Source organism: uncultured Marivirga sp. (assembly GCF_963974845.1).
Lineage (GTDB): Bacteria > Bacteroidota > Bacteroidia > Cytophagales > Cyclobacteriaceae > Marivirga > Marivirga harenae.
This window is the reverse complement of record NZ_CAXBEQ010000005.1, coordinates 1-57,671: the sequence shown is the minus strand read 5'-3', so window position 1 is coordinate 57,671 and position 57,671 is coordinate 1. Positions and strand designations below refer to the sequence as shown.

Genomic DNA, 57,671 nt, shown 5'->3' with positions numbered 1-57,671 from the left:
ATCTTTAATGATGGGAACTGGCACCATTACGTCATTCAAATCGATAGAGATGCTGGGATGGAAATATTCATAGATGGAGAGCTTGAAAATATTAACGAAGTTCTTACAGATGGAATTAATCCTGATATGGTAGAGGATTTCTTGATTGGTGTGGCAGGTGGTGTAGAAAATGCCGGACTAAATAGCTTTTTTCAAGGCGCCCAAGATGATATTCACATTTATAATGAAACCCTTACTTTAGAAGAAATTCAAGCCTTGTATTCAGAGGGTGGATGGCCTATTACAGGGATCCCACGAATTGCCAACATCAATCCCCGATCTGGCAAAATAGGATCTGAAGTAACCATTTCCGGTGTTAATTTTTCTTCGAGTAATGCCGAAAATATTGTTTCATTTAATGGGATAAGGGCTAATGTTATTTCTTCTTTGAGCACTGAACTGAAAGTAGAAGTACCACTTGGTGCCTCCTATGGTCCGATTTATCTGACCACCAATAATTCGGTTGCTCAATCCAGCAGAGATTTTAATGTGATTTTTGAGGGAAATGGATTGGGCTTTGACAATAATTCTTTCGATGTCAGTAATCCAGTTCAGGGCAATTATGGCCTTTTCCAAGGTTCAATTATCTCCGCTGATTTTGATCAAGATGGGGTTCTAGACATTGCTGTAATTGAAACGGGTACTCAATTTGCAGTATTTAGAAATGTTAGTCAAAATGATGGCGAAATACTTTTCGATCTACCGTCAGTTTTTAACGTCAGCTCTGGAATTGAATTTATCTCCAAAGGTGATTTTAATGGTGATGGTAAGTGGGATATTGCAATTGCCCAAGGTCAAATAGTTTCTGTATTCATCAATAATAGTACAGGTGCGGGCAACATTAGCTTTCAAAACGTGTTTGAATTAACTCTTGATTCCGACTTAATCCGTGATATGGAAGTAGCTGATATGAATGGTGATGGCAAGCAAGATATTCTGATAAAGGAGAATTTTGTAATTATTGAAGAATTCTCGTCTTTCAATTCATTTACGGTAACAACTTTAGAAAATATAACTGAAGCAGGCATTGTAACATTTTCTGTTGCTGATAGGACTGATATTGATGGGAATTTTGGTTTCAAGCTAAGGGATTTGAATGGCGATAAAAAGATTGATTTCCTCTCTAGCAATCCGGATGTTCTCCTAAACACATCAAATTTCCAAACTAATTCTTTTGGTTTTTCTTCTCCCTTCCCATTGACGCCAGTGGGCACCACCGTAGACATCACAACTGGAGATTTTGATAATGACGGAAAAACTGATTTTGCATTGACAGAAGATAATGGGGGTGGTTATTTTGGAGTTTATGCCAATTCAACTACTAATCCATTGTCTGGTGAGGTCAGTTTTTTGGAACCTAAAACATTTGAGACTTTACTTATTCCACCAGGAATAGGAAGCGGAGATTTTGATGGCGATGGTTTGTTAGACATAGCGTCTGTCACCTTAGAAGCGGAGGGTCTATCTATTTTTAAAAATAACACTAGTCAAATTGGAGACATAAGTTTTCAGAATAGAGTAGATTATGTCAGTGGTGGCGGCTTTGATATGGCAGTAGGTGATTTTAACAATGATGGGAAAGTTGATATTATTAATAGTGTTTTGACAGTTTATAGAAACAATCTGCAAAGTGCTGATGAAATTACACCACCGCAAAATCAGGCCACAAACCTAAGTTTTTCTAATATTGCTTCCGATAGATTTACCGTAAACTTTAGTGCCGCAACTGGTCATAGTGGCAAATATCTGGTTTTGAGAAATAGTCAAAATACTCCTTCATTTATTCCTGAGAATGGTTTTAGTTATAAAATTAATGATATTTTTGGGAGTGACAGAGTAATCTATATCGGAACCGAAACTAGTTTTGTGGATTCCTTATTGAATCAAAACACTAGGTATTTCTATAGTATTTTTACATTTAATGGATCAGGAAACATTGCAAAATATCTAGCTCAAAATCCTTTAATAGGTGATGAGACGACATTGCCTTTAGATGGACTGGCAGCTGAGCCTACTGAACAGCCGGGTAGTTTTGAGGTTTCTAACTTTGATGAAGCTAATGGGTCATTCCAGGTAAATTATGTTGCACCTTCTGCAACAGTTGACGGTTACCTAGTGGTGCGAAGACTAAACAATACGCCAATTTTTATACCTGCTGATGGTCAAAGCTATTCAATAGGGCAGGTAAATAGTACAGATTCTGTAGTATATGTAGGGGCTAACACTCAATTTTTAGAACAAAATTTTATCGCAGATAACAGATATCAATATTTGATTTTTAGTTTTAATGGGAGTGAGGGAGCAATAAACTATCTACAAAACAATCCGCTGAGCGGAAGTTTCAATATACCTGCGGCTCAACCCTCCGTTCAACCAACAAGCTTTACAGTAAATAGTGTTGGTCCTAATTCTGTTAATTTTAGCTTTACTTCCACAGAGAATGTATCGGGATTCGTAGTATTAAGAAATGAAGCGCAGTCGCCAGCCAATATACCAGAGGATTTTACAACTTATCAATATGCAGATCAAATTAATGAGGATGTTGTAATTTATTCAGGATCATCAAATTCTATTATTGATAACAACTTAAACCCACAGACAGAATATTTTTATGCCATTTTTGCGTACAATGGTTCAGGTGATTTAATAAACTATTTAACCAGTAGTCCCTTAACAGGTAGCTTAACCACAACGGACTTACCAAATCTGGCTAGTCAACCGCAGGCTCAACCCACGGATTTTGTTGTGACTTCGAAAACTGAAAATGCTGCAGAACTGACTTTTACTGAGAGTGATGCTTCTGGCTATTTGGTAGTTAAATTTACAGCCAGTAATTCATTTTTCAATCCAGCCGATGGTATTATATATAATTCTGGTGATCAATTCGGTAATTCTACAATCACTTATGTAGGCGAGGGAAATGTTTGGAATGAATCTGGTTTAATGCCCGAAACCAATTACAATTTCAAAATTTACGGGTACAATGGCACAGGAAATGAAATCAATTATTTGCAGAGTAGTCCACTGTTTGGAAACTTAGTATCTTTAACTAATCCGCCCAATACTCAGGCTGCTGATTTCACGGTTAGCAATCAGACTTTTACCTCTTACACCATTTCATTTAGTCCGAATTTTGATAATGCAGATGGATATATTGCAATCAAGAAAGAAGGAGGAACGCCTCCTATTACTGCACCAGCAGGAGGGACTATTTATGCAGTCGGTGATGAACTAATTGAGGGCGAGGAAGTAATTGCTGTTGGTGCAATTAATCAAATTGATGAAACTGACTTGACGGCTGAGACCTACTCATATGCCATCTATTCATACAATGGTGAAAGTGATTTTATTAATTATAACACGATTAATCCATTGACAGGAAGTGCAAGTGTGCTTGTCGATAATACTGCCCCTATGATTCAAAATATAGCTTATGATACCGAAGTAAACCTTGGAGGTACCGTTAATATTTCAGTTGAAATCCTTGATGAAGAGTCTGAGGTAGGATCAGTTGAAATACAATATATAATTCCCGGTACAAACAGTATCAATAATCCAACTATAGATGCAATGACAGCATCAGGAAATGACTATACCTATCAAATATCTAATTTAACAGCATCTGGACTGGAATTTAAAGTCGTTGCGGAAAATGGAGTAGATCTAGTTTCAGAAACAGATATACAATCCGTAACTGTCCTTTTCACTGGTGATGGTTTGCAAATCCCGTTCAATTCTTTTGGTTCTGCGCAATCAAATTACCGAATTGTATCCGTTCCAATGACCCTTAACAATAATAGAGTTAATGATGTGTTTGGAAGTGAATTGGGAAATTATGGGGATAAGTCTAAATGGAGGATGTTCAGGTATTCTGGGGAACAAACAGAGGAGCTCTCAGGCTCTACTCCTTTAATTCCAGGCAGGGGATATTGGCTTATAGTCAATGATAATGAAGTTTCATTCTTTACGGGTTCGGGACAGAGCGTAAATGCCAATGTTGAACAACCTTATGAAATTGTATTGAACCCTGGGTGGAATCAAATCGGTAACCCATTCGCTCATGATATCAATTGGAGCGATGTACAGGATTTAAATGAACAGGAATTTGAGTTAAGGGTATTTAACGGGTCATTCTCTAATGGGAATAGTCTCCAAGCATTTTCAGGGGGATTTGTAAATTGGCCAAACTCAAGCACTTTCACCATGAGAGTACCTAGCTCTCCTGCTGCGACTGGTCAAAACAGAAGCGCTCCTAGCAAGAAGGATCAAGAGGGATGGGAATTGAATTTAACGCTTGAAAAAGATGGAATTGTAAACCAATTAACTGGTCTAGGAATGCATGCTAATGCTAAAAATGATTTGGATAGTAAAGATCAGTTTAATCTACCAAGGTTTCTGAATTTCATTGATTTAAATCATGATCTAAGTGCAAATGGGTACTTCGTTTCTAAAGATATAGTTAAAATGCAATCTCAATACAATTGGGAATTTGACATAGAATCAAATTTAAGTTTAGATGGAATGACTATCACGTGGGAGATACCAAACAATAGTAATTACGATCAACAGAATAGTTTAGTGCTATGGGACCCTTCCTCCGCGAATCTAATTGATATGAAAAGAACGTCTCAATACCAGTTAAGAAATAGTGATGGTCGTAACTTAAGAATTATATATGGATCACCAGATTATGTTAATAGTTTAATCGAGGTAAATAGTTTGCAAATATCAGATCCATTTCCAAATCCATCTTCAGGCGCATTAAATATACAGTTTTATGTACCTGAAAATGAGGTAAATAAAGAACTGATTTTTGAATTATTTAATTTGAAAGGAGCTTTAGTGAATAAGTATCAATTGAAACCAACTAATGTGGGGCATAACATGCTTCAATGGAAGGTATCTGAAACATCAAATGAAGATTTGTCTGGTGTATATATGCTACGTGTCTCAAATGATAGAAATAGTATCAATAAGAAGATTGTCATGAAGTAAATTTGAATAGAAAATTATTATGAACAAGAAGGTTCAAATATTAATCCTTTTAGTGATGTTTATAGGTCATATAGGATTAGCCCAGACTTTTTCGGGTAGAAGTAATAGCGTAGCGGTGGATTATTCTACCGAAAAACGGGGAGGAGAAGCCGAAATAGCTACTTCTGAAAAAAAGGAAACTATTAAGGATGCCTTAAGATCGTCATCAGAACCAACCTATCATGCTTTGATAATTGGCGTTTCTAAGTATGAATATTCTGGAGCGAATCTTCCAAATTTGGATAAACCTACGAAAGATGCGGAAGAGTTATATTCAGTACTAACTACGAAATACAATTTTGATCCTAAAAATGTGACTTTGTTAAAGGACCCAAATAGAGAAACAGTAATTGATACTTTCCATGGTCTTGCAGATATTGTAACTGAGAAAGATAATTTAATGATCTTTTATGCTGGTCATGGTTATTACGATAAACCAAAAGACTTCGGCTATTGGCTACCATCAGATGCGAAAGCTGAAAGTACGGCAAATTGGATTCCTAATAGTACGATAAAAGATTATATAAGTGCGATTCCATCTAAACATACTTTATTGATTACAGATGCCTGTTTTGGAGGTAGCATTTTTAAGACTAGAGCTGTTGGTGGAATGAGTCAATTGAAAGTTCATGAACTCTACAAAGACAGAAGTAGAAAGGCAATTACAAGCGGTAGCTTAACTGAGGTTCCGGATGAAAGTTTCTTCGTATACATGTTAATTAAAACATTGGACGAAAATGAATTTGATTATTTGCCTGCGTCTACTGTTTTCGCAAGGATATACGAGCCTGTAATGAATAATGCACCTACTGTTCCGCAATTTGGAGTGATTCAAGGTGCCGGAGATGAAGGCGGAGATTTCATATTTATTAGAAGAAAATAAGTTTATTCATTTCATTTAGGAAGGGAGTTTTTTACTCCCTTTTTTATGTCCAAATCAAAAACGTAAAGTAAGCTGTCCGTCTTTATTTGCTTTCTCTATTATTTCAAAATTCGATAAAGAACATCCAACTAGTCTCACCGATTGATTCAAATCAAATACGTCCATTAAACTTTCTAATCCCTTGTCAAAAGTGTTGGCAGATTCTATTCCGTCTTCAAAAGTTTTACTTCTCGTTATTTGTTGAAAGTCATCGAATTTGATTTTGAGTGTTAGCGTATGAGCATTAGCCTCGCTTTGTTTATAGCGTTTCCAGCATTTTTCTGCTATAGGTTGTAATGCTTCCCAAATTTCTGACTTGTTTTTGAGGCTAACTGAGAATGTACTTTCTGCTCCTACGGATTTTCTAATTCTATTGGGATTAACTCTTCTGTTATCCTCACCATGACTTACCGAATAGAAGTACCTTCCTTGTTTGCCAAAATGCTTGATTAGTTCTTTATACGATTTCGACTGTAAATCTGCTCCCGTTTTAATATTTAATTTATGCATTTTTTCAGCCGTTTTTTTACCGACTCCAAAAAATTTCTCAATAGGCAATTGCTCAATAAAAGGAATTACTTGATGAGGTTTTATGATAAATAGCCCATCAGGCTTCCTGTAATCTGAAGCTATTTTAGCCAAAAATTTATTTACGGATACTCCAGCTGATGCAATAAGACCAATTTCACTTTTTATTTCACTTTTGATTTGAATAGCTATTTCAGTTGCTGTTTCTATACCCAATTTATTTTCAGTGACGTCCAAATATGCTTCATCTAATGACAAAGGCTCAACCAAATCAGTATATCTAAAAAATATCTCCCTAATCAGGTGACTAAGTTCCCTATATCTTTCAAATCTAGGTTTAACAAAAATCAGATTATTGCATTTTAAGGCAGCTATTTTTGAAGGCATTGCGGAATGGACTCCAAACTTTCTCGCTTCATAGCTAGCGGCTGCTACAACTCCTCTTTGCCGGTTTCCACCTACAGCAACAGGCTTTCCTGTTAATTCCGGCTGGTCCATTTGCTCTACTGATGCAAAAAAAGCATCCATATCTATGTGTATTATTTTGCGTTCTCTTTTCTTTTCCAAAGCTTATCCGCTTAAAGTTTTCTAATACCGTTTATCCTTTTGTATTAGTGAAATAATTAAATATAACGGATATTATTCATCATAAAATAAATCAATTCATTTTTAATATTAACCAAATGAAGAGAAGAGAGTTTTTACAACTAGCAGGAATGGGAGTAGGCGGTGCTTTGTTGACGGTGCCTTTATTGGGTAATGCAGTGGACATGGACCGACTTTTGGAAAGCCCTTTAGATATCTTAGAAAAGAAAAGATTAGCTGACGTAGGATTAAACGCTGCCAAAGCTAATGGTGCCACTTATGCTGATGTCCGCATAGGAAGATATTTAAATCAATATATTTTTACCCGTGAGGACAAACTTCAAAATGCAGTGAATACTGAGTCTTTCGGAGTGGGTATAAGAGTAATTGCCAATGGTACGTGGGGTTTTGCCTCTACGCGCGATGTAAGCGAAGCAGGAATTCAATCTGCCGCAGAAACAGCGACCGCTATTGCTAAAGCGAACGGAAAAATACAAACTGAACCAGTGCAATTAGCTCCTGTTCAATCTTACGGAGAAGTAAGCTGGAAAACACCTCTCGAGAAAAATGCTGTAGCTGTTCCGTTAAAAGAAAAAGTAGATTTACTTCTTTCTGCTAATGCCGAAGCTATTAATAATGGTGCAAATTTTGTAAACAGTGCACTATTTATGATCAATGAACAAAAATATTTTGCCAGTACAGAAGGATCCTATATTGACCAGGATGTTCATAGAATCTGGCCTAATTTCAATGTGACTGCAATTGACCCCGATAGCGGCAAATACAAGTCAAGACAGGCATTGAGTTCACCAATGGGGATGGGATTTGAGTATATGGATCCTAGACCGGGAAGTAAAAAAGAAGGCCCAGGTGGTACCATGCATTATTTTGATCGTTATGATATGATTGAAGATGCCGGACTTGCGGGTAAGCAAACTAAGGAGATGTTAAAAGCTGATTCTATCAAAGCTGGGAAATATGATCTTGTTTTGGATCCTAATCACCTTGGCTTAACGATACATGAGAGTATTGGTCATGCTACAGAGCTAGACAGAGTTCTCGGATACGAAGCCAATTATGCCGGAACTAGTTTTGCAACTTTGGATAAATGGAAAGGCAAAGATTTTAAATATGGTAGTGATATTGTAAATGTGTTTGCAGATAAAACGCAAGAGGGTTCGTTAGGAGCTGTAGGCTATGATGATGAAGGAGTGAAAACCAAAAGATGGGATTTGATTAAAGATGGAGTTCTAGTGAACTATCAAGCTATTCGGGATCAAGCCCACATTATTAATGAGGATGAATCCCATGGATGTTGTTATTCTCAGAGCTGGAATGATGTTCAATTTCAAAGAATGCCTAATGTTTCTTTAGCTCCTGGAAAAGAAAGCTACAGTCCTGATGACATGATTAAAGATGTAGAAAAGGGAATTTATATTGTAGGTCGTGGGTCTTACTCTATTGATCAGCAGCGCTATAACTTTCAATTTGGGGGTACATTATTCTTTGAGATCGAAAATGGAAAAATAAAAGGCCCTGTCAATGATGTGGCTTACCAGTCGAATACGCAAGAATTTTGGAATTCTTGTTCTAAAATATGTGATAAAAACGATTATAAAACGTTTGGATCCTTCTTTGACGGAAAGGGACAGCCATCACAAATTAGTGCGGTATCTCATGGAAGTGCTACTACTCGTTTCGATGGTGTGAATGTGATCAACACAGCAAGAAATATTTAACACTAAATAAAAGGTTTATGTCAGAAGAAATGAATAAATCTGTTAGTCTAAAATTAAAAATCTTTAAAAATGGCAATATTATCTAAAGAAGAAGCAAAGCAAATATTGGAAAAAGTGATGGGCTTTTCCACTGCTGATAGCTTGGAAGCAGGCCTTTCAGGAAGTGGCAGAGGCAATATTCGTTATGCAAGAAATACAGTAACTACGAGTGGTTTTAATGATGATATCAGTTTAGGAGTGACGGCAAATTTTGGTAAAAGATCTGCTTCTTCCACAATAAATGAGTTTGATGATGAATCGCTTAAAAAAGTAGTAAAAAGAGCAGAGGAATTGGCGAAACTTGCACCAGAAAATCCTGAGTTCATGGAGCCTTTAGGTCCTCAGCAATATAAAGAATCAAAAACTTTTTATCAGAGCACCGCGGACATCAGTCCAGAATACAGGGCGGATTTGGCTAACAAAAGTATTCAGCCAGCTAAAGCAAAAGATGTTACTGCTGCCGGATATTTAGAAGATACCGCTGGGTTTTCTAGTATCATGAATTCAAAAGGGCTATTTGCTTATTCTCAAGAGTCGGAACTAGAATTTACGGTAACAATGAGAACTAATGACGGGACTGGTTCCGGATGGGTTTCAAGGGATTACAATGATGTTAAGCAGTTTAATGGTGAAGAAGCTTCTGCTATTGCGCTTGAAAAAGCTATAATGAGTAGAGAGGCTAAAGCTATTGAACCAGGGAAATATACGGTAATTATGGAACCGGCCGCTTCAGTACAACTTCTGGGAAATATGTTATTCAATATGGGAGCGAGACAAGCTGATGAAGGCAGAAGTTTCTTATCCAAGAAGGGTGGTGGCACAAAGTTAGGAGAAAAATTAGTAGACGAAAGGGTCCAGATATATTCAGATCCTTTTAATGAAATTGTTCCAGCTAATGCGTGGAATGGAGATGGTCTAGCTAGAGAAAGAACGAATTGGATTGAAAATGGTGTAGTTAAAAATATGTCTTACAGCCGCTATTGGGCAGAAAAACAAGGAGTTGAACCAGTTCCAGGTCCAGCAAACGGGATCATGCTAGGAGGAGATGCGACAACCGAGGATTTAATTAAAAGCACCAAAAGAGGAATTTTAGTTACACGCTTGTGGTACATCAGGACCGTAGATCCGCAAACTTTACTTTATACAGGATTAACAAGAGACGGAACTTTCTACATTGAAAACGGTAAAATCAAGCACCCAATTAAGAATATGCGTTTCAATGAAAGTCCTATTATTATGTTAAATAACCTGGAAGAATTGGGACAACAACAGCGAATAAACGGAAATCTTATCCCAGTTATGAAAATTCGCGACTTTACTTTTACAAGTCTATCAGATGCTGTGTAAACTATAGCTTGCACTTCATATTTAAAAAGCCATGATACTTCAACATATCATGGCTTTATACATTTTAGGCATATTACTACCGATCATCAGCAGAAAGAAAGAAAATTTCATTTACTGACTTGCAGAAGTACTCAGATATTTTCAAAGCCAATACTGTCGATAGTATGTATTTATTGCTTTCAATAGAATTTATAGTCTGGCGAGAAACACCAATAATTTCAGCTAACTCCGCTTGAGAAATTCCTTTGACGGCTCTTTCAACTCTTACTTTATTGGTCATATGATTATCTGTTTTGCCATTTGTAATAGGTGAAACTTAGAAAAATGTAGGTATTAAGTAGCCAGATTGCTAAGTAGGCACTCATGAAATCTGTAAATAAAGATCCAAAACTAAAGAATTGCAACATTCCTAAGACTGTCAGTCCCCAAATGAGGTAAAACACACCCATAGTAAATGATTTTAACCTCAATTGTTCAATCATTTCATCTTCTTCCTTTTCCTCTGTGAAATTCAATATTGTAAATCCTATAGCCCAACATAGGTAAAAGAAATCACCCACTGATTCCTGCGGGAAATCAAACGCTAACAATATAGACAATAACATAATAACAAAAGGAAGCGGAAAAAATGTGATGGCTATCCATTTCCATTTTCTTTTAAACAAGGGATACTTCATTTCAAATTTCATATTGATAAGTTTATTTTACTTAAAGTACGTTATACTTTACATATTGTCCAAATATTTTGTCCTTTTTTTTATCTTGCAGCTGAACTTAAGGGAGGAGAAACTAGAAATTGTTCCCTTCGATTTTTATTATACAGAATTCACATATTCTTCCAAGGCTAATGATTTTTATGTAAAATATACTAACTTACTGTGTAACGAAAAGGCCTTAATGAACTATCTACCAAAAAAAAATCAAAATAGAAATAAGCTACTTGGTACAGCGATTGCAGTGAGTTTATTTACTGCGATAGTTTTTTCTACAATTATCCTAATAAGCTACCAATACTATCAAAAACAAAAAGCAGTACAACTGCAGTCAGAGCTTAATTTCGTAATTGAGAACATCCGTAAAATACTAAGCAATAGTAATTTGGCAGCTTTTTCAGTTGGCTTAACAATCAATACTGATCAAGATACTGTAAGCAATTTTGACTATGTTGCTGAAGAAATTATGAATAATCATCCGTACTTATTTGGAGTGCAGATTTTAGAGAAGGGAGAAATCAAATACGTTTATCCCTATAGCGTTCATCAAAGCGTACTTGGATATGATATTCTAAAAAATTCCAATACTAAAATTGAAGCGGAAAAAGCTATCAATAATAAAAAGATTTATTACGCAGGCCCATTAGATTTTCGGCAAGAAGGGAAAGGTATTGTTGGAAGGTTACCAATTTTTTATGAAGGTAAATTTTGGGGATTTTCTGCTGTATTGATAAAAATCGATGATTTTTTAGAAGCAGCGGGAATAAATAATACTCACGTAGATGGGATCAATATCTTGTTTTCGAAAAAGAATCCCAATACAGGAAAAGAAGAATTTTTTACATCGAATGAAGCGGAGGGTACCTTAACGCTAGACTATATTTTTGCTGAGTCCGGCTGGAAACTTACAGCCTATTATAAGCAGGACCCTGCAGTCTACGTGCTCTTAGCAGTTACCATTTTTTTAGCAATTTCATCTTCTGTGGGGAGCGGACTCTATACTTATCAAATATTAAAGAAACCGGAAAAATTAGAGTCACTCTTGTCAGAAAAAACCAAAGAAATTGAGGAAAATAATGAATACTTAACTTCTATGGTTGCTGCCATCCCCGATTTAATTTTTATTTACGATAAAGATGCGCGTTATCTTGATTTTCATGCTTATCAGGATAGCTTGCTGTTTTATAATCCTAAAGATTTTATTGGAAAATCTATTTTCCATCTATTTGACAAAGATTTTGCTAAAGCCACCTATGAAGCAATACAAAGAGCAATCAGTACAGCAGAAATTGTTCACCATTCATATTATCTTGATTTCAAAGAGGGGAGAAAGTATTTTGAATCTAGGTTTAAGTCAATCAATTCAGAAAAGGTCTTAGCGGTTGTCAGGGAAGTAACTGAAACGAAATTATCCGCCAAGAGACTGCAAAAGAGTGAACAGAAATATAGGAATCTTGTCTCACAAGCTTCAGACGCCATTTTTCTTTCTGATGAAAAAGGAAATTTGCAGGAATTGAATCAAAAAGGACTTGAATTAACTGGAATCGCAGTAGAGGAATTAGAGAAATACAACTTATTAGATATTATCAAATTTGAAAATGAACAACAAAAACCCTTTTTAGATGTTTTGCTTGCTAAAGGTCACATTTTTGAAGAAGTTTCTCTAAAGTCTTTAAGGGGTAGAGAAATTACAGCAGAAATAAATTGTAAAGTTACGCCTGAAAGACAAATCCACGGGATCATAAGAGACGTAACAGCTCGAAATAAGATCTTTAAATCTATTCAAAGTCAAAACGAAAGATTAAAAGAAATAGCGTGGATACAAAGCCATGAGGTCAGAGCACCTCTTGCGAGGCTCTTGGGACTCATAGATTATCTGGAAAAGTATGATGGTATTAGTCAAACCGAAAAATTCAATATTATCGACTCAATTCGTGGAAGTGCATTGGAGTTGGACGCTATAATTAGAGATGTAGTAAATAAAACAGAATTAGCAGAGATAACACCAAGCAAAGATGAATATATACAATAAGTAGCTTTATTTCATTGCTATTCATTACCTTTGATAAAACTGAAAAGTCAGAAAGATAAAATATTAAGAAATTGGAATTTAAAGAATTAGATTTTCATCCTACACTGAGTGAAGGTTTGGAAATGATGGGCTTCCATAAAGCTACACCCATTCAAACTGAAGCTATCCCCAAAATATTAGACGGTAAAGATTTAATAGCCTGCGCTCAAACAGGTACGGGTAAAACTGCAGCCTTCGTCTTGCCTATTCTTCATAAAATTGCGGCTGGAGAGGAAAGCAAAGGAGTAAATACGTTAATTATTGCGCCAACTAGAGAGCTGGTTCAACAAATAGATCAACAAATAGAAGGGTTTTCGTATTTTACTAATTCAAGTAGTATAGCTATTTACGGTGGTGGAGATGGCGCGGCATGGGAACAACAAAAGAAAGCAATTAGAGCTGGAGTTGATATATTAGTGGCCACCCCTGGTCGATTAATTGCACTACTAAATTCAAATGAGACACAATTGAATAATGTGCAACATTTAATTTTAGATGAAGCCGACAGAATGCTAGACATGGGATTCCATGATGATATCATGCGGATAGTCAAGCAATTGCCAGAAAAACGACAAACACTTTTGTTTTCCGCGACAATGCCACCAAAAATCAAAAAGTTAGCGGGGGCTATTTTGAATAATCCGGAGGAAATTAGCTTGTCCATTTCAAAACCGGCTGCGGGAATATCTCAAAAGGCATTTTTAACTTTTGATGATCAGAAAACTCCATTGTTAAAGTTCATTTTAGGTTCAGGAATATATGAGACAGCTATTGTTTTCGCAGGTAAGAAAGATAAAGTAAAGTCCTTAGAACGAGAGTTGAAAAATATAGGCATGTCAGTCAAGGCATTCTCTAGTGATTTGGATCAATCTGAGAGAGAAGTCATTATGCGTGATTTTCGTTCTAAAAAGGTTCAAGTATTAATTGGTACCGATATCATTTCTAGGGGTATTGATGTAGAGAATATTAGTCTGGTAGTCAACTACGATGTTCCTGGAGATCCTGAAGATTATGTGCACAGAATTGGGAGAACAGCGAGGGCCGCAACAAAAGGTGAAGCCATGACCTTTGTCAATAATGCAGATATGGAGAAATTCAATCGGATTGAAGCATTAATTGAAAAGTCAATTATGAAAACCAATAGCTTGCCAAATCAAATAGGGCAGGGACCTGAATATCAAGAGAATGCCAAAAGACACAAACCTGGTGGGTTTAAAAAGAAAAAGTCTTTCAAAAAAAGAAGTAAGTAAAATAGTTATACAGAAAATGACATTCAAAGAGTTAGGAATATCCAATAAATTGGTTCAAGGTTTATCGGAATTGAATATTAACACCCCAACCAAAATCCAAGAACTGGTGATCAGCCATCTCCTGCAGAACAATGGTGATTTAGTTGCTCAAGCACAAACAGGCACGGGAAAAACGGCCGCTTTTGGTTTACCTATTTTGGAGCGAATTAACCTTAAAGAAGATAAAATCCAAGCAGTTATTTTATCTCCTACACGAGAATTGGCACAACAAATCAAGCATCAGCTTTTCAAGTTTACAAAGTACTCAGATAAAGTATTTATGGAGGTAGTCTTCGGGGGTGAAAAGATTGAAAGACAAATACAAAACCTAAAAAGACCTACACACATATTAGTGGCCACACCGGGTAGACTAGCAGATTTAATAAGAAGAAAAGCAGTGGACATTCGCCAAGCTCAATTGATGGTGTTAGATGAGGCTGACGAAATGTTGAGCATGGGGTTCAAAAAGGAATTAGAATTCATTTTGACGACCATGAAACAGCAAAAAAACATCTGGTTGTTTTCAGCTACAATCCCATCGGATATCAAATACATCATCAACCAATATTTAGATCCCAAAGCAAAGCAAATCCAAGCTTCGGGTAATGAACTAGTGAATGAGAAAATCATGCATCAATATGTTCCTTGTGATGCAGATGAAAAAATGATGGTGCTGGATTACTTCCTAAAAACTCAGAAAAATGAGAGAGGGATTATTTTTTGCAATACTAAAAATGCGGCAAGAACGCTTCATGAGCAATTGAAGGCAAGAAAACTTCCGTCCGGAATTTTAGAAGGTGATATGCACCAAAAGGACAGAGATAAAGAAATGAGAGCTTTTAAAAGTAAAAAGCTTGATTTATTAATTGCCACTGATGTGGCGGCTAGGGGTATTGATGTAGCAAATTTGGCTTTCGTTGTGCACTATGAAATCCCAAAACAAATTGATTACTACATTCATAGAAGTGGAAGAACTGCTAGAGCAGGCAAGACTGGCATTAGCATGGCTCTTTGTACAAAAAATGAAGTAACACAAATCAAAAAAATTCAGCAAGAGTTAGGGCTTAAAATAAAGCAGGTCCCTTTTGGTTGATGATTCAATTTTAAATTTGATCTGTCATAAAGTAAGTAATTGATTTTTAGCTGTTAAGCGAATCAAGCCTTTAATCCACCTCTTTTAAAGAGGATACATTTGAAACATAGAATTAAAATTATAATGAGAAGTATTATTCTAATTATATTTCTAATGAGTTTTTTGTCCTGTTCAAACAAAGAACAGAGACAAGAAAGCTTAATTCAGAAAGGCTATCAATCTTTAGACAAAAGACAAAGTAAGCAAGCCATAGACTATTTTGAAAGTGCTATTGATCTTAATAATGAGAATGCTTCTGCCTGGAATGGCTTAGGAGTAGCGCATTATCAAGATGGTCACCCATATGAAGCTATTCAAGCGTTCGGCAAAGCATTGCAATATAATCCAGAATACACTAGGGCTTATTACAATAGAAGTAATGCCTTTTATCAAACAGGAGAATATTACCGATCTCTGGATGACCTGGAGCCGGTATTGAAGGTTTATCAGGATTCCGCTTTTACTCATTTGGCTAAGGGGTTGGCTTTGGTAGGTTTGAAAAACTATGAGGAAGCAGAACTATCATTTACAACCGCTTTAAAGCTTGATGATAACAATGCCGAAATACAAACAAATTTGGCGGCCGTACACTACTATAAGGAAGAATATAAGACAGCGGTAAAATATTTAAATGATGCATTGGAAATAAATCCGCAAGAAGCAAATGCCTGGAACCTATTATCTTTAATTCAATCTGAGCAAGAAAATTTTGATGAAGCGTTGTCTTCAGTGAATAAAGCATTGGAGCTTCAGGCCAATCAGCCATATTATTTGAACAATAGGGGGTACATCTATACTTTTCTAGGTGATTTTGATAAGGCTTATGCAGATCTAAGGAAAAGTATTGTAACAGATGAAAAGAACCCATATGTTTATAGAAACTTAGGAATACTTGCGCTAAAGAAAGGAGAGTTCGAAGAAGCTATTCGACAGTTACAAAACTCCTTGGAAAGGAAAAAAGACCTACCATCAGCCAACTATTATTTAGGAGAAGCATTAAGAAAGAATGACCAACTACCTGAAGCTTGCACCGCATATGTGAAATCGGCAGAGTTAGGAGACGAAAAAGGAGTGAAAGCACTAAACTCATACTGCAAGGAATAAAATCCAATCCAATTATTTATTCGGATAAATACAATATATTCCTTATTTTTGCCCAAAATTTCATCAATTAATTACAGATATTAAAGCGTTGTTTTTCAATGCTCCATTATAAATATTATTGTTATTCATTATTAGACTTCATATAAGATATGTTCGATAATCTCAGTTATAAGTTAGATCGCGCTTTTAAAACCCTCAAGGGACAGGGACAAATAACGGAAGTAAATGTAGCTACTACAGTTAAGGAAATTAGAAGAGCATTGGTTGATGCCGATGTAAATTTCAAAGTGGCAAAAGAAGTGACAGACAGAATTAAAGAAGAAGCTTTAGGTCGTGATGTACTTATTTCAGTTTCCCCTGGTCAGCTCTTAGTCAAAATTACCCAAGAGGAATTGGCTAAAATGATGGGGGAGAAGCAAGAGGACATTAGTATTGAAGGTTCTCCTGCCACCATATTAATATCTGGTCTTCAAGGATCCGGTAAAACTACATTTTCTGGTAAACTAGCAAATAGACTTAAAAAACAAGGTAAGCAAGTACTATTAGCTGCTTGTGATATTTATAGACCTGCCGCTATTGACCAATTAAAGGTACTGGGTGAACAAATTGGAGTGGAAGTTTATGCAGAACCTGAGAATAAAGATGCTGTTAAAATTGCAAATAATGCCATTAAATTTGCTAAAGATAATGGGAAGAGCATTGTTATAGTAGATACTGCTGGACGTTTAGCTGTGGACGAAACTATGATGAAAGAGATTTCGAGCTTGAAAAAAGAGCTGAAGCCCTCTGAAACATTATTTGTAGTGGATTCCATGACAGGTCAGGATGCTGTAAATACTGCTAAAACATTTAATGAGCAGCTTGATTTTGACGGTGTAGTTCTTACAAAATTAGATGGTGATACTCGTGGTGGTGCGGCATTGTCAATTCGAAATGTTGTTGAAAAACCTATTAAATTTGTCAGTAGTGGAGAAAAAATGGATGCTATTGACCTTTTCTATCCGGACAGGATGGCTCAGAGAATTTTGGGTATGGGTGATGTTGTTTCTTTGGTTGAAAAGGCTCAAGAAACATTCGATCAGGAAGAAACCAACAGACTATCTAAGAAGATTCGGAAAAACCAATTTGATTTTGAAGACTTCCTTTCTCAATTACAGCAGATCAAGAAAATGGGAAATGTCAAAGACCTGTTGGGAATGTTGCCAGGCATGGGTAAACAAATAAAGGATATGGATATTGATGATGATGCTTTTAAGCCTGTTGAAGCAATAATACGATCCATGACCACCGAGGAGAGAACTAATCCTGAATTGATGAATGCTAGCAGGAAACAAAGAATAGCCAATGGTAGTGGGACTTCTGTTCAAGAAATCAATAACCTTTTGAAACAATTTAAGGATATGAGGAAGATGATGAAGACCATGAATAAAATGAGCGGTAGCAAAAGAGGATTAGCCGGATTTAATCCTTTCGGTAAATAATCTGTACTATAGACTAATATATTACATTCAAATTAATTAAGAGCTTGTCTAAATGAGTAATTTATAGACAGGCTTTTTTTGTACCCCTCCAAATGTAATGAGCTTATTTTCAATAGAATAGATTATAATCTTACGGTTATTGATCGGATATACTAAAATTCATATTGTTGATCTCAGAAATTAAATATAATCATTTCTTGTTTTTAAGTAGATAATTTTATTAAATTGACACTTCAATATAGTAAGTGTAAATCATTGATTATTAAGTAATTTAAGAAAATTTGAAAATCTATTAAACTTTTTATCATTAATAGTATTATATTAAGACAGGTGTTCGTGAGAAAATATTTCAACTATTCCATTTTTTTAACGCTTTTTAGCTTATTGCTTTTGGTTTCCCTACAGCCCTTGAAGGCTTCACTTGGTGTTTCAATGCCAGTTCAGGAAAATCATATGGTAATGAGCAATTTAATTGAAATAGATCCAGTAAAACTTACAGCCGCAATTCAAAGCATATCACTTACGATTTTGAGTATCGGGATATTTGGTATTGCCTTTAGTTTCATAAATCTTGGTTCAAAAAGAATTAAAAGACATAATAATTATTTAGAAAGCCTTGTCAAAGACAGGACTAAGACCTTGGAGCACCAACATAATCAGTTGAAAGCTCAAAATGAAGCTTACCGTGAAGCTTTAGCGCTTATTCAAGATCAGAAAGAGGAAATTGAGACCGCTCAACAAGATCTACTTCAGAAAAACGCAGATATAACAGATGCGTTTGAAGAGATTCAGTCTCAAAACGAAAAGTTAGATCATGAGCGCAATAAACTCGAGCAGGCCAAAAGGATAATTCAAGAACAAAATAAAAAGCTTTTCAATATTGCTAGAAATCTAGATCAACAAGTTCAAGATAGAACAAGAGAGTTATCTAAATCAAATAATCTACTATTAGAAAAGAATAAAGAGCTAGACGAATTCATTTACAAATCAGCACATGATTTAAGAGGACCAATTGCAAGGTTTAAAGGATTAAGTCAGCTTATTCAAATGGAATATGAGCAAGACAATGATATTTCAGATCACTTAAATCATCTTAGACATTCTGCCAATCATATGGACGATATGCTGAAAAGGTTAAGCAATGTCTATGAAATCAGTGCCAGACCTATAAGTGTTCAAAAGATCAATATTGACATGATTTTGGAAACTGTTTTTGAAAGACTGAATGGCGAGGAAGAAAACCTGGGAAGTGTCGCGATCGAGGTAGATAATAGAGCGAAAGAGCTCGTACAAATTGATCCTAGCTTACTTCATTTAATTCTTAAAAACCTTATCGGCAATGCCGTGAGATTTGCCGATCCACTTAAATTACAGAAGTGGGTTAAAGTAAAGATTGAAATGCTGGATAAAAACTTGGTTATCAGCGTAAAAGATAATGGAATTGGAATTAAAAAAGATCAGAAAGATAATATTTTCAACCTTTTCTATGTCGGTTCTGAGATACCTAAAGGACCAGGTTTAGGTTTATATATCTGTAAAATTATTACCAATAAGCTCAACGGTGATATCAACTTAAATTACTCCGATGTTGAAAAGGAAACCGAGTTTAGGACATCTATTCCCATCAAACTTTAAGAGATCACTTCTTCAGCCACTGCTTTTATAAAGGACCATTTTGGCACAGTATTCATAATTTTTAAATCTTCCAAGAGATTAGTGTCCTCATTAAGAAACTTAAGTAGAAGCGGCAGTTTATTCTTTTTATATAAATTTCCGAACACTTCATGGCCTGTACGCTTTTCTGTAATCAAAACATTCAGCAAGACTTCATCATAAAATCTAAATCTGCTAGAGCTTTTTATGTCAAAATTATTTGACTTTCCTTCTAGAACCTTAATTATTTGCTGTATATGATAGAAATTTCTGACAAAACTATATCCAGTGCTTGGTTTCACTGTTCCTGCGATAGTGCCAATTGGCACGATGCTTTTGTTCCTTTTCGATAGAATCGCAGTAGTCATCGGGATTTTATTAAACTCTTCGTCCAGAACTTTAAAATCCTGAAGTCCTAAATTTTGATGTATATAATTTTTTAAGGCTGTTTCATATTCTTCTTTCGTCCATAAATCAGCGGAAAACAAGGTGAATTCTACCAAAGCTTGATCTTCTGAGGTAGGTAAAATATAGGCAAAACTTAAACCTCCCTTTACTTCAGGTACTTGCATATCCATATATGTGATTTCACTAGGATTAAAAACAGCATGATCTGTTTGTATTTTCCATCCATAGAAATGTTGCCATATAAAATGCTTTCCTGTTACATTCATTGACTTTAATTGATCAGGAAAGAAATACGACTTGAAGAAATAGGAATCATAATAAAAGCTAGTTTTCTCAGTATGTACACATTTATTTTCTTCGTCCTCTGACACTATAACATCCTGAATAAAAGTTACTTGAGGGTGTTTGTTTAATTTGTTGAATACAAACTGGTAGTAATCAATACCTCTGATGTTATAGTAACGATAAGGAGACAAGGATTGAGTCAAATCAAAGTCTTTTCCTCTTACAATTGCCCGATCCCAAGATTGTTTTATAGGTAAATCTGTGATCCACATCTTTGGCTCTGACCAAAAGCTCCAAGTTCTGTCATTGCTTTGTTTAGAATCAGCGTCAATCAAAAGCAATTGTTTATTTTCAAGTAGTTTGCTTTCAATCATTTGCCAAGCTAATGTTAAGCCAGCCAAGCCAGCTCCTCCAATGATGTAATCATATTTCATTTATTTTCTAGCTTTTATGATTTTAGTTTAAGTATAAAATTAAGCCTAATGTTAAAAGAAATCTTAATAAAGCGGAATTATTTTATTTATGGCACGTTAATCAGGCACGAGCTAAAAATGCGGATTTCATTCAAAATATTTTATATTTGCACTAATACGCTTATATTATCAAGATATTTTTAAAAATATACGAACCAATTCACGTCTTAAATTGAAGAAGAGTACAATTATAATTGCAATAGTATTAGGGGTAACTGCAATTAGTTTTGCCTTTTATACCACGTCAGAGGTCGCTTTCACTCGTTCCGTTGATGCAGACTCCCATAGCCAACTAAATTACCTTAATTTTAATCTTGTTAGTCCTGCTCCTGTAATGGACACCGCTGATTTTAGTCAGGAATTTGATAAAAATATTAATAAATTTTTAAGACGATGGGATATTAAGGGGGCTTCCGTAGCGGTAATGAAAGACAACCGGTTGATTTATTCAAAGGGATATGGTTTGACCAATCTTGAAACCCAAGAGTCCGTAAAAACTCAACATTTATTTAGAATCGCGAGTGCTTCGAAACTAGTAACTGCCATTACTATTATGAAAATGGTAGATGATGGAATTATTGACTTGGAGGAAAACGTATTTGGAAAAGAGGGGATCTTTTCCCATTTCACAGAAATAAAAGACAAAAACCATAGTAAGATAAAAGTAAAACACCTATTAAATCATAAAGGAGGTTGGAGTTGGCGAGACGGTGATTTTATGTTTCAGGCTTCGAAAATAAAAAGAATTATGAATCTTGAAGGGCCCCCAACTGATGATGATATCATAGAATTTGTATTAGAACACAGACGGTTGAGATATAGACCGGGCACCCAATATGCATATTCTAATTTTGGATATATGCTTTTAGGCAAGATTATTGAACAGAAAACTGGAGCCACTTATGAGAGTTATGTGATTGATAATATTTTAGAACCAAATGGGATATTTGGTATGAGGATTTCTGGCAATTATGAGTGGGAGAGGAGACCTTTTGAAGTACATTACTATAATCATCCAGGTGCTTACCAATTTGAGTCCTACGATGGTAATTATCAGTCAGTCGAAAAACCCTACGGAGGCAGTGATATCAATACTTTAGGTGCGGCAGGAGGGTGGATTGCCAATGCATCACAATTGGCGAAATTAGTAAGCCTTGTAGATCCAAATAGTACTTACCAACTACTTTCTGAAGAGAGTCGTGAAATGATGGTAAATGGGAATCGATATACAGATGCATTTGGTTGGAAAGGGGCTAGAGGTGATAATTATTGGAGAACTGGAACATTAGCTGGATCAGCGTGTTTTATAAACAGAAAAGATGACGGTTATACATATGCTGTTGTTTTAAATTCCAGTGTCTGGATGGGACATAGGTTTAACCGATATATCAAATGGATGATGGATAAGTCGATTTCTGAATTGGATAATCATCAACTAAATTTGTTTTATCAAAATCATAATTCATTTAGTATATTACCAAATGCAATTTGACCGTTTATCAAATTCAATAAAATAAAATAACAATATTCCGTTCAATATCCTGAACTACAACAATTTCAACAACATGAAGAAGATACTTATAATTATAGTTATTTTCCTGTTTAACTATGCAGGATGGGCGCAAAACGAAAAATTCGCGAAATTAAGCCCCACTCAAGATCAGTCAATGGAAGCAAGATTGGTTGCAGGATTATTGACTCAATACCATTATGAAAAGGTTCCTATTGACGATGAGCTTTCCACTATTATCTATGATGACTATTTATCTTCGCTAGACGTCAATAAGCATTATTTTCTCAAAAAAGATATCGAAGCCTTCAAAAAATATAGGGAGCGTCTGGATGACCATATTAAATTAGGTTATCTATTACCACCTTACGAAATATTCAATGTATTTCGTGAAAGGTTTATGGAGAGAATGGACTATGTAGAAAATAACCTTTCATTTGATTTTGACTATGATGCACAAGAGTATTTAACAATTAATTCAGACTCGCTTGACTATGCCAATTCTGAAGAAGAATTAAACGATAGATGGAGAAAATTAATAAAAAGTCAAGCCCTAGATTTAAAATTGGACGAAAAAGCTGACACTACCATTCAAAGGCTTTTGAAAGAACGATATTCAAGATTAGAAAAAACTATAGGAGATTACGAAAGTAGAGACGTTTTCCAGCTCTATATGAATACTTTTGCAGAAAGTTTTGATCCTCACAGTAGTTACTTTTCACCCATTACTTCTGAAAATTTCAAAATACGAATGAGCCAATCTTTAGAAGGGATTGGTGCAACATTAACCACTGATGGAAATTATACTCGTGTTGCTTCAGTAGTGCCAGGAGGTCCAGCCTTTGAAAGTAAGGTCATCAATACAGATGATAAAATATTAGCAGTGGCACAAGGCGTAGAAGGCGAATTTGTGGATATCACAGGTTGGAGATTAGATGATGTTGTTCAAAAAATTAGAGGCCCAAAAGGAACAATTGTTAGACTCCAAATCATTGAAGCTGGCCAATCAGTATCTGCGGGTGTTCCAATGGAAATCACCATAGTTAGAGATAAGATTAAATTAGATAATCAAGTGCCTTATGCTGAGATAAGAGAAGTATATCGTGACGGAAATCAGTATAATGTAGGCATTATCACTATTCCATCATTCTACATGAACTTTGAAGACATGAGAGCCGGTGTCAAGGATTATGGAAGTACTACAAGGGATGTAAAAGCTATTCTTGATACCATCAAGGGAAAGGTAGATGGAATTGTAGTCGATTTGCGTTCAAATGGCGGTGGCTCCCTTCAAGAAGCTATAGAATTAAGCGGTTTGTTTATTAGCGAAGGACCTGTGGTACAGATTAGAGATTCTGATGGGAGTATAGAAGTTGGTAAAGATGAAGACGAAGAAATTTACTATGGTGGGCCATTAACCATTTTAACGAACAGATTTAGTGCGTCTGCATCAGAGATTTTCTCAGGAGCTATTCAGGACTATAAAAGGGGAGTGATTGTAGGGGAAAATACTTTCGGCAAAGGAACCGTCCAAAATCTTATTTCTTTGAATCAATTTGTCCCTAAAGTAGAAGATACACTAGGCCAGGTCAAACTAACTTTAGCCAAGTATTATAGGGTGAATGGAAGCAGTACGCAACATAAGGGTGTGCGTCCGGACATCAAGATGCCTTCTCCGTACACTGCCAAAGCATTTGGAGAAAGCTCTTATCAACGTGCGTTGGAATGGGATCAAATTGAAAGTTCGAATTTCACTCCATCGAATGATATAGATCCTAACATTATCGCTAAGCTCAACGAGAAACATGAGAAGCGATTAAATGAGGAGCAATATTTAAGAAATTTGAAAAATGAGGTTGATGAAGCAGTTAATCAGCAGAGCATGTACAGAATCAGCTTAAATATTGAAAAACGAAAAGCTGAAAATGAGGCTGCTATGGACCGAAGAAATGTAGCAAATGAATTGAATGAGAAGATTTCAGCAGATCCTGAACTAATAAATAAAATTAATACAGATGGGGAAATCAAAGATCCTTATCTAAGAGAAGGAGTAGTGGTATTAGCTGATTTAATTGCGCTCGGTATTGGTTGAAATCAGCTTTCAATAAAAGCATTTAAAGGTTTGCAAATGAAATGATTATCACTTCATTTGCAAACCTTTTTTTTGCGCTAAAATAATGACTGCAAAATAGCATTCAGTAGCGATAGAATAATACTAAAGAAAAAAGCCCACCAAAAGCTCTTGACAGAGAAGCCTTTCAATATTTTATCTACCAACATGATCATCAAGGCATTAATTACCAATAAGAAAAGCCCTAGTGTCAGAATAGTGATCGGGATAGTTAAAAAAACCAAAATAGGTTTTACTACTGCATTGATTATTCCCAAAATAATAGCTACTACGATGGCTTGACCATAGCTCTCTACTTTCACTCCAGAGAGTAATTTAGCTGTAATGAATACTGCGGCAGCTGACAAAAGTAATCTGATAATAAATTCTGTTAGATCCATAATTTTCTTTCAAGTTTAGTCTTTGATAATTTATTAAAATTTAAATCCATTCTTTTAAAAATGGAGATAGTTTTAACACTATATATACATATAAATATAAAGCTTTTATTATATTTAAAACTCACCCAAAACTAAACTATATTGAAATATCTTATTATTGTTTTATCTATCGTTTTATCTTGTAATGGTAGTCTTTATGCACAATGTGACATACAAAAACTTGCTCCCGAACCTAAAATAAAGTCTTTTAATTATTTTGGTTATTCAAGTTCGCTTAGTTCAAAGAATTTGATTGTCAATGAACCTAATAATGATTCATTAGCATATAATGCTGGAATAATTAATGTTTTTAAAAAAGTAAATCAGAAATGGGAAATATTTCAAAAACTTACAACATCTCAAGTTAATTCAAATCAACAACTTGGAAATCATTTAAAAGCAATTGATAGTTTAATTGTTGCATCAGGTAATGTTAATAGAAATACCAGCAATTCAGATGCACTATTCATATATAGACAGCATAAAACAGGTTCTTGGCCGGGTAAGGAAACAGAAGTATTCTACTTGGAAAAAGATTTAGCGGAAAATAGTTACATAAGAATCCTAGAAATGGATTTGAATAATGAGGAGAATTTAGCAGTCATTTATCGAAAGTTTGATGGTTTTTCGAGTCAATTAATAATTAAGATATTAGACTTAAATTCTCATAGTGTATTGGCTGAAGAAATTCTTGACAAAAAAGATCGCTTTTTTTATGGAATCCATACAGATGTTCTATTAACTGACAATTCCTTATTTATCTCAAACTCAGATTTTTTAGCCCCTGATAGATCTTTTCAAGGTATAGTTCATGTATTTGAAAAAGATGGCGAGGGAATTTGGAATTTAGAACCCGTAGCAAAATTAACCTCCAGTATTAGTTTTCAATATAATTTTGGTATAAAAATGGCTTATGAGAATGATACTTTATTTGTTGCTAATTCTGGAGATGAAACATCGAAAAATGGCCTATTTATATATAATAAACCTGAAATGGGATGGAAGGATACTACAGAAACACTTTCTATTAAAAAAGATTTCTTATATGGCAATAAAGGAATAAATCTTACAGTAAGTCAAGGGGTTATTTTTTGGTCAGTGCCCGAGGTTGAAAATGATTTTACTTATTACAAACCTGACTCCACTAGTAGTGATGGTTATAAAATGTATATTATTGAAAAGCCTTCAGATGTTGGAGATAGTTATTTGAAATTTGGATTTAATCCTATATATCACGAGAACCAACTATTCATTAGCACGCGGCATTCAATTTCCAATATCAGTAACAGAATAAATGAAAATATATTAGTATATGATTTTGATCTAAAATCTTCAGAAGAAATGATTGAATATTCAAGTATTCTGAATTCTGAATTTTTTTCGGCATCCGATGATGAATTTGGTGCTATACTTTCAGTAAGTAAAAATACACTGGCAGTATCAGCTAAAGGAAGTTCAAATAAATGGGGTGATAAATCGGGTAGTGTTTATCTATATGAAAGATTAAATGATCAATGGGTTTTTGATCAAGAAATAATAGCACCTCAAAAATTAAATAATGAATCTTTTGCATCCACCTTTGAATTACAAGATGGTTATCTATTTATAGGCTCTCCTGGTTATGATAGTTTAGCTGATAACAATAAATATTTCAATACTGGGAAAATTTTTATCTATGAAAAAATAAATGGTAAATGGGTGAATACCTCTTCCTTAGTCTCTCCCTTAATGGGTTCATCAAATTATGAGCAAGGAGAGTTTGGTAGAAACGTTACTTTCAATAATGGCATCTTAGCTATTAGTGAGATTTATGATAATTATGGAAGTTCTGAAGCAGAAGGCCGAGTATATATTTATCGTTATGATGAAATAAGTGGGAAATTTATAGTTGATAAGCAATTTCAAAATAATGAAACATACGGATTAGATTATTTTGGCAGTAATATAATAATTAATGATAAATATGTCGCTATAGGAACTGGTGGTTTACCGACAAGTGTATATGTTGATAATAAAGTTTACCTTTATAAAATAAACTCAGAAGCGTGGACATCAGGAAAAGCAGATTATGTTTTTGCATCAAAAAATGAGAGTTCTTTAGATAAATTTGGTGAAAGTATATCCATTCATAATGATGTGTTATTGGTGGGAGAAACCTATTATGATAATGGGAAACAGTATGAAGGTTCTGACGGTCGAGTTTATGGTTTTAGAATACCGGAACAATCAACACTAGATGAGACAATTTTTGAAGACTTTTACATAGAACCGAATAGCAGCATCAGCTATACTAACTTTGGGAACTATATAGCTATTAATGGCAATGACCTGTACATAAGTGCAAAAGATAATTCGAATGAATCTAATGTTCAGGATTTATTATTTGTATATAATCTTGAAAATTTAAATGAGGTAGATTCTGTATTTGGAAATAATATACAAATTATAAGACACCCTGATGGGAATAGTAGTTCTGGTTTTGGAAGTAGTGTTGAGGTAAATAATGGATATTTAATTGTAGGAAGTCCTTACAGTGATTCAAGAAGTGGTTTTAAATCAGGTTTAGTTCATGTATTTGAACTAAGTTCAATTTTAAACCCTATCCCTAATTTATGCAACAATATTTCTAGTTATGAATTAATAGCAAGTCCTGCAGGAGGAGTGTGGAGCATTGGTGATAGTGTAATAAGTGATAATATTCTTGATGTAACGAGATTAATATCGGGTAATTATACAATCAATTATAACTTAAACGGCTGCATTCAATCAACAACTTTTCAGGTTTATCAAAATACGAGTTTAATTTCTAAATCAGATAGTATTATTACGAAATGTATTGATGAAGAAATAAATCTATTTATAGAAGCTAATAATAATGATGAAAGCTTTGCTTGGTTCAGTAAGAAAGAAAAGGATGATAATTATGAGCTGTTAGATTCTGCAAAATCTTTAATTAGCATTAGTACGGCAAATCCTGGTTTTTATAAGGTGCGCTTACTAAATCCTGAATGTGAGGAAATCGAAGAAGAATTTCAAGTTCTTAACCATGAGCTTTCTCCAAAACTTAATTTAAGCGGGCAGCTCGAATATTGTGTGCAGGAGATCCCGATAGCAATTGAAAATATTGATCCTAGTGATGAGGTACTTTGGTATTTTCGAGCAGAAAACGAGGCAGATTTTAAAGAATTAAGCACACAAGATGCTCAAATACAAATCTCGGAAAGTGGTGAATATTACGCTGAAGTTTATAGAGAAAACTGTTCATTTTTAACCAATAGTACTTATGTCATGTTTAAACCTAATCCTCAAGATATATTTATACCTAATGTCGCAACCGTTAATAATGATGGTTATAATGATGTCTTCAGAATAAAAACGGATTATCCTTTTAAAAACTTCAAGATTAATATTTATGATCGTTATGGTAAGCAAGTATTCGAAAGCTATGATCAGACATTTGGATGGAAGGCGCCAAATGGCTATTCAGGTAATTATGTTTATAGGCTACTTTATGAAACTGAATGCGGTGAAATTAAAGAAATGAAAGGGTGGGTTCAAATAGTGAAAAACTAAAGTATTTTATAGTAAAAATCTATTTATAAGTAAATATGGAATGATGAATGAGGGAAGTATAAAGTTTGGGGTTAGAAGTCAATTTCAGCTACATCAGGATTGCTTTTGGATAACATCATCTTCGCAGCACCAGCATGAGTAACGATTTCTATATAGTGCTCGTTTAATTCATTTCTGATATTCTTCATTTTATTAAGTAAACGTTTCTGGATAGATTCATCTTCAGTAGTGATATGTAAAATGACTTTTTTCGTAAGATTAAAATAATCAGTTTAGTTTTAGGGCTATTATTATCCTTCATTACAAAGTGCATCCAACGCATACATCAATCTATTTTGCGCACCTAACTGTGATCCAAAGATTGATCGATACAAGATTCCTTCAGCTGTAGTTAAAAGCCATTGTGGAGTTCCTTCTGATTCAAATTGATCATAGACCTGATGATTTTGATCTAAATAAATAGGGAAGGGCAGTTCTTGGGTGGTGAAAATGCTCTTAATATCGTCTTCGGTTACCGGTTTCTTATTGAAAATGCTGTGAATGCCAATTACTTGAAGATCAGCATATTCTTTTTGATATTCATAAGCTAAAGGAATTGCTCTGCCAGTACATCCTAAACATTGATTGTTATAAATGATGATCACTAGCGGTTTTCCTTTGTACTTTTCAAGTAAGTTGAGCTCATTGTAACCAAAATCCTGCACTTTTATGGATGGGATAGGGTGGATTGCTGTTTCCATGCTTGATAATTGTAATTAAACGCAAAGATAGAAAGTTCTTAGCTTTTTGATCCTTGATTTGATCGATATTAAGTCAATACAAATCCAGTAGGTGAAGGTGTTCAATATCTTTGATGATAACAGATATTTAGCTGATAAAATCTGTAGCCTTAAAAATCTACCTCCTAAATTATTATGTTAAGTTGAATGAGATGTGAGTTCTTATGGATGAAGTGGAAACTTTGCGTTTCCTTTAAAGGTTATCATCGATGAATGCTTAGGCTTCAGGAAAAAGCGAGCAATCTTTAGCAATATAGTCTGATTTTCTAAAGCGTTATTTTTGCATAGATCTACAAAGCTGTACAATGTCCAGACTGAAAAGAAAATAAAGCGCTTAGAATTATGAGGTCGGACGATGACTAACAGTAAAGCCAAATACAGCGCTTAAAATAGACAGCTCTTAACAATGGGACATAGAAATCAAAATAGAGCATCAGGATTGTAGAGTCTTAATGCGATAATAGTTTGCTAAGTACTCACGCTAGGGAGATCATGAACAGACAGATTCAGAATGGAAGATGAGTAATAGTAGCTGGGTATTAAAAAGAGTAACTTAACATAATATAAATTATATAACTTTAATCTATATCACTGTGACATATATTTGAAAATTAGTTCTCAAATCATTAACTTCAGTACATTAAATCATTATTGTGAGATCCTATGAAACTTCTACGATCGGTTTTCAATATAAAGTACCTGCACCAATATAGATTCTTGGTTATTCTAGGCTCGGTCGCTATTTTCATTGCTACTCTAACAATTACTCAAGACTACCTAGACGCCTACAGAAATGGCGGCTCTTTCTATTTCAGTGAATCCTTACTTTTTAAAACTGTTTGGTTGTTGTTTATTCCTGGTTTAATATTGCTAAATAAGTCCCTCCAAAACCGGAGCCTAGAAAACGTTCAAAGGACTTTACTATTTATCATAACCCCTGTATTGATTCACCTTTTACTCCTTCCATTTGTTTTTCTATTCTTTTCGATCGTTTTTTATGAAGGTCGCTACGGATTGTACAAAATCTTCACCTATACTTTGGCTAATGATTTCCATAAACTCCTACTTATTTATGGAACTTTTGTATTCGTTTACAAATACTTTTGGGCTGAAAAAGCATCTCAAAGCTCGCAAAATGCACCCTTTCTAGATATAATCGTGATCAATAATGGGCAGGAAAATACTATTGTACATGTCGAGGATATTCAGATAATTAGGTCTGAAACACCTTATGTAGCTCTCCATCTTGAAAATAGAAAGTATTTGCATACAGATAGTCTAAAATCAATTAGCAAGCAATTAGATGATTCCATTTTTCTTAGAGTCCATAAATCAACAGTTGTGAATATTAATTCAGTTGTCTCGTATAAGTCTCGACTTAATGGAGACTATGATTTACGACTGAAAAAGGGAGATCTCGTCAGATTAAGTAGAACTTATGCCTTAGATTTCAAAAAGCGCTTCAATACCCCGTCATCAGGATAGCCTATAAACTCATCAGCTTAAGGTATTTTATTTTTAAGACCTATTTTTCGGCTGCATCTTTAGTATAAAATTCACCTAAATCAATAGATATGAATACTAGAGCAAAAACTTTTCAGTTAATAACAGGACTATTGCTAATGGCCTTCTCCTCCTGCGATGCACAGACAAACAAAGATGCTAAGCAGATGAACTACAAGCTTGTTGGAGGACCATGTGAAGGCTGTGAAGCAGTTTTTGAATACGGAGACCAGGAACTCAACGCGACTGATACCCTTCCCGATTTTAATAAAAGTGACTCCAAAATTAAGATTAGCGGCACGATTTACCAATCAGATGGGAAAACTCCGGCTGAAGATGTGATTTTATATGTTTATCACACTAATAACGCTGGTATCTATAAAGCAAAGGAAAGTGCAAAAGGCTGGGGAAAACGGCATGGTTACAATAGAGGATGGGTAAAAACAGATCACAGTGGGCGCTACACCATTTATACTGTTAAGCCCTCCCCCTACCCAAATCGGGCACAAGCGGCACATATACATTACACGATCTTGGAACCAAACGGTAAATACTATTGGCTTTCTAGTGTCCATTTTAATGGAGATAGCTTGCTAACACCGAGGGAAACAAAGCCTGATTCTCCCAGAGGCGGAACAGTAGGACTATTGAGTTTGGAAAAAGAAGGAAATCTGCATGTGGGCAAGCGAGATCTCATTTTAGGAAGAAACATCCCAAATTATTAATTAAAGGCTGTTTAGGTTTTCAGATCATAAGCATTGCAGGAGAGTTGCGGTCGATCCGAGAAGCTTAACAATATGATTCATGCTATACACAATTCATACAATTTTACCGGATGATCAGCAATAGGAAGTTCAACATATCCTATATGAATAAAGCCCAGCTTTTCTAAGACCTTGCATGAACCTAGGTTTTCATCATTAGTGATTGCATAGACTTTGTTGAGTCCATAGGTATTCAAAGCTAATTCTACCATTTTCTGAGCTGCTGCGGTAGCATAACCCTTTCCTTCAAATTGTTCTAGTATACCATAACCAATATCAACTCCATCTATTCCGTCCCTGTGATGCAGACTGCAGGTTCCAATCTCCGCTTTCGTTTCGCTATCGATGACAATATGATTAACAAATCCTTTTCTGTGCAAATCTGGATGCATTTTGTCCAGTATATACTGCCTGGCATCCGCGACAGATTTAATTCCTCTATCCCCTATTTGGGCCAGCCATTTCTCGCTCGTCATTAAGTCAAATAATAATGGCGCATCTTCTGGCGTAATGGGTCTTATATTGATAGGTTTTAAGGGTTTCTTATTCACTTGAATCATATTTTACAGGATGCATTGATTTACTAAAATTAGTAACAAAAGTTTACGATTGTAGTATGGGTGAGAACTTATCAAATATAATGATGTCACTTCAATATTTCTTTTGTTACTGAGCCATATTTAAATATATTGTAATGCTAAAAATTTATCATGAAGTGGAAAAAGTATGTTAATAAAAAAAGTATAGCCCTTCTTCTGGTCATTGTGATCAGTAGCTTGGCGCTTATTTTTTTCAATTACTATGTTATTAAGATCACTGCAAGTATTCGAAGCTATATAAATGGGGAGTCTAACTATTCTAAGGGGCAAAAAGATGCTTCGTTTTATTTAATCCGGTATCTGGAATCAGAATCGGAGAATGACTGGATTCAATACCAAGAAAATATGCTTATTCCTTTTGGCCCGAGAGATTTCCGGGTGGCTCTACTAAATGATAGCTCTAGAGCAGAGATGCACAGGGCTTTAATTCAAGGAAGAAACAATCCAGATGATACTGATAATTATATTTGGCTGTATAAGAATTTTGGCCAGTTCTCTTTTATGCAAGAAGCTGTTGCAAGTTGGACCAAGGGTGATCACTACAATGAAAAATTAGATAGCATAGCGCATTATGCTCATGCAAAGATAGCACAGGATGGGAAAAATCAATTAGATGTTGATTTAGTGAAGGCTGAAATCATTCGAATCAATAAAAAATTATCAGAAGTTGAATATTCCTTTTCTGATGCACTGAGCCGCATTAGTCGGAAGGTTGAAGGTTGGCTTAAGCTTGCCAATGTGATATTTGTGATTTTAATTGTAGGTGGCTCAGGAACCTATTTTTTAATACTTATAAAACGGCTGGAAAAATCTGAAAAAAAATTGATCGCGAATAATACAAAACTGGAAGATATTAATGCAGCGTTGGACCGATTCGCTTATAGTGTTTCACATGATTTAAGGGCTCCTATTTCTTCTCTCAAAGGATTAGTGGAGTTACTTAAGCTTGAAGGCGAGCAAGCGCAATTGCCTAAATACTTAAATATGATGAATGACAGCCTTAAGCGGCAAGATGAGTATATTAAAAATATTTTGCTCCACGCGCGTAACCGTAGGATGGTCAATGACTTCAGGCCTATTCAGCTTTCGGTGGTAATCGATGAAATACTGACAGATTTGATTCATTATGACGGCCGAGATAAAGTGGAAATAAAAGTAGATGTGCCGGATGAAGTAGTTACTGATGAAAACCGGCTAAAGATTGTACTGAGTAATTTAATTTCCAATGCGATTAAGTACAGAGATGACTATAAAGTACCACAGATAGAAATCTTCAGTAGCGCTTCACCAGATGGTGTACTCATTACAGTTCAAGATAATGGGATTGGGATACAAGAAGAATACCAATCCAAGATCTATAATATGTTTTTTGTTACGAATAACTCAAAAAAGGGAACGGGTTTAGGCATGTATATCGCGAAAGAGGCTATTCAAAAAATGAACGCCAGTATTTCCCTAGCCTCTACTTATGGCAGCGGCACCCGTTTTGATTTGTTTATTCCCCATGTACTAAAGGATAATTTAGATACTGATGACAATTAAGTAGATCTGAACAAAGATCTTTTGTGGAGTAAGAAGATGGGTTTGAAGTGAAGCTAAACGGAATTATATTCAATAAGTATTCAAATTTTATCCCTTGATTGCTCAGGATATTATTCCTCAATCTATTAATTTTCGCCTGCGCTATAATTAGACCATTAAGACATGAGACGTAAAATTCCAGAATCAACACTGCCTAAACTTAACCGATCGCAAATGATTACTGCTGAAGGATTTCAAAAGTTGCGGGATGAGTTGGATCATTTGTGGAAAGTGGAACGGCCAGAGACTACAGCTAAGGTTTCATGGGCCGCCAGTTTAGGTGACCGATCAGAAAATGCTGATTATCATTACAACAAAAAACGCTTACGTGAAATTGATGGCCGCATTCGTTACCTACGCAAATGCATAGATAACTTTAAAGTAATTCATTATCATCCTCATCAGGAAGGCAAAGTAATGTTTGGCGCCTGGGTGGAAGTTGAGAACATGGATAGAGGACTGAAAAGACGATTCCGTATTGTGGGATACGAAGAGATAATTGGCAATAAAGATTATATTTCGATGGACTCTCCTCTTGCACAAGCGCTTTTAAATAAAACAGAAGGCGATGAAGTCGTTGTAAAAACTCCTGCCGGTGAATTCAACTGGCGAATACTTAAGATTGAGTATGAAAATGGTGGTGCTTCTGGTTTTTAAATTCACCTCTCTCCCAGTATTATTTTGGTTAAAACCTTACTACCATGCGAAGCATGGCGGCAACGGGGGTTTTTATAGCACTACTTAACATTAGCTGTGTTTTTTAGTGCACTATATACTCACTTTACTGCGATTTTTAAAGCACCGCTTCAAATCCTTCACTAATAATTATTATTTGATCCTTTTTCAGGATTAATCATGGTAACAAAAATTATAATTAGCTATTGATCAAACCCCCACTTCTTAACCGTTTTTAGATTTAATTCAGCTAAAAACCTATTCCTTTCACTGAGACCTTTTCGTCCTTCAAGAAGATCAAGCATAAATCTGTATTTATATGCATCCAATCTCTTGTTTTTTTTATCCCATAAAACGATTTTTTCAATTAATTCAATTGTAATTTCAACTTCTGGTTCTTTATTCTTAATATCCTCATTGAAGAAATCTTCCATATCAAAAAATAATTCTGGATTAAGTTCAACTACGATGTTCAATACATCCTCTCCTGAATTTCTTTCTATATCTGTAATACTCCTATTGTTTCTAATCTTACTATTTATTGTAGATGCCATATCATACTGATATTGAGTGAGATTTTGTGATTCCCTTCCCCAATCTTCAATTTTTTTCCAAGTTTTTGGATGAATTGCTTTTATTCTGTTAATGGAAGCAACAATTTCTGCATTGTGAGTATCATCTTCACTGAGCTTTTTTCTTTTTTCAGATGATTTTTTTTCCAAATCAGTCTTTAAACTTTCCAAGTTAATTTTGAAATCCTCATTTTTGATTACATTCCAACAGTCTTCTTTTTTTGCCCACTCGCCATATAAAGAACCAGGAGCTTGGTTTTTGATATAATCTTCTATCTTAGACATTACCTCATGGAGCTTGCTTTTAAGAATCTCGCTCAAGGATTGTTGTTTCCAGATTTTGTATAGATCAAGTTTGTAGTCCAATTTAAGACCCAACCAAGCTATTGAATAAGGTACTGTGATGTATCGCATATCACCAATTGCATTTGGTTTTACACCGTAAATTTTTTCAGCATTTTTAAATAATAATGCTTTTGCAACTAAATCCTCAAACCAAATGTTATCAGGTTTGAAACTAAAATTATAATTCAGAAATTGAGCGTAATTTTTTTGACTGCCCCGAACAACGATATGTGGACCAACAACCAATTTCTTGCCATTATACACTTCTTCATATGAGTTAATGTATTTAGCAAGTAGCTCTTTAGTAAACATTTGACTTCTTGGGTTCTGCTTATCAAATTGCTTCCGCTTTGACGGAGTAATTCCGAAACGGTTTCTATCATTTTTATACTGCCCTCTTGAACGCTCAAAAAACCAGCGTGTTTGAGTCGTTTCACCTGAAATCGGTGGAGCCCAAATGGTTCTTGACAGTTTTTCAATCAGTACGTGGTTTTCTCTATTCGAACTTAAATCAGAAGCTGAAACACGATTTTGAGTGTTTGCATATTCTGCAATGCGTCCTACTATTTCAGAAAAATTATCTCTGTTTTTTACAATTGTCAATTTTACAGGCACAAATACATTGCTTATATCAACTTTATCTTTTTTCCAAGTATGGTAAACAGATGCTGTTGTTTGACCGCCATTTACGATTTGAAAATCCTTTACTTGGGCAATTGCTTTTCCCTGATTATTGGGCAAATCTGAAATGGTAACTTCTTCGGCAGTGGCAGCAATACCATTATTAAAAGCCATAAACATATGTTGCTCTTTCAAAATGGTGTTACGGATACCTTTATTTATTTTTCCAGTGAATTGAAGAAATGAACGCACGTTTTGTTCCAGAAGTCTTGCTCCATATTGCTCATAAATATCTGCTAGTGCAAGACCTGGAATAATTGCAAGCCAAGATTGATAATCAGAATTTTCAGTTTCATTAACAATACAAGGAACTTTATATCCAGACTGTTCAAAGTTGATTTCAATCGGTACTCTTGATTTGTCTGAAAGATTGAAAAGATAGTTTATGTCAATTATTCTATAAAAAACCAGGTAACCTGCAACTGTATCAGATGTTTTTAAATCAGCTTTTACTTCACCATTCGTAATTAAGAAGATATTTACTCGAGTTAAATATTCTTTAACCTCTGGAACATTCGCTAAAGTTTGAGCAAGGTCAAATATTTCTGAACTTTCCTCAATTTCATTTACATAATCTTTATAAATCGCATTTCTGAAAAACTTTACAGCTCTATCAACTGTCTTATCAGCGTCACCTTTTGTTACACTTTGGATAGTTGAATCACCATTATAGATTGTTACAAACAAGTCCAAAGTTTCATAATTTTCATAAAGAGAATAGCCGTTGATTTTATGTTCAACACCTCTTTTGCTAATCTTTTCATCAAAACAAACTCTATAGTTTTCAGTCTCACCAGCATCTGATAAGTAAGACAATGCTAATTCCGTAAAAACTTGCTCAGGATTTGTTCCTTCTTCCTCTGTAACTAAGGTTGAGTTAATCTCTTCTTGAATGTCTATATAGAACTTTTGTAATTCTTTGTTTTCCATAAAAATGCTATTGAATTTCGCCTAAAAGAGTTTCTTGATTTATTCTCCATTCCTCTGATTCGGATAGAACAATTGAATATTTCACATCACCAACACCAATTGGAATTTGGCTTTCGGTTATTCTTGGGAAATTTCCTGAAACACGGTAAAAGTTTTCTTGGCGAATGGTATAACCTCTTTCTTCATATAAAAGCCTATGTATTTCGTAATATCCAGATTCTAATAATTTTAGCTTAAAAAGATTGTTAGCCATTGTATTCTCTTTCAACATCTCCGAAACTTGATCAATAAGAAAATTTAATGATTCTCCATTTCCAACTCTTATGTCGAGTGAAAGATGATACAGAAATATTTTTTCAATGATGGAATCATCTAACTGTCGTTCACTAGTGATTTGTATTTTTTGATGATTATTACCGTGCGTAGTTTTGACTTCAACTGCCCAATTTGAATACTGAAAGTCTTGTATTGATTTTTCAGGGCCAAGCCAAGATTTTAAGCAATAGTTTTTATCAGATGTATTGTTCAAGAAAAAACGTAAAAAATAAATTTCACCGTAAAGACCTCTTTGTGCTTCATCTGATAATCCTTGCTTACCCACTTTTTCAAATAGGGATTGCCATTTTGCCAAACGCTCTAATAATTTTTCAACTAAAGTTTGCTCCGTTGATACTTCTGACACTCCAAAAATCAAATCTTCACATAGAGTAGAAAAAATATCTTTGTGCTGTTTATTGAGTAATAGAATGAGTAAGAAGTTCTTTGATTTATCTCTTTCATCAAGCAGTGTTTCTATCTTGATGTCTTTGAGTTTGTTCCATTGATTTTCTTCAAAAGAGAATGAGATACTTATTCTAAATGCAATACACCGCAGGTTTTCTGGCGCTTTTAAAGCAATAAACACATCAGGCAAAACTTCTGCTGAATATCGCTTATAAAGTAATCCTGAGTGATTGAAATTATCACCCTCTAAACCGAGCCAAATATTTTCAATCTTCGTCATCTCCATAATCTTCAAAATCTTCTTCAACAATATCAAATCTGTCGAGTAACTCCTCATTTACAGCATAAGATACTGGTGCGTTGTAATTACTTTTTGGGAAACTTATTGCGTAGCCAACAAATGGATTTATTCCTTTTGGTAAAGGATTTTTGGAGTCTATACTTTCCTCGGGATCAAGTAGGTAAATAATTAATATTGGCTTCTTTGGGTCTCTTAATTCATTTCTAACTATTTGCCCATTCGGATACATTGCCTCACCTGCTTTTTTTCTGTGAAGATTAGTTAGGTTCATTGCTCTTTCATATTCTTCATCAGTGAAATCAATAAATTCATCTGACGGACTTATAATATGCGATTTTCTTAAATAATATATCTGTTCATTTGAATTCTTATCATCTTCAGTTCTTTTCCATTGACCAATTTGAACTTCATTGCTATTTACTTCAATTGTTGAATTATTTTTCGGGTTAGGCTTAGTCATAAGAGCAATTCTCCAATCAGTTAATTCACCGTTTCTTAATTGTGCAGTAATAAATTGAATTAATTTTCTGGGTTCAGCCTTTTTAAGGTTTTCTACAGATTGTATTCCTTCAAAAAAGTTAATGACTTGCTCCGCAGGAATGTCATACCAAACAAAAGAATTTGGCTTTGTCACAAAATTTGATGGTAGTGTTCCTATGAATTTTTGTGTGTTTTTGAAGTTATTATCAATCACAGAAATGTCCTTCTTAAATTCATAAGATTCAACTAATCTTCCGGCCCATGAAATTTGAACTGTAATTGCAGAACGCATTTTATTTGTTGCCGATATTTGAAGAACACCAGGGTGTGTTCTAACTTTTAAGGCATATTGCTCAGGAGTTGAACCCGCAATATCTGTCATATAATCAAATTCTTCTCTTAACTCTTCTGATGCTTGAGTAATATGGCAAAACCATTCATTTAACTCTCTACTTGTAAACAGACGGCATAAATCTACATATCCTCCCCTATATCCAAACCAACGCCCCATTTGCATGAGAGTGTCATACATTCTTGATGCTCGTAAATAGTAGCTTACCGAAAGTCCTTCTAAAGTCAATCCTCTGGAAAGTTTATTTCCACCTACTGCGATTACCGAAAGTCCATTTTTATGGTCAAAATAGTCTAGGGCTTCACCCGAACCACCGTGTATGGATTTCACCTCAATTCTTGCAGCAGCGTCATTCAAATGTTGCAAAACTTCACTCCATTTATGAACTTGAATCTGAGAATCTAAATTTGTGAGTTCTGAATCTAAAATTTGTTGGGATACTGTTACAAAAGACCTATATCCATTTTCGTCTTGTTCAAATGTTGATTTAAACTCATCTAAAATAACTGAATCATTTTGGTCAATGCCTCTTCTGTAGTATATAAATTGATTAGACACAAGTTCGGCTATATGATCCTGCCAAAGCACAAACCTTGATACGTGAATAAGCATTGAGTTATGCACAGTAGTTTGACCTCTTAATCTTCTAATTGCACAAGTGATTATAAAGCAGCGAATTGCCCTTTTTAACGAATCGGGAAGCGAAGATGGTTTTTGGTCGTCCTTTTTATGTCTATCTGGCACAAAATCTCTGTAATCATTGATTCTATTAACAATTGGAAGAACTGTATTCGAAGTTTCATCTTCGTCCAATGGACTAAATCCAAAAACTTTTTCTGGACCAATGTAATTTGAAGGAGCTGGAATGTTCTTTATAAAGTTTCTTGGAAATAAGTTTTGGTCGTCCAATGGAATAAAAATATTGGCGAATGGAGTTGCAGTATAACCTACATACGCATTCTTACCAAAGAGATTAAGTATTTGAGTTATCCATCCGTTAATAGAACTTTGTCTTTCAGGGTCATTTGAAATATTGATAGAAGCGTTATCTGCCTCATCATCAATAAGTAAAAGAGATTTATTCCTAATAACGCGTCCAAGCTCGCTATCTTCACTAGCTTGTGCTCCCAGCCATTGATAAATTCTGCGTAGCACATGCGGATTCTTTTTTATAACCGCAACTATAGGTTCGGAAGTGTTAAAGTTTAAACCTAAAGCGTTTGCAGCACCTTGTGTGAAATCTCCTTTTTCAATGCTTGATGTTAAAGAGTGAGCAACTATTGGAGAGCCAAAGTAAGGGTCACCAACACCAACTTGAATACTTCTTTGGTCAAAAGCTCTTGTATGTTGTGTATCGAATCCTAAAAAGCTTTCGTCAATTCTTATTTGTGTTTGGCTTCTGAGATTATTATGAATTCCAGCTAAAACAATGATTAATCCAAAACCAGCATCAGCGGCTTTACATATAAGTCCAGTATAATTTGCGGTTTTACCTGATTGCACTTGCCCAACAACTAATCCTTTTTTATTAATTGTAGCCTTAATTGAAGGGTCGAAAAAGTTGTCAAGGATACTGTCTGTTATTCTATCAAGTTTATTTATTACATCTGGCGCAAAATTCTTTTCTATTTCCAAATACTCTCTATACCTTCCCCAAAAGCCATTTTCAAAATCAATATCTGCACGTTTTTCATTTAACCAAGGATTATTCTCGTCTTCCTTTAAAATAGTTCCAAACTCATCTTGTCTAATTGTATAAAGTTCTTCAATTCTTCTAATGAGCAATTCACGATTCTCATTCACGAAATACTTCATTTTAAGAACTTCATCAACTGCATCTTCAATTTCTTCTCTAGTAAATGAAGAACTATCGGATAAAAGTTGTCTAATATTTTTTATTGGGTCTTTTTTATTCATTTGTCAAAAATTCAATGTATTCTGGATAGAAATTATATGGTTCGGTATTTAATATTCTTGCCTTTGCTTTCTCAATAGATAATCCACTTGTTACAAAACCATTGAAAAGCTTTTGCATTGTTTCTTTTATCGCATTGTGGTCTATACCTTCAAAAGGTTGTCCGTATGGTTTTTCATTCTCGCTTTCTTGAAGAGTGATTAAGGGGACAGGTATTGTTTCCTCAATGAACTGAATTACCTTTTCAATGTCCTTTTTCAAATCGCCAGAGTTGGAAAGCAATTCATTTAAAAGAGGATGTTTGCGGTTGATTTTATAAAAACGCTTGCCGTGCCTAGCTCTTTCTTCCCAGAAGGGAAAATATTCATCCGAAGCCAATTTGCGTTTAAGTACTTTTCCTTTATGTCTGTATACCTCAACCGCTTGATTTCGTGCTTCCTTTGCAACTGCCAAAATATGATCACGGTATTTTGAAGGAGGTCTAGCAATAGATTTTTTGATATCAATTTGCCAATCCTCATCAAAATTATTTGGTAAATCTACTTGAATTCTACAAAGGTCATAGTGCCCTTCTTTTTTAAAGAGACCGAGCCAATCGCCAGCAACTAACAATCTGCGATTTCTATAGACGTAGAACCCTTGATGAGCAGTCCAACTATCTTTAGGGCCTTTACCATAATTATATTGTTCTGCTGAAAGTTTTGAGCGGTGTGGCAACACAAAGCCTTTAATTCTAATTGAACCTCCTTCTAATCTAGTTTCCGCTTTGCTTTGCAAGTGATCTATACCTATCATAAATGGATCCCAAGATTTGATTTCACGTTCACGGAAATATATTTTTAAATCTTCATCCATATATCTGTGAAACACCATTGATAAGTGAGATTTAACGGAATCCATAATTCCTAAAAACTTACTTTTGGCTTCTATATTGTCTCTATTGGTGCCATTTGTGAGTCTATCTAAATCCCACCAAACAACACAAGTTCCTGTTTCTAAGGTTTCAATTTTTTGAGTCCAATTTTCTTCATCTGGAATATGTCTAATTAATTTCCATGCTTCTGATACGTTTACATAGTCTAAATCCCAAGTCCAAAATACAGGCTTGTAGTCTTTTGCTTTTGAAAAAACTGTGAATTTTCGTGATTGGGAAAAGGAGGCCGTTTTCAAGCCTAATCCAAATCGTCCTAAATCGTTACTACTTCTTTCTTCTAATGGATTTCTACTTCCAGGTCGCATAGCTTGAATAAGTTGCTCATTATTCATTCCTGTGCCATCATCTAAAATAGACAATGTTGTGTTTGAACCTTTCCAATCGTAATCGATCCAGATATTCTTTGCTCCAGCAGTAATCGAATTATCTATAATGTCAGCAATAGCAGTTTCTATAGAATAGCCAATTGCACGAAAAGTTTCAATCATTGAACTTGCTTCTGGTTCTGCGGAAGTAGTTTGTATGTTGGAATAATCAATCATTTTCTGATCCTTTCAAAATACCATGGACAATAGAAGCAATTTGTAAAGCCAAGTAAGGAGGTACTGCATTGCCAACCTGATGAAATTGAGCTGTTCTGCTTCCTCTAAAAAGATAATTGTCAGGAAAAGTCTGTATCCTTGCTGCTTCCCTTACTGTTAGACTTCTACATTGTTTAGCATCGTAATGTATGAAATAATGACCATCCTTGGAGATGTGACTTGTTACTGTAGTTGCAGGCTTTTCAGCAACTTGAACACGAAATCTGTCAGTAAACTTGCCTGACTCCACATTTGCATGATCAGGAATTAAGTCATTATGATGTTTAGCATAATCCCGAAGTCTTGGGAAATCTCCATACTTTTCAACATATAAACTAGCAAACATGTAGCGCATTAGATCCTGTTTCAAATGGGATCTAGATTCATGATTGGGCACTCCTTTCAGTGCAGGGTCTAAATAATGTCTGGCTAATTCCTTTGGTATTTTTGATTCATCTATGAAATCTTTGCAAGCAACAAACTCGCTACCTTTCCCGTTTTGATATTTTTTTGGACCTTTACTTAAGCCATTTAAAGGTATCTCTCCCCAACCCTTAAGTTTATTTATCTGATCAAATATTAATTCTTGCCAAGTGGCATCATTATCATCAATATTTTTATAAAGTCTTTTTGGAGAGCCATTTTTATATTTTTCAGTTTTATGATACTTTTGAAACGATCGGGATACTCCACTTCTTATTTTTGGTAATTTACCTATTACCGATTGCAGATTTACAGCATCTGTTACGGTAAGGTATTTTCCTTGGTGCTTTAAATCATTTCTGATACCAAGAAGTATTACTCTGTGTCTTTTTTGAGGTATGCCATATTTCTCAGCCCTGATTAAAAAATCTTTGTCCTTTTCGACCGGCTTAACTAATGAATGAATATTATATAAACCATTTACTCGAAGATCTTTTTTCATCCAATCAAACACCTTATCTTCACCAACTTTTGCAGATAATAGTCCTTGTACATTTTCCATTATGAACACCGCGGGATTATGTTTTTCAATAATCCGAAGATATTCTCTATATAGGTAAACTCTATGATCCGCAGGGTCAATACCTCCCACTCGAGACCTACCAACATTAGAATATGCCTGACATGGAGGCCCACCAATCAATAGCCATTCCCTATTTTTACCTAGTCGCTCAGTAATTAGTTTATCCACTCTTTCAGCGGGCCATTCTTTCGAACCTAATTCTACTAATTGTGCTTCATGTCTGGCTATTTCCCCTTCTGGATATTTATTAAGTGCAGTTTCGATTATTGTTTCGCGTTTACTTAAATTTTTCTCTTCTATAGCATCATAATATTCTCTTGGCAATTCTGTTCCGTTTTTCTTAAATTGTCTATAAAAGCTTCTCCAAGTTAAAGTTTTATGAGCATTTTCATCTTTTTCTATAGACAACTTTATATCAAAAACTGTACGACCATTCTTGTCTATATAGCCCATAAAACCTTCACCAAGTCCTCCTGGGCCAGCAAATAGATCAATAATTGGTATTGGATTTATAAGTTTATTCATCAGGTATAATTCGAAAAATTATAAGTTATAGTCTAACTTATAAAATTGAAGAAATTAAATCGCATTTGATAGAATTTTCTAACTGAATTAATGATCATTATTATAAAACCTAATTCTTACACCCATTCTTACCACAAGTAATTCTTTCACTTGTATTCACCCACTGACTAGGATGATCATTAGTATTAGTTCCACATCCGGTAGTACCACCTTTAGTTCCCTTATGTACTTCTTGAGTTGGGGTATGTTTAACAGGCATGATCTTTTAGGTTTAGTTAAAATATTAATTTTTTTAATGTATTACTTTTAGTTTACATAAAAAAGGGTCTTTAGACGAATAAACTAAAACCTTAGACGAAAAGTGCTACTTTTATAAATTACACTTGTTCACTATATGATATTATTACCTATATTCCGTAGCATATAACACTTTAGCCATGAAACTTCTTAAACCTTCTCTCCTATTTATCACTATCCTACTTTTTTCATTTAATACGGTAGTTGATCATGTTTACATTTGTGATAGCAAAAGCGCTAAAAAGTATCACTACAAAAAAGATTGCAGGGGTTTAAATGCCTGCAAAGCAAAAGTGGTAAAAGTAACTTTATCAGAAGCCAATGAATCCAAGCGAACACTTTGTGGTTGGGAGGATTGAGAGTTCAATTTGTTGAAAAGTAAAATGACGGTTATATTCTTTATAATAGCCGTCTAATTTTTTGATATTTTCTGAATAAAGAAAATACAAATCTAATTCCTACAACCACTCTTCTCACAAGTAATTTTGTTTCTTGTATACACCCATTGGCCAGGATGTTCTTTAATACTGGTGCCACATCCAGTGGTTCCTCTTTTCGTTTCTTTGTGTATTTCTTTGGTAAGGGTATGTTTTACAGGCATGATCTTATAGGTTTTAGTTGATTTTTTACTATATCTAATCTAGAATTTTAAGTTTAGATAGAAAAATAGGTTTAGACGAAGGAATTGAAACCCTAGATGGAGAGACAAATTTATTCGATAAAAATAGCCTAAATGATGGTCACTCTCCTTTCTATTCTTATTAATTAAAACTCATTAACTTAAAAAATTATAATGCTTAAATCAAAAATGATGAGAAGCATTTCTATAAAGGATCATTAACCAAAAGAGATAGAGATTATACTATTGCCGTAAATGAGAAAGGATATTTTGATTTAATTGATAAGATAATTGAGCCATTAAAAGGATTCAGTCGCCACTTTCAAGTAAGAATTCTAGAATACGTATCACAAGAACACTCAGTCGTTGTCACTGGATTATATGTCGCAAAATCTAAGAAATTAGCTACATAGAAATTCATTTAACTTTTAATAAGCACGAACATATATGTCGTCCAGTTTAAAGGTCTGGAGTCTTACATACTTTAACATTTAAGCATATTTTCAAATTAATTTTAGGTGAAAACATTGTATTATTGTAGTGTTTAATGGATAGCACAAGATGTATTTTGTTAGTTACAGCATTTATAAAAAAGCAAGGGATTTAGCTGAAGCGCAAGGAGACCCATATGAAATCATAAAACGGCATGAAGAAAGTCGAGAAATACAGAGCAATGCAAAGTACATTCCAGCCAGCCTTTTGTATGACTTATATGAATGGTGTTTTGATAATCTTGATGACAATTTTAGTGTCATGCAAGGGACACAAATGACAGCTGACGATTACGGTACTTTAGGCTTATCCTGGAAAACTTGTTGGAAGGCTCGGGAAGTACTTGATCGAACTTCGCGATTTATGACTTTAATTACGGACCAGGGATCACTGGAGATTTCAGATAGAGATAATCTTACTGTGCTAAAGCTTGTCAGAGACACTAGCCGAAAGGGCCATGAAATAGGTAATGAAGTAGGGTTTATTATGTTTAATAAAATTCTAAAAGAAGTAACGGATAAGGAAATACGTCCTGTCTCAGTGCATTTTAAGCATAAGGTTAGCTCTTTAGACTCTTTGAAGGAGTACTTTGAATGCCCTGTCTATTCGGAAGACAAATCGAACCTTTTAGTTTTTAAGACTGAAGACTTAAATATGCCCACTGTTAAGGCTGATAGAAGTATTAATCATTTTTTAACGGAAAGAATGAATGAAGAATTATCTAACATTCAAACTAATTCGGATCAAATGCTTAAAGAGCTTCATCAGCTTTTGAAGGATGCATTACCAAGCGGAGTGCCAAGTGTTGTTCAAGCTGCAGATCACTTAGGGATGAGTACAAGGACTTTAAACCGAAGACTTTCGAAGAGAGGGCTGAGCTTTCGAGCTTTTTTACAAGATATTCAGAAATCTACTTCCCTAAGCTTATTAAAAAACACTCCGCAGTCCATAGGAGAAGTGGCCTTTCAGGTGGGTTTTTCCGAACAAAGTGCCTTTAATAGAGCCTTTAAAAGGTGGACGGGAGTAACGCCAATCGAATACAGAAAGCAGGTGTAGATAGTTTTACCAGGCACTTTTTTGAAGCAACAATTTTGTACTCGAAAACCTTCTTGCTTACAAGCTGAGTTCGATTCTTATTCAGGATTCAGAATGCCTATAAATAGTGTTTTTACTGAATAGAGCCTGTAGAATTTCTTCATTTAAATAGCGCATGGCTTAAACTGTCAAATGATTGTCATTTAAGGTCAAGAAGGATACCTTATTATTCCTCATTTTTGGTTCATAATGTGACACGGTATTATTACTTCAACACTTTAAATAGAATCATCATGAAGAAAATTATAGGTTTTGATCAAGCTGTAAGGGTCATTCTATTGATGGTTTGGGCTCTCATTCTATTTCATGCTTCCATTTTAATTGGAATCCTGGGATTTGACTATGCTCCTATCGATTTGTTGTGGGGCGGTAAAATGCAAACGAGGCAGCAATTGTTAACTTTTGAAATGGTCTCACTGGCCGCAGTAGTTCTTATCCTATTGCTTGTATTAATTCGAGCTAAAAAAGTCAATTTCAGCAAATTGATAGGCTTTAGCAAGATCGCCATGTGGTTTCTTTTTGTCATGTTTATGCTGAATACAGTGGGGAATATTATAGCTCCCAGCAATTTTGAAAGAGCTTTCGCCCTTGTGACAGCTGCATTATCCGTCTTGTTTTTACGCCTTGCAATTGAAAAAAGTGAAGTTTAAGGGAATCATGTGATATAAGCACGAAGGCTTAAAGACAAGAATCTGAGTCAAATCCAATTATCAAGAAATAGTCTCCTTAATTCAGAACTATATATAAAGTAAACATTTAACTATTGAATCCTTAGCTAGCCATGAATAGAAGAATTCTTGCGGTGACCTTACTGCTAACCTTAATTATCCTGACCGGAACAGGTTTAGTCATGTATTTTACACCCTTCCAGAAACGAATAGCATCAATACATACTGTATTCGCGCTATTATTTATGCTTGCCATTCTCTTTCATATGGTAAACAACAAATTACCATTGAAAAATTACCTAATTGGAAAAAGACTAGCAAGATTCAAGAAGTTTCAAGTGCCCCTAATCATACTGGTGATCGTATTATTGACCACAGGCTTATATCATGAGGTGCCGGTACTCAATTCATTATATTCATATGGCAACGCACTAAGAAATCAGCAAGCTGGAAAATCTGAAGAAAACTTTGATTATCAAATTATTGAAGTTGATAAGGCTCTTGGTAAGCATCGAATCAGTGTGGAATTAAAAAAGGGAGTGGCCTTTCAGTATCCTTTATTCGCCATTTGGGCTGAAGATACACTGGGTAATTATATTGAAACATTATATATCTCCCGGGTGATTGCTTCAAGTACTTTTGATTATGGCGTTAAGGAAGGTGATGAGTGGAAAGCTTCTACTAAAAGACGTCCTGAAGCACTACCTCGATGGTCCCACCAAAGAGGTGTTGTAGCAAGTGATGGTTTGTATGTACCAATTGATAATCCGATTGATCTCGATGGAGTGTCGGGAGCAACTCCCACCAGCAATTTTGTGGTGAATGTGAAAAGTGATCTGAATAGTCACTCATATTTTAAAATTTTTCTCGAAGTCAATCAATCATACGACTGGAATGATTACTACAGTAAAGACAAATTCCCTAATGATAAAATTTATTCGGGTGATGGAAAAGTAGGACAACCCTCCTTGGTATATGAAGCAATAGTAAATCAGGAAGAATTAATTAGTAAATCACATAAAATCATGAAGTTGGTTGGTCATGGTCATCATTCAGGGAAGGATGGGACTTTATATAAAGATTTGTCCCAGATTACCACCGCAAAAAATATTATAGACCGGATCATATTAACCATAGAATGATCAAATTGACTCTTACATTTAGCATTTTAAATAAGGTGGTCATTCCTTTCTTTGAGCGCTGATGCATCCCATTCTTTCAAGTCTTATTTACATATTACAAACGATATGGAAACGCAAATCATGTAATTATTAAGCTAAATAATATGATAAGAATCTAAAAGGATTTCAAACCCATGAAATAGTTAATAATATAGTATTGGCCTAATTAGCCAAGTAGTTGTCGTAGCCAGTCAAATTTAGCCTATCCAAATCCCTGATCTTTACATGATGAACAAAACGAAATACATAATACACCTACCAAAACCAGCGATTTTGATGATGGGTATTTTAGTCGCTTTTGTAATTGTAATTATCATTTTCAAAACAGAAAATTTATTAATATGAAACAAAAAATTTTAGTAATTGGTGGCACTGGTAAAACCGGGAGAAGAGTCGTTAAAAACCTTAAGGAACTAGGACATAAAGTCAGAGTGGGATCAAGAAACGGTAATCCTGCATTTGATTGGGACGATCCTTCAACTTATGCTGCTGCATTAAAAGATATGGATAGAGCCTACATTGTATATTATCCAGACTTGGCTGTTCCTGGCGCCAAGGAGGCTATTAAAAAATTGACTGACGCAGCATTTATAGAAGGACTTGAAAAGGTAGTTTTACTTTCGGGAAAGGGTGAATCTGAAGCAGAAGCATGTGAAGAGATAGTAGCGGATTCCGGCTTGAACTATTCTTTGGTAAGAGCATCTTGGTTTAACCAGAATTTCAGTGACGGGGCATTTCGTGATTTTGTAATGTCAGGTGTAGTCGCTTTGCCAATGCCTGATGCAGAAATTCCGTTTGTGGACGTTAATGATATTGCCGATGTGGTGACCAAAGTACTACTAGATGACCATTATAACAGCCAAACAATAACAGTTACGGGCGCGAAAAAAAGAACTTTTAGAGAAGTAGTGGAAATCTTAGCTAACGGATTAGGACGGGAAATTCAATATCAACCCATCTCAATTGAAGAGTTTAAGGAGGGAATGACTGCTGCTGGCTTACCTACTTCTTACGTTTGGCTATTTGGATACCTCTTCAAAGAAGTGCTTGGTAATCCTGCTAATCAAACTGTATCCCATGATGTTGAGAAGATACTCGGACGCAAACCCATAGATTTTGAAGAGTATGTAGCTTATACTGCTAAAACAAGAGTATGGAAAACAGAAGCTAAGACTCTATAATCGTAAGGCAAGGGTGAGTAGCTTTGCGGAATGAATCTCAGAGCTACTTACATTAGATTCCAGAGGTTTAAATGCTTAAAAAGCAAAAGTAGTAAAAGCTACTTTACCTGATACAAAAGAGTCCAAGAGAACCCTTTGCGCTTGGGAGAATTGAAACTGTATTTGATCAAAATAAAAAAGATGATTTTAATCATTAAATTTAAGCCGTCTAATTACTTTGATTTGTTTCTAATCCATAATAAAGTAGAAATCTAATTCCTACAGCCAATCTTCTCACAGGTAATTTTGTTTCTTGTATACACCCATTGGCTAGGATGGTCATTAGTATTAATCTCACATCCGGTGGTTTCTCCTTTGGTGCCTTTATGTATTTGTTGTGTTGGGGTATGTTTAACTGGCATATGCGCTAGGTTTTAGTTAAAATATATAGATCTATAAGCTACCACTTCTAGTTTACTTATAAAAGATCATTTAGATAAAGCAACTAAAAGTAGACCAAAAATAGACTTCACCCCCCTATTCTCTAAATCCCTTTGGTTTTCACCCTCTAAACAGAAATCATTTAATATAGTCAAGCGAATATGCGTGAGGCTTCGGCAGTACGCATATATGCGCACCTTATATCGACCACGCATATATGCGCACTTCATTTCACCCTCGCATATATGCGGCCCCTAAAATTATAGTATGCGTGATTTTATGTTCGCTTTACGCATATTTTATTTTACAAAAACTATATATGCATTACTTTATTTGGTAAAAAGTAAATAAGCCACGCGTAAATATTATTTTTGGCACAATGCTTGAATGTTCTTTTAGCATATGTTAAAACCTAAAATTGATGTCTTATGAAAAGGAAATAAGTAAGTGCCCGAGTGTTTCAATTCGTTCGAAAATATCGCAAACTCAGCCAACAGCAACTGGCTATTAAACTCAATGTGAACCAATCGACCATCTCCAAAGTCGAGCTGGGGATTCATTTCCCCTCTGCCCTGCTTTTGAGACGTATGGAGCAATTCATGAATAGTAGTATACGGGAATTGGCAATCCTATCCCGTTAAAAAAAAGTATGTTCAACCCTTTAAATATAAAACAAATGAAAACCCTAGAGCAAATGACAAACGAGCAGTTGACTTATCTGAAGCAGAAATGGTCAGCTGAAGCCAAAGAGCTAGATAGAGATATTGTACGTTCACAAGTACGATTGACCAACAAATTGTCTAGACAGGAAATGGATAAAAATGAGATCGATGTCTTGAAGGAGGATTTAGCAAATGCAGAAAGTCTGCTAGAGCATTTGAATAGCACCAGTGCTCCTCAAGAGATGATTAATAACCAGCAATCATTGCTGGATAAAATTACAATGGAGGTAGAAACGGAATCTAAAGGTAGAAACATCCTCACTGTTGAGGAAGTCTACCTTCAGCAAGCCAGTATTGATGACCTGAAATTGCAAAAGCAATATAGAGAAGATAAGATAACTGAAATTGAAAGTCTTCTAGCTGCACAATATATGATCATTTCATCGCCTTAAGCCCCGTGGATTGTATAATTCAAGGGGCTTTTTATTTGTCCAATGCCGTTCTGCATTCTAGGCAAAAGCCTTGTACCTCACTTTTATTTTTAAAATCCCCAATTTTTTTTATCAAGTTTGCTTAATAGCAGTGGGCTGGTTCATGACCATATTTATATTCTTTTTAAGTTTCTCTTTTGCAAATTGATGAATAGCACCAAAATCAATTTTTTTATTAGCTATTATCCGCAACTATCCACAATTTAGCTGATGTTTTTAAGAAAAAATATTCATGCATTATAGCTTTCTTTTTGTTGTTGTAGTGATATCAATCTCCGTATCTCTACTTTTAGCGCTTTTTCTTTTGACGTTAAAGTCTCCTAATCAACGCAGTAATTATCTTTTTGCTAGCTTTCTGTTATTGACAGCTATCGATATAAGTGGTTTTTTTTATAGTTCAAGTAATGGCCTCATTACTAATTTAGCCATGATGCGGAATCTGGTGATCTTCTTGCAATTACCTACTTTGTATCTGTACGTATTATCCGCTTGCTATTCAAATTTTAGGCTTCGACCTAAGCACCTTTTACATGCACTTCCATTTGTTGTGGTAAACCTGATGTTCTTGCCCCGCTTCTACTTGCAAGCAAATGAGCAGAAAATACAGTTTCTTAGCAATTTTAAAGAGGTATTTGAAGTACAAGTCAATCATGTATTGCTGCATTTGCAAGTACTGGTATATCTGTTATTGATTTTCTTAGCCATCCGCAAGGCGAGAAACTTATACCTCGAAAATAACGCAGGAAGGAAAGTGCTAGCCTACCAATGGCTATTTCAGTTAGCCACCGCTATATCTTTATTTTATGCCCTAGCCCTGCTCAAAAACATCTTCAAGTTTTCATCTTATGATCATATTTCAGATTTGCTGCGCGCTGCACTGTATGTTTTTTACTTAGTGATCATTTGTTGGTATTTAATAAAATCATTAAAAAACCCAGCACTCTTCAGAAATGTAGATTCTAAGCAGAAGTTGGTGGCTACTTTGGTAGAGGAAAATAGGACTAGCGCAGATAAGGAGAATACAGCTAACAATTCTCGAATTAAGCTGCTCAATGACTATATGCTTCAAAAGAAACCTTTCCTTGATCCGTCCATAAGCATTCAAGACTTATCCGAGCAAATAGGTATGCAGCCAAGGGAACTTTCTGTATTAATTAATCATGAAATTGGCCTTCATTTTTTTGACTATATCAACTCCTTTAGAATCAAGAAAGCGACTCAGATTTTATCAGATCCGAACAATAAGCAGATAACGGTGCTCGAAATATTATATGAAGTAGGCTTCAATTCTAAGTCTTCTTTTAATACAGCCTTTAAAAAACATACCGGCTTTACCCCTACCCAATATCGCAAAAAGCACTCATAATCAAGCTCTTGTAAAAAGTCGAACGTTCTGTTTTTTCATTAAAGCGTTCGACTTTAGGTAGTCGGTCGAATATAGTTGACTATTCATGCAGATTTGTGACATCATAAATTCACAAAACAAAAAAAAATATGAAAACTGTATTTACCATAATTTCGCTCCTCCTCTTCATGAACGCATTTACTTTTGCGCAAACTACCAAACAACGCCTCGACTCCCTTGTCAATAGCTTTCATCAGGCAAATCCTGAAGTGAGTATGAGCGTAGGCTTTGTACAAGAAGGCGAAGAGTTTTTTACTGCTTATGGCAATTTAAGCAGAGAAGGCAATGAAGCTGTGGATAAGCATACGCTATTCGAAATTGCTTCTATCACTAAAGTCATAACGACTAACCTAATTGCTCAGGCAGTATTAGAAGGTAAACTAAAAGTTGATGATTATATAGATGATTATTTGCCTAGTGCTTATCAGCTGAATAAAAATATCCGAAATAAGATTAGCATATCAGATTTGGCATCGCACCAATCAGGATTGCCGGACATTGATTTTAAAGTGCTTATTGAGAAAGATGCACAACAACCTACTGGCAGTGTGGACCAACAATTAATAGCCAATATGATTAATGATTGTGATAGTTTAAAGGACTACGGCAATTATAGATATTCTACTGTTAGCTACGTGCTGCTTGGCCAAATTTTAGAAGAACTATATAATTCAAGCTATGAACAGCTGATCAAAGAACGAATTTTCGATCCTCTGAAGATGACCCGAAGCTTTACGAAGGATTATGACGTGGAAAATGCAGCAATAGGTTATAATGGAGAAGGTGGCTTACAAGCTCCTTTCATCTGGAATATTGTTGCCCCAGCAGGCTTAATCAAATCAAGTACTTCTGATATGATGAAATTCTTAAATGCATTATTAGATGAAACTACTGCTATTGCTAATGCTGCGAGAATAACGGAAGTCGGTCACTTTAAGGCAGGAAATGAAGCAATAGGTCTAGGGATTAATACTATTCAGGATGGGGATAATACCTTGTACCTTAAATCAGGAGATTCTATGGGGCAGTCCTCTATGCTTTGCTATAATAGGAAAGCTAAATGGGGAGTTCTTATCTTTATAAATCAGAATAACTCGAAGTTGAGAAATGATATGCTAAACACAATGTATGAAAGCATTTTGAGGTAGGGATTGAAATAGTTGTAGCTTGGATGATTATTATCGCGAATAAGAATTTGTATACTTTAGTATTATTAGATGATTTCTATTAGTTTAGCGCACTAATTGAACTCAAATAAACTTATGAAGTACTTTTTGCTGCTATTTTTATGCTGCACTTCTCCCCTTTTCCTGTCTGCACAAACCCACTATTTAATGCAGGAAGATTTTACATCTCCCACTTATGGATGGCAGTTCAAAAGTGATAGCAATGCCCACTATCATTATGACGGTCAGCGCTTAAGCATCGATAGATCACATCAAACAGATCGATTTGCTACCTATTCCCACATTGCTATCAATCCTAAAACAGACTACAAAATAGAAGCGTTGGTAAAGCAAACGCAAGGTGATAATGCGGGCTCCTACGGCATCCATTGGGGCTCTCATTTTGAGAGCAGATCAACCTTCTCTTTTATCATTAATTCATCAGGAAGCTTTAAGATTTATTCAAGCTGGGGTTCTAGAATCAAGGAATTCACAGCCTGGCGAAAGTCTGCTGCCATTCAAGGCAAAGGCCAAAACAATAAAATGACGATTCATAAGCGAAAGGAAACGATCTTTTTCAGCATTAATGAGAAGGAAGTAGCGGAAATACGAGCTAGTAAGGTCCATTTTCAAGGAGGTAGAATTGGTACCGTTTTAAATGGAGATATTGGCATAAGCGTGGATTATTTTCATGTATTACAAGATAAGCCAGCCATTAATGAATTAGCAGATCAGTCGCAAATAATCAAAGAAAAGCTACCCTATCCGATCAATACCGAGGCAGAGGAATTAATGCCTATTGTCTCTTATGATGGAAAAACCTTCTACTTTACCCGAAATGAACACGATGAGCAGGCACAAGAAATCTGGAAATCTACATTAGAAGATGAGCAATGGGGAGCTCCGATAAAGTTGGGATTTCCATTGAATACTCTGGGTCATAATAATGTGATGGGGATTTCAACGGATAATGCAAAACTGATTTTGAGCAATACGTATTCCGAAGATGGCTTAAGCTTGACTCATAATGGCTTTTCTGTATCGAATTGGGATGGTGAAAAGTGGTCTATTCCTGAAAAAATTGAAATATCTAGTTATATGAATTCTTCTAATTCTGCTGAAACGAGTCTTTCTGCCACAGGTAAAAGCATGATATTATCCATAAAAACCGGATATAATGAGGGAATGAACGACCTATACTTATCTACTGCAAGATCGTACAGCAAAAGTTGGTCAGGAGCTAGAACTTTAGGAAAAGTAGTCAACAGCTTCGGAAATGAAATTACTCCCTTCCTAGCGGCTGATGGAAAAACGCTCTATTTCTCCAGTGAAGGACATTCAGGTTATGGCTATCAGGATATTTTCATGAGCCGTATGTTAGATGAAAGAGGGTATGAATGGAGTGAGCCTATTAATCTAGGTCCTGAAATCAACACTTCGAAATGGGACGGTTATTTTACGATTCCGGCCCAAGGAAACTGGGCCTATATGGTGTCCGCTAACGATAGCCTTGCTCAATTAGATATCTACCGAGTAAAACTCCCCGAGCAGCTAAAACCCGATCCTGTGGTATTGATAAAAGGCAAGGTATTAGATGCTGTCACAAAAGAACCTTTACAGGCTCAGCTCTATTTTGAATCATTACCTAATGGAAGAAGACAGAATTCCATAAAGTCTAAAGCAAGCGATGGCAGCTACCAAATCATTCTTCCCTACGGTAAACACTATGGCTACTACACACAGCTAGAGGGCTATTTGTCTACACACGGTAATATCGACTTGCAGCAGAAAGAGAATTATCAAGAAATTACCCGAGACATCTATTTAAGTCCACTAAGCGAAGGTTCCTTTATTAGTTTGAATAACGTATATTTTGCGCAAGGGAGCTATGAAATTCTAGAAGCCTCACATCCTGAATTAGACCGATTAATAAGGCTTATGCGATCCTCCGAAACCATGGAAATAGAAATTGGAGGGCATACCGAGCGAAGAGGTTCGGCAAGGCTAAATAAGATCTTATCGCAGGATAGAGCAGATGCTGTGAAAGCTTATATAGTACAAGCTGGCATTCACGAAAAAAGAATTAAAACCAAAGGCTATGGCTCGTCCAAACCTGTAACGGATGGCAAAACAGAATTAGAACGAAAGCAGAATAGACGGGTGGAATACACTATTTTGTCTTTATAAGCCGTCTAATAATTTTGATTTATTTCGAATCGATAATAAAGTAGAAATCTAATTTCTACACCCACTCTTCTCACAAGTTACTTTGTTCCTTGTATACACCCAATGGCTAGGTCGGTCTTTCATACTAGTTCCACATCCAGTGGTTCCTCTTTTTGTTTCTTTATGTATTTCTTTGGTCAGGGTATGTTTTACAGGCATGATCTTATAGGTTTTAGTTTAATTTTTCTATTTCTAAAATAGAGTTTTCAGTTTAGATATAAAAGCAGGTTTAGATGAAGAGACTAAATCCTTAGACGAAATTGGGTTTTTCAGTCATTGGCTGAATCTGTTCTTCCAAAACATTTACTTTAAGCTCTCAAAGCTTTTTTTCGTTTACTTCTAAACACAGAAATTGTGATTATTTCGACAAACCCATAAGCAAAATGGCGACTATAAATGGAATATTTCACTGCGTCACCACCCGGTCTTTCAAAAGTCGGGTAAAAGTCAGCTTCATCAGCTGCAAGTTCATATTTTTTTGATCTAAATTTGAACGGTAAAATTGGATAAAATCAAATACCATTAAAACTATCAAGTATGAAAAAAAGAAGTATGAAAATCTTGCTAATAATCGGCCTCTTAATCGCTGCAGGTCTAATTTACATTTTTACTTATGTTCCGCCTCTTTCGGAACAGCACGGGAAAGTTGCAACGAAATTGTATTTGGGTGCCGGTGACCAACAAGCTCTGATCGTTGCTTTTGGTGGTGGTGGCGGTGGAAATGATTGGGCCAGAGACTATATGAAAGAAAAAAGAGATAGTCTTAACGACATGGGTTATGCGGTATTGGCTCTTGCCTACTTCAATTTTGGGGATATACCCACCTATTTAGATCGGATATCATTAAATGCAATTTCTGACAGTATATTAAGTGTCGCAAAGCATCCAAAAATAGATGAGAATAAGATTGCATTGATGGGCGGATCTCGAGGTGCGGAATTGGCCTTAAATTTAGCGAGCAGATTTAATCATTTTCAAGCGGTTATTGCCTTGTCAACTTCAAATGTCAGCTTTCCCGCCATCACCTGGTCAGCTAATACCTCTTCTTGGACCTATAATGGAGAAGAAGTAGCTTATGTCCCAGCTACTTTCAGCACAATTTCACCCGCATTAAAGGGTGATTTATACACCGCCCACAGCATGATGTTGAAGGATGAAGAGGCTGTAAAAAAGGCGGAGATTAAGGTCGAAAATATCAATGGTCCGATTTTGATTATGTCTGGGAAAAAGGACAATTCATGGCCGGCAACTGAAATGTCGAATCAGTTGATGGAGCGGCTGAAACAAAAGGGTTTTGGGTTTCATAGCCAACATGTGGTTTTAGATGGTGGTCATATTGCACCTTTAGATCATTTTAATGTGGTGTATGATTTTCTGGAGGAGCATTTTGCAGCTAAATAGGTTAATTTCACCCCTATGGGCCTTCATACAGACGCTTGACTAGCTAGTGACCATGATTTAGCTGCTGCGGAGCTTTTTTGCTGTGCGCATTGTTTAAACTTTCTAAGTCCCAAAGGGACGATAGTTAAGTATTCCAGTGACAGCGGAACCCCAGCTCTGTAAGGACTACATGGTGTTACTTTTGTTAGTGATGTGGCATGTAATGTCACCCCTACGGGGCTCCGTATAGTCCGCAGGACTAGCTAGTTACCGTAATGTAGCTCCTACAGAGCTGTTTGATAGTCAGCATTGATCAGGCTTCCCAAGTACCACAGGATAGTTAAGTACTCCACTGACAGCAACAACCCTAGCACTACTGTAAGGACTATTTTATGTTTCTGTTGGTAGTAAGGTGGACTATAATGTCACCCCTATGGGGCTTAAGGGCTCTGCTGTAGCTCAGTTACCGTACTATAGCTCCTACGGAGCTTTGGTACAGGCCGCTTGGCTAGCTAGTTACCGTAATGTAGCTCCTACGGAGCTGTTTGATAGTCAGCATTGTTCAGGCTTCACAAGTACCACAGGATAGTTAAGTACTCCACTGACGGCAATAACCCTAGCACTACTGTAAGGACTATTTTATGTTTCTGTTGGTAGTAAGGTGGAC

44 protein-coding genes (1 of these 44 running past the window's edge) are annotated in these 57,671 nt (G+C 35.3%); 28 read left to right on the top strand and 16 right to left on the bottom strand.

Annotation, left to right across the window (positions count from 1 at the left end; genetic code table 11):
* Positions 1-5,034, top strand: partial view of a LamG-like jellyroll fold domain-containing protein gene (locus AAC601_RS12150; protein ID WP_340153415.1) — the 3' portion only. Its footprint begins 2,946 nt before the window's first position; only the last 5,034 of its 7,980 coding nucleotides appear in the window; the start codon falls outside the window, past its left edge; the stop codon is at positions 5,032-5,034.
* A 19-nt stretch (positions 5,035-5,053) separates the two neighbouring features.
* A complete protein-coding gene (locus AAC601_RS12145; protein WP_303269228.1) occupies positions 5,054-5,956 on the top strand; it encodes a caspase family protein in 903 nt (300 codons plus the stop codon).
* Positions 5,957-6,010: 54 nt separating this feature from the next.
* Here the strand turns inward: AAC601_RS12145 and dinB are convergent, their stop codons facing one another.
* Positions 6,011-7,090: a DNA polymerase IV gene (gene dinB, locus AAC601_RS12140; protein WP_303269227.1), complete on the bottom strand. Its 1,080-nt coding sequence runs from the start codon at positions 7,088-7,090 to the stop codon at positions 6,011-6,013.
* A gap of 116 nt (positions 7,091-7,206) precedes the next feature.
* Here dinB and AAC601_RS12135 point away from each other — a divergent pair, with 116 nt between their 5' ends.
* Both AAC601_RS12135 and AAC601_RS12130 read left to right on the top strand, forming a co-directional pair.
* Positions 7,207-8,847, top strand: a complete 1,641-nt coding sequence (locus AAC601_RS12135) for a TldD/PmbA family protein (RefSeq protein ID WP_303269226.1) — start codon at positions 7,207-7,209, stop codon at positions 8,845-8,847.
* A gap of 69 nt (positions 8,848-8,916) precedes the next feature.
* The gene (locus tag AAC601_RS12130; RefSeq protein WP_303269224.1) at positions 8,917-10,233 is read left to right on the top strand and encodes a TldD/PmbA family protein; all 1,317 of its coding nucleotides are present in this window, start codon (positions 8,917-8,919) and stop codon (positions 10,231-10,233) included.
* A 76-nt stretch (positions 10,234-10,309) separates the two neighbouring features.
* Here the strand turns inward: AAC601_RS12130 and AAC601_RS12125 are convergent, their stop codons facing one another.
* Together AAC601_RS12125 and AAC601_RS12120 are read right to left on the bottom strand one after the other, a co-directional pair.
* On the bottom strand, positions 10,310-10,513 hold the full coding sequence (locus AAC601_RS12125; protein WP_303269223.1) for a helix-turn-helix transcriptional regulator: 204 nt from the start codon (positions 10,511-10,513) through the stop codon (positions 10,310-10,312).
* 4 nt (positions 10,514-10,517) lie between these two features.
* The gene (locus tag AAC601_RS12120; RefSeq protein ID WP_340153414.1) at positions 10,518-10,922 is read right to left on the bottom strand and encodes a hypothetical protein; all 405 of its coding nucleotides are present in this window, start codon (positions 10,920-10,922) and stop codon (positions 10,518-10,520) included.
* Between the two features lie 208 nt (positions 10,923-11,130).
* On the opposite strand from AAC601_RS12120, the gene AAC601_RS12115 reads away from it, so the two are divergent.
* The 6 genes from AAC601_RS12115 (at position 11,131) to AAC601_RS12090 (ending at position 19,658) form a co-directional block, all read left to right on the top strand.
* Complete coding sequence (locus AAC601_RS12115; RefSeq protein WP_340153413.1) at positions 11,131-12,978, top strand: PAS domain S-box protein; 1,848 nt, start codon at positions 11,131-11,133, stop codon at positions 12,976-12,978.
* 71 nt (positions 12,979-13,049) lie between these two features.
* Positions 13,050-14,267, top strand: a complete 1,218-nt coding sequence (locus tag AAC601_RS12110) for a DEAD/DEAH box helicase (RefSeq protein ID WP_340153412.1) — start codon at positions 13,050-13,052, stop codon at positions 14,265-14,267.
* On the top strand, positions 14,203-15,399 hold the full coding sequence (locus AAC601_RS12105; protein ID WP_340153411.1) for a DEAD/DEAH box helicase: 1,197 nt from the start codon (positions 14,203-14,205) through the stop codon (positions 15,397-15,399). The genes AAC601_RS12110 and AAC601_RS12105 overlap by 65 nt, the downstream gene beginning before the upstream one ends.
* Positions 15,400-15,552: 153 nt before the next feature.
* Positions 15,553-16,542 carry a tetratricopeptide repeat protein gene (locus tag AAC601_RS12100; protein ID WP_340153410.1) on the top strand — a complete coding sequence of 330 codons (990 nt, stop codon included), beginning with the start codon at positions 15,553-15,555 and terminating at the stop codon, positions 16,540-16,542.
* Positions 16,543-16,691: 149 nt separating this feature from the next.
* Positions 16,692-18,023: a signal recognition particle protein gene (gene ffh / locus AAC601_RS12095; protein WP_303269215.1), complete on the top strand. Its 1,332-nt coding sequence runs from the start codon at positions 16,692-16,694 to the stop codon at positions 18,021-18,023.
* A 336-nt stretch (positions 18,024-18,359) separates the two neighbouring features.
* Positions 18,360-19,658, top strand: coding sequence for an ATP-binding protein (locus tag AAC601_RS12090; RefSeq protein WP_303269213.1), 1,299 nt, complete (start codon positions 18,360-18,362; stop codon positions 19,656-19,658).
* On the opposite strand, the gene AAC601_RS12085 is transcribed toward AAC601_RS12090, so the two are convergent.
* Positions 19,655-20,803, bottom strand: a complete 1,149-nt coding sequence (locus tag AAC601_RS12085; RefSeq protein ID WP_340153409.1) for a lycopene cyclase family protein — start codon at positions 20,801-20,803, stop codon at positions 19,655-19,657. The genes AAC601_RS12090 and AAC601_RS12085 overlap by 4 nt on opposite strands.
* Before the next feature lie 211 nt (positions 20,804-21,014).
* On the opposite strand from AAC601_RS12085, the gene AAC601_RS12080 reads away from it, so the two are divergent.
* On the top strand, positions 21,015-22,334 hold the full coding sequence (locus AAC601_RS12080; protein WP_340153408.1) for a serine hydrolase domain-containing protein: 1,320 nt from the start codon (positions 21,015-21,017) through the stop codon (positions 22,332-22,334).
* 73 nt (positions 22,335-22,407) lie between these two features.
* A complete protein-coding gene (locus AAC601_RS12075; protein ID WP_340153407.1) occupies positions 22,408-24,444 on the top strand; it encodes a carboxy terminal-processing peptidase in 2,037 nt (678 codons plus the stop codon).
* A 77-nt stretch (positions 24,445-24,521) separates the two neighbouring features.
* Here the strand turns inward: AAC601_RS12075 and AAC601_RS12070 are convergent, their stop codons facing one another.
* Positions 24,522-24,863 (bottom strand): phage holin family protein, encoded by a 342-nt coding sequence (locus AAC601_RS12070; protein WP_303269208.1) that lies wholly within the window; start codon positions 24,861-24,863, stop codon positions 24,522-24,524.
* A 141-nt stretch (positions 24,864-25,004) separates the two neighbouring features.
* Between AAC601_RS12070 and AAC601_RS12065 the strand changes: the two genes are divergently transcribed.
* Positions 25,005-28,475 carry a gliding motility-associated C-terminal domain-containing protein gene (locus AAC601_RS12065; protein ID WP_340153406.1) on the top strand — a complete coding sequence of 1,157 codons (3,471 nt, stop codon included), beginning with the start codon at positions 25,005-25,007 and terminating at the stop codon, positions 28,473-28,475.
* A gap of 290 nt (positions 28,476-28,765) precedes the next feature.
* On the opposite strand, the gene AAC601_RS12060 is transcribed toward AAC601_RS12065, so the two are convergent.
* Positions 28,766-29,215 (bottom strand): redoxin domain-containing protein, encoded by a 450-nt coding sequence (locus AAC601_RS12060; protein WP_340153405.1) that lies wholly within the window; start codon positions 29,213-29,215, stop codon positions 28,766-28,768.
* A 702-nt stretch (positions 29,216-29,917) separates the two neighbouring features.
* On the opposite strand from AAC601_RS12060, the gene AAC601_RS12055 reads away from it, so the two are divergent.
* Entirely contained in the window at positions 29,918-30,739 is an 822-nt protein-coding gene (locus AAC601_RS12055) for a LytTR family DNA-binding domain-containing protein (protein WP_340153404.1), read from the top strand.
* Between the two features lie 89 nt (positions 30,740-30,828).
* On the top strand, positions 30,829-31,482 hold the full coding sequence (locus tag AAC601_RS12050; protein ID WP_303269191.1) for an intradiol ring-cleavage dioxygenase: 654 nt from the start codon (positions 30,829-30,831) through the stop codon (positions 31,480-31,482).
* A gap of 77 nt (positions 31,483-31,559) precedes the next feature.
* On the opposite strand, the gene AAC601_RS12045 is transcribed toward AAC601_RS12050, so the two are convergent.
* Positions 31,560-32,072 (bottom strand): GNAT family N-acetyltransferase, encoded by a 513-nt coding sequence (locus tag AAC601_RS12045; protein ID WP_340153403.1) that lies wholly within the window; start codon positions 32,070-32,072, stop codon positions 31,560-31,562.
* Positions 32,073-32,231: 159 nt separating this feature from the next.
* Between AAC601_RS12045 and AAC601_RS12040 the strand changes: the two genes are divergently transcribed.
* Complete coding sequence (locus AAC601_RS12040; protein ID WP_340153402.1) at positions 32,232-33,662, top strand: HAMP domain-containing sensor histidine kinase; 1,431 nt, start codon at positions 32,232-32,234, stop codon at positions 33,660-33,662.
* A gap of 162 nt (positions 33,663-33,824) precedes the next feature.
* Positions 33,825-34,358, top strand: a complete 534-nt coding sequence (gene greB, locus AAC601_RS12035) for a transcription elongation factor GreB (protein WP_340153401.1) — start codon at positions 33,825-33,827, stop codon at positions 34,356-34,358.
* Positions 34,359-34,579: 221 nt separating this feature from the next.
* Here the strand turns inward: greB and AAC601_RS12030 are convergent, their stop codons facing one another.
* The 6 genes from AAC601_RS12030 to AAC601_RS12005 all read right to left on the bottom strand — a co-directional run bounded on the left by AAC601_RS12030 (position 34,580) and on the right by AAC601_RS12005 (position 43,980).
* Positions 34,580-36,904 carry an AIPR family protein gene (locus AAC601_RS12030; protein WP_340153400.1) on the bottom strand — a complete coding sequence of 775 codons (2,325 nt, stop codon included), beginning with the start codon at positions 36,902-36,904 and terminating at the stop codon, positions 34,580-34,582.
* 7 nt (positions 36,905-36,911) lie between these two features.
* Entirely contained in the window at positions 36,912-37,907 is a 996-nt protein-coding gene (locus AAC601_RS12025; protein ID WP_340153399.1) for a PD-(D/E)XK motif protein, read from the bottom strand.
* A complete protein-coding gene (locus tag AAC601_RS12020) occupies positions 37,894-40,677 on the bottom strand; it encodes a Z1 domain-containing protein (protein ID WP_340153398.1) in 2,784 nt (927 codons plus the stop codon). The genes AAC601_RS12025 and AAC601_RS12020 overlap by 14 nt, the downstream gene beginning before the upstream one ends.
* The gene (locus tag AAC601_RS12015; protein WP_340153397.1) at positions 40,670-42,151 is read right to left on the bottom strand and encodes an ATP-binding protein; all 1,482 of its coding nucleotides are present in this window, start codon (positions 42,149-42,151) and stop codon (positions 40,670-40,672) included. The genes AAC601_RS12020 and AAC601_RS12015 overlap by 8 nt, the downstream gene beginning before the upstream one ends.
* Complete coding sequence (locus AAC601_RS12010) at positions 42,144-43,721, bottom strand: DNA cytosine methyltransferase (protein ID WP_340153396.1); 1,578 nt, start codon at positions 43,719-43,721, stop codon at positions 42,144-42,146. Before AAC601_RS12010 ends, AAC601_RS12015 begins: the two co-directional genes overlap by 8 nt.
* Positions 43,722-43,830: 109 nt before the next feature.
* Positions 43,831-43,980 carry a hypothetical protein gene (locus tag AAC601_RS12005; RefSeq protein ID WP_340153395.1) on the bottom strand — a complete coding sequence of 50 codons (150 nt, stop codon included), beginning with the start codon at positions 43,978-43,980 and terminating at the stop codon, positions 43,831-43,833.
* A gap of 178 nt (positions 43,981-44,158) precedes the next feature.
* On the opposite strand from AAC601_RS12005, the gene AAC601_RS12000 reads away from it, so the two are divergent.
* Positions 44,159-44,377, top strand: coding sequence for a hypothetical protein (locus AAC601_RS12000; RefSeq protein WP_340153394.1), 219 nt, complete (start codon positions 44,159-44,161; stop codon positions 44,375-44,377).
* A 92-nt stretch (positions 44,378-44,469) separates the two neighbouring features.
* Here AAC601_RS12000 and AAC601_RS11995 read toward each other — a convergent pair whose 3' ends face one another.
* Complete coding sequence (locus tag AAC601_RS11995; RefSeq protein ID WP_340153393.1) at positions 44,470-44,619, bottom strand: hypothetical protein; 150 nt, start codon at positions 44,617-44,619, stop codon at positions 44,470-44,472.
* Between the two features lie 579 nt (positions 44,620-45,198).
* Between AAC601_RS11995 and AAC601_RS11990 the strand changes: the two genes are divergently transcribed.
* From AAC601_RS11990 to AAC601_RS11975, 4 genes are all read left to right on the top strand, one after another.
* A complete protein-coding gene (locus AAC601_RS11990) occupies positions 45,199-46,185 on the top strand; it encodes a helix-turn-helix domain-containing protein (RefSeq protein ID WP_340153392.1) in 987 nt (328 codons plus the stop codon).
* 272 nt (positions 46,186-46,457) lie between these two features.
* Positions 46,458-46,874 (top strand): hypothetical protein, encoded by a 417-nt coding sequence (locus AAC601_RS11985; RefSeq protein ID WP_340153391.1) that lies wholly within the window; start codon positions 46,458-46,460, stop codon positions 46,872-46,874.
* A 131-nt stretch (positions 46,875-47,005) separates the two neighbouring features.
* Positions 47,006-48,034, top strand: a complete 1,029-nt coding sequence (locus AAC601_RS11980; RefSeq protein WP_340153390.1) for a hypothetical protein — start codon at positions 47,006-47,008, stop codon at positions 48,032-48,034.
* Positions 48,035-48,414: 380 nt separating this feature from the next.
* Positions 48,415-49,254 carry an NmrA family NAD(P)-binding protein gene (locus AAC601_RS11975; protein WP_340153389.1) on the top strand — a complete coding sequence of 280 codons (840 nt, stop codon included), beginning with the start codon at positions 48,415-48,417 and terminating at the stop codon, positions 49,252-49,254.
* A gap of 251 nt (positions 49,255-49,505) precedes the next feature.
* Here the strand turns inward: AAC601_RS11975 and AAC601_RS11970 are convergent, their stop codons facing one another.
* Positions 49,506-49,655 (bottom strand): hypothetical protein, encoded by a 150-nt coding sequence (locus tag AAC601_RS11970; protein WP_340153388.1) that lies wholly within the window; start codon positions 49,653-49,655, stop codon positions 49,506-49,508.
* Positions 49,656-50,350: 695 nt separating this feature from the next.
* Here AAC601_RS11970 and AAC601_RS11965 point away from each other — a divergent pair.
* From AAC601_RS11965 to AAC601_RS11950, 4 genes are all read left to right on the top strand, one after another.
* A complete protein-coding gene (locus AAC601_RS11965; protein WP_303269156.1) occupies positions 50,351-50,788 on the top strand; it encodes a hypothetical protein in 438 nt (145 codons plus the stop codon).
* A gap of 271 nt (positions 50,789-51,059) precedes the next feature.
* The gene (locus tag AAC601_RS11960) at positions 51,060-52,193 is read left to right on the top strand and encodes a helix-turn-helix transcriptional regulator (RefSeq protein ID WP_340153387.1); all 1,134 of its coding nucleotides are present in this window, start codon (positions 51,060-51,062) and stop codon (positions 52,191-52,193) included.
* A 128-nt stretch (positions 52,194-52,321) separates the two neighbouring features.
* The gene (locus AAC601_RS11955; RefSeq protein ID WP_340153386.1) at positions 52,322-53,380 is read left to right on the top strand and encodes a serine hydrolase domain-containing protein; all 1,059 of its coding nucleotides are present in this window, start codon (positions 52,322-52,324) and stop codon (positions 53,378-53,380) included.
* Positions 53,381-53,494: 114 nt separating this feature from the next.
* Positions 53,495-55,585 (top strand): OmpA family protein, encoded by a 2,091-nt coding sequence (locus AAC601_RS11950; protein ID WP_340153385.1) that lies wholly within the window; start codon positions 53,495-53,497, stop codon positions 55,583-55,585.
* A gap of 48 nt (positions 55,586-55,633) precedes the next feature.
* On the opposite strand, the gene AAC601_RS11945 is transcribed toward AAC601_RS11950, so the two are convergent.
* Complete coding sequence (locus tag AAC601_RS11945) at positions 55,634-55,783, bottom strand: hypothetical protein (protein ID WP_340153384.1); 150 nt, start codon at positions 55,781-55,783, stop codon at positions 55,634-55,636.
* 378 nt (positions 55,784-56,161) lie between these two features.
* Here AAC601_RS11945 and AAC601_RS11940 point away from each other — a divergent pair, with 378 nt between their 5' ends.
* Positions 56,162-57,025, top strand: a complete 864-nt coding sequence (locus AAC601_RS11940; RefSeq protein ID WP_340153383.1) for an acyl-CoA thioester hydrolase/BAAT C-terminal domain-containing protein — start codon at positions 56,162-56,164, stop codon at positions 57,023-57,025.
* A gap of 412 nt (positions 57,026-57,437) precedes the next feature.
* On the top strand, positions 57,438-57,593 hold the full coding sequence (locus AAC601_RS11935; RefSeq protein ID WP_340153154.1) for a hypothetical protein: 156 nt from the start codon (positions 57,438-57,440) through the stop codon (positions 57,591-57,593).
* Positions 57,594-57,671: the final 78 nt, after the last annotated feature.

Bases quoted from the DNA above. Each gene is read 5' to 3' on its own strand.
- AAC601_RS11945 (WP_340153384.1), bottom strand. From the start codon at position 55,783: ATGCCTGTAAAACATACCCTGACCAAAGAAATACATAAAGAAACAAAA.
- AAC601_RS11935 (WP_340153154.1), top strand. From the start codon at position 57,438: ATGGGGCTTAAGGGCTCTGCTGTAGCTCAGTTACCGTACTATAGCTCC.
- AAC601_RS11960 (WP_340153387.1), top strand. From the start codon at position 51,060: ATGCATTATAGCTTTCTTTTTGTTGTTGTAGTGATATCAATCTCCGTA.
- AAC601_RS12070 (WP_303269208.1), bottom strand. From the start codon at position 24,863: ATGGATCTAACAGAATTTATTATCAGATTACTTTTGTCAGCTGCCGCA.
- AAC601_RS12120 (WP_340153414.1), bottom strand. From the start codon at position 10,922: ATGAAATTTGAAATGAAGTATCCCTTGTTTAAAAGAAAATGGAAATGG.
- AAC601_RS12115 (WP_340153413.1), top strand. From the start codon at position 11,131: ATGAACTATCTACCAAAAAAAAATCAAAATAGAAATAAGCTACTTGGT.
- AAC601_RS12085 (WP_340153409.1), bottom strand. From the start codon at position 20,803: ATGAAATATGATTACATCATTGGAGGAGCTGGCTTGGCTGGCTTAACA.
- AAC601_RS12135 (WP_303269226.1), top strand. From the start codon at position 7,207: ATGAAGAGAAGAGAGTTTTTACAACTAGCAGGAATGGGAGTAGGCGGT.
- AAC601_RS12060 (WP_340153405.1), bottom strand. From the start codon at position 29,215: ATGGAAACAGCAATCCACCCTATCCCATCCATAAAAGTGCAGGATTTT.
- AAC601_RS12030 (WP_340153400.1), bottom strand. From the start codon at position 36,904: ATGGAAAACAAAGAATTACAAAAGTTCTATATAGACATTCAAGAAGAG.
- AAC601_RS12050 (WP_303269191.1), top strand. From the start codon at position 30,829: ATGAATACTAGAGCAAAAACTTTTCAGTTAATAACAGGACTATTGCTA.
- AAC601_RS12130 (WP_303269224.1), top strand. From the start codon at position 8,917: ATGGCAATATTATCTAAAGAAGAAGCAAAGCAAATATTGGAAAAAGTG.
- AAC601_RS12145 (WP_303269228.1), top strand. From the start codon at position 5,054: ATGAACAAGAAGGTTCAAATATTAATCCTTTTAGTGATGTTTATAGGT.
- AAC601_RS12005 (WP_340153395.1), bottom strand. From the start codon at position 43,980: ATGCCTGTTAAACATACCCCAACTCAAGAAGTACATAAGGGAACTAAA.
- AAC601_RS12040 (WP_340153402.1), top strand. From the start codon at position 32,232: ATGAAGTGGAAAAAGTATGTTAATAAAAAAAGTATAGCCCTTCTTCTG.
- AAC601_RS12075 (WP_340153407.1), top strand. From the start codon at position 22,408: ATGAAGAAGATACTTATAATTATAGTTATTTTCCTGTTTAACTATGCA.
- AAC601_RS12055 (WP_340153404.1), top strand. From the start codon at position 29,918: ATGAAACTTCTACGATCGGTTTTCAATATAAAGTACCTGCACCAATAT.
- AAC601_RS11955 (WP_340153386.1), top strand. From the start codon at position 52,322: ATGAAAACTGTATTTACCATAATTTCGCTCCTCCTCTTCATGAACGCA.
- AAC601_RS11950 (WP_340153385.1), top strand. From the start codon at position 53,495: ATGAAGTACTTTTTGCTGCTATTTTTATGCTGCACTTCTCCCCTTTTC.
- AAC601_RS11995 (WP_340153393.1), bottom strand. From the start codon at position 44,619: ATGCCTGTAAAACATACCCTTACCAAAGAAATACACAAAGAAACGAAA.
- AAC601_RS12125 (WP_303269223.1), bottom strand. From the start codon at position 10,513: ATGACCAATAAAGTAAGAGTTGAAAGAGCCGTCAAAGGAATTTCTCAA.
- AAC601_RS12000 (WP_340153394.1), top strand. From the start codon at position 44,159: ATGAAACTTCTTAAACCTTCTCTCCTATTTATCACTATCCTACTTTTT.
- AAC601_RS12025 (WP_340153399.1), bottom strand. From the start codon at position 37,907: ATGACGAAGATTGAAAATATTTGGCTCGGTTTAGAGGGTGATAATTTC.
- AAC601_RS12020 (WP_340153398.1), bottom strand. From the start codon at position 40,677: ATGAATAAAAAAGACCCAATAAAAAATATTAGACAACTTTTATCCGAT.
- AAC601_RS11990 (WP_340153392.1), top strand. From the start codon at position 45,199: ATGTATTTTGTTAGTTACAGCATTTATAAAAAAGCAAGGGATTTAGCT.
- AAC601_RS11975 (WP_340153389.1), top strand. From the start codon at position 48,415: ATGAAACAAAAAATTTTAGTAATTGGTGGCACTGGTAAAACCGGGAGA.
- AAC601_RS11970 (WP_340153388.1), bottom strand. From the start codon at position 49,655: ATGCCAGTTAAACATACCCCAACACAACAAATACATAAAGGCACCAAA.
- AAC601_RS11985 (WP_340153391.1), top strand. From the start codon at position 46,458: ATGAAGAAAATTATAGGTTTTGATCAAGCTGTAAGGGTCATTCTATTG.
- AAC601_RS12100 (WP_340153410.1), top strand. From the start codon at position 15,553: ATGAGTTTTTTGTCCTGTTCAAACAAAGAACAGAGACAAGAAAGCTTA.
- AAC601_RS12015 (WP_340153397.1), bottom strand. From the start codon at position 42,151: ATGATTGATTATTCCAACATACAAACTACTTCCGCAGAACCAGAAGCA.
- ffh (WP_303269215.1), top strand. From the start codon at position 16,692: ATGTTCGATAATCTCAGTTATAAGTTAGATCGCGCTTTTAAAACCCTC.
- AAC601_RS12010 (WP_340153396.1), bottom strand. From the start codon at position 43,721: ATGAATAAACTTATAAATCCAATACCAATTATTGATCTATTTGCTGGC.
- AAC601_RS11980 (WP_340153390.1), top strand. From the start codon at position 47,006: ATGAATAGAAGAATTCTTGCGGTGACCTTACTGCTAACCTTAATTATC.
- AAC601_RS11965 (WP_303269156.1), top strand. From the start codon at position 50,351: ATGAAAACCCTAGAGCAAATGACAAACGAGCAGTTGACTTATCTGAAG.
- greB (WP_340153401.1), top strand. From the start codon at position 33,825: ATGAGACGTAAAATTCCAGAATCAACACTGCCTAAACTTAACCGATCG.
- AAC601_RS12105 (WP_340153411.1), top strand. From the start codon at position 14,203: ATGCCAAAAGACACAAACCTGGTGGGTTTAAAAAGAAAAAGTCTTTCA.
- AAC601_RS11940 (WP_340153383.1), top strand. From the start codon at position 56,162: ATGAAAAAAAGAAGTATGAAAATCTTGCTAATAATCGGCCTCTTAATC.